The 57,671-nt window shown below is 53.3% G+C and carries 55 protein-coding genes (2 of these 55 running past the window's edge); all 55 read left to right on the top strand.

Features of this window, described 5'->3' with window-relative positions:
• On the top strand, positions 1–723 hold the 3' portion of the coding sequence (locus AC27IT_RS02470) for a MinD/ParA family protein (RefSeq protein ID WP_005834223.1). Its footprint begins 144 nt before the window's first position; the window shows 723 of its 867 coding nt (coding positions 145–867); its start codon lies off the left edge, out of view; its stop codon occupies positions 721–723.
• Positions 724–754: 31 nt separating this feature from the next.
• Entirely contained in the window at positions 755–1,870 is a 1,116-nt protein-coding gene (locus tag AC27IT_RS02465; protein ID WP_005834221.1) for a protein-glutamate methylesterase/protein-glutamine glutaminase, read from the top strand.
• Between the two features lie 20 nt (positions 1,871–1,890).
• Positions 1,891–3,936: a chemotaxis protein CheA gene (locus AC27IT_RS02460; RefSeq protein ID WP_005834218.1), complete on the top strand. Its 2,046-nt coding sequence runs from the start codon at positions 1,891–1,893 to the stop codon at positions 3,934–3,936.
• Between the two features lie 16 nt (positions 3,937–3,952).
• Positions 3,953–4,429, top strand: a complete 477-nt coding sequence (locus AC27IT_RS02455) for a chemotaxis protein CheW (protein ID WP_005834216.1) — start codon at positions 3,953–3,955, stop codon at positions 4,427–4,429.
• A gap of 5 nt (positions 4,430–4,434) precedes the next feature.
• On the top strand, positions 4,435–5,061 hold the full coding sequence (locus tag AC27IT_RS02450; RefSeq protein WP_005834215.1) for a chemotaxis protein CheC: 627 nt from the start codon (positions 4,435–4,437) through the stop codon (positions 5,059–5,061).
• On the top strand, positions 5,048–5,533 hold the full coding sequence (locus AC27IT_RS02445) for a chemotaxis protein CheD (RefSeq protein ID WP_005834213.1): 486 nt from the start codon (positions 5,048–5,050) through the stop codon (positions 5,531–5,533). Before AC27IT_RS02450 ends, AC27IT_RS02445 begins: the two co-directional genes overlap by 14 nt.
• A gap of 2 nt (positions 5,534–5,535) precedes the next feature.
• Positions 5,536–5,925: a hypothetical protein gene (locus AC27IT_RS02440; RefSeq protein ID WP_005834211.1), complete on the top strand. Its 390-nt coding sequence runs from the start codon at positions 5,536–5,538 to the stop codon at positions 5,923–5,925.
• A gap of 16 nt (positions 5,926–5,941) precedes the next feature.
• Positions 5,942–6,730 (top strand): FliA/WhiG family RNA polymerase sigma factor, encoded by a 789-nt coding sequence (locus AC27IT_RS02435; protein ID WP_005834208.1) that lies wholly within the window; start codon positions 5,942–5,944, stop codon positions 6,728–6,730.
• Positions 6,731–6,765: 35 nt separating this feature from the next.
• The gene (locus AC27IT_RS02430) at positions 6,766–8,181 is read left to right on the top strand and encodes a flagellar assembly protein A (RefSeq protein WP_005834206.1); all 1,416 of its coding nucleotides are present in this window, start codon (positions 6,766–6,768) and stop codon (positions 8,179–8,181) included.
• A gap of 43 nt (positions 8,182–8,224) precedes the next feature.
• Complete coding sequence (locus tag AC27IT_RS02425) at positions 8,225–8,566, top strand: hypothetical protein (RefSeq protein ID WP_005834204.1); 342 nt, start codon at positions 8,225–8,227, stop codon at positions 8,564–8,566.
• Between the two features lie 41 nt (positions 8,567–8,607).
• Positions 8,608–9,126 carry a DUF6115 domain-containing protein gene (locus tag AC27IT_RS02420; protein WP_487091565.1) on the top strand — a complete coding sequence of 173 codons (519 nt, stop codon included), beginning with the start codon at positions 8,608–8,610 and terminating at the stop codon, positions 9,124–9,126.
• Entirely contained in the window at positions 9,119–9,775 is a 657-nt protein-coding gene (locus AC27IT_RS02415; RefSeq protein ID WP_487091564.1) for a DNA polymerase III subunit gamma/tau, read from the top strand. The genes AC27IT_RS02420 and AC27IT_RS02415 overlap by 8 nt, the downstream gene beginning before the upstream one ends.
• Before the next feature lie 197 nt (positions 9,776–9,972).
• Complete coding sequence (gene rpsB / locus AC27IT_RS02410; RefSeq protein ID WP_005834198.1) at positions 9,973–10,683, top strand: 30S ribosomal protein S2; 711 nt, start codon at positions 9,973–9,975, stop codon at positions 10,681–10,683.
• Between the two features lie 105 nt (positions 10,684–10,788).
• Positions 10,789–11,676, top strand: coding sequence for a translation elongation factor Ts (gene tsf / locus AC27IT_RS02405; protein ID WP_025846098.1), 888 nt, complete (start codon positions 10,789–10,791; stop codon positions 11,674–11,676).
• Positions 11,677–11,833: 157 nt separating this feature from the next.
• A complete protein-coding gene (gene pyrH / locus AC27IT_RS02400; RefSeq protein WP_005834193.1) occupies positions 11,834–12,556 on the top strand; it encodes a UMP kinase in 723 nt (240 codons plus the stop codon).
• Positions 12,557–12,558: 2 nt separating this feature from the next.
• Complete coding sequence (gene frr, locus AC27IT_RS02395) at positions 12,559–13,116, top strand: ribosome recycling factor (protein WP_005834191.1); 558 nt, start codon at positions 12,559–12,561, stop codon at positions 13,114–13,116.
• A gap of 68 nt (positions 13,117–13,184) precedes the next feature.
• A complete protein-coding gene (uppS, locus tag AC27IT_RS02390; RefSeq protein WP_005834189.1) occupies positions 13,185–13,955 on the top strand; it encodes an undecaprenyl pyrophosphate synthase in 771 nt (256 codons plus the stop codon).
• A gap of 17 nt (positions 13,956–13,972) precedes the next feature.
• Complete coding sequence (locus AC27IT_RS02385; protein WP_007786826.1) at positions 13,973–14,758, top strand: phosphatidate cytidylyltransferase; 786 nt, start codon at positions 13,973–13,975, stop codon at positions 14,756–14,758.
• A gap of 39 nt (positions 14,759–14,797) precedes the next feature.
• Positions 14,798–15,946, top strand: a complete 1,149-nt coding sequence (locus AC27IT_RS02380) for a 1-deoxy-D-xylulose-5-phosphate reductoisomerase (RefSeq protein ID WP_340673359.1) — start codon at positions 14,798–14,800, stop codon at positions 15,944–15,946.
• A 42-nt stretch (positions 15,947–15,988) separates the two neighbouring features.
• Positions 15,989–17,260, top strand: coding sequence for an RIP metalloprotease RseP (gene rseP / locus AC27IT_RS02375; protein WP_025846093.1), 1,272 nt, complete (start codon positions 15,989–15,991; stop codon positions 17,258–17,260).
• A gap of 50 nt (positions 17,261–17,310) precedes the next feature.
• Positions 17,311–18,393, top strand: coding sequence for a flavodoxin-dependent (E)-4-hydroxy-3-methylbut-2-enyl-diphosphate synthase (gene ispG / locus AC27IT_RS02370; RefSeq protein ID WP_005834181.1), 1,083 nt, complete (start codon positions 17,311–17,313; stop codon positions 18,391–18,393).
• 43 nt (positions 18,394–18,436) lie between these two features.
• A complete protein-coding gene (locus AC27IT_RS02365; protein ID WP_141333627.1) occupies positions 18,437–20,185 on the top strand; it encodes a proline--tRNA ligase in 1,749 nt (582 codons plus the stop codon).
• Positions 20,186–20,284: 99 nt separating this feature from the next.
• Positions 20,285–24,589 (top strand): PolC-type DNA polymerase III, encoded by a 4,305-nt coding sequence (locus tag AC27IT_RS02360; RefSeq protein WP_025846090.1) that lies wholly within the window; start codon positions 20,285–20,287, stop codon positions 24,587–24,589.
• A gap of 165 nt (positions 24,590–24,754) precedes the next feature.
• A complete protein-coding gene (rimP, locus tag AC27IT_RS02355; protein WP_122952490.1) occupies positions 24,755–25,213 on the top strand; it encodes a ribosome maturation factor RimP in 459 nt (152 codons plus the stop codon).
• Between the two features lie 45 nt (positions 25,214–25,258).
• The gene (gene nusA, locus AC27IT_RS02350; RefSeq protein ID WP_487091563.1) at positions 25,259–26,350 is read left to right on the top strand and encodes a transcription termination factor NusA; all 1,092 of its coding nucleotides are present in this window, start codon (positions 25,259–25,261) and stop codon (positions 26,348–26,350) included.
• Positions 26,351–26,352: 2 nt separating this feature from the next.
• Positions 26,353–26,643 (top strand): RNase P modulator RnpM, encoded by a 291-nt coding sequence (rnpM, locus tag AC27IT_RS02345; protein ID WP_005834172.1) that lies wholly within the window; start codon positions 26,353–26,355, stop codon positions 26,641–26,643.
• On the top strand, positions 26,640–26,939 hold the full coding sequence (locus AC27IT_RS02340) for a YlxQ family RNA-binding protein (protein WP_005834170.1): 300 nt from the start codon (positions 26,640–26,642) through the stop codon (positions 26,937–26,939). The genes rnpM and AC27IT_RS02340 overlap by 4 nt, the downstream gene beginning before the upstream one ends.
• A gap of 21 nt (positions 26,940–26,960) precedes the next feature.
• Positions 26,961–29,498, top strand: a complete 2,538-nt coding sequence (gene infB, locus AC27IT_RS02335) for a translation initiation factor IF-2 (protein ID WP_487091562.1) — start codon at positions 26,961–26,963, stop codon at positions 29,496–29,498.
• Positions 29,498–29,779 (top strand): DUF503 domain-containing protein, encoded by a 282-nt coding sequence (locus AC27IT_RS02330; protein ID WP_005834164.1) that lies wholly within the window; start codon positions 29,498–29,500, stop codon positions 29,777–29,779. The genes infB and AC27IT_RS02330 overlap by 1 nt, the downstream gene beginning before the upstream one ends.
• Before the next feature lie 24 nt (positions 29,780–29,803).
• Positions 29,804–30,169: a 30S ribosome-binding factor RbfA gene (rbfA, locus tag AC27IT_RS02325; RefSeq protein WP_005834162.1), complete on the top strand. Its 366-nt coding sequence runs from the start codon at positions 29,804–29,806 to the stop codon at positions 30,167–30,169.
• On the top strand, positions 30,159–31,154 hold the full coding sequence (locus tag AC27IT_RS02320) for a DHH family phosphoesterase (RefSeq protein WP_005834160.1): 996 nt from the start codon (positions 30,159–30,161) through the stop codon (positions 31,152–31,154). The genes rbfA and AC27IT_RS02320 overlap by 11 nt, the downstream gene beginning before the upstream one ends.
• Positions 31,147–32,073, top strand: a complete 927-nt coding sequence (gene truB / locus AC27IT_RS02315) for a tRNA pseudouridine(55) synthase TruB (RefSeq protein ID WP_487091561.1) — start codon at positions 31,147–31,149, stop codon at positions 32,071–32,073. Before AC27IT_RS02320 ends, truB begins: the two co-directional genes overlap by 8 nt.
• Positions 32,074–32,076: 3 nt before the next feature.
• Positions 32,077–33,018, top strand: a complete 942-nt coding sequence (locus tag AC27IT_RS02310; protein ID WP_007786843.1) for a bifunctional riboflavin kinase/FAD synthetase — start codon at positions 32,077–32,079, stop codon at positions 33,016–33,018.
• A gap of 133 nt (positions 33,019–33,151) precedes the next feature.
• Complete coding sequence (gene rpsO / locus AC27IT_RS02305; protein WP_025846085.1) at positions 33,152–33,421, top strand: 30S ribosomal protein S15; 270 nt, start codon at positions 33,152–33,154, stop codon at positions 33,419–33,421.
• A 265-nt stretch (positions 33,422–33,686) separates the two neighbouring features.
• Positions 33,687–35,834: a polyribonucleotide nucleotidyltransferase gene (pnp, locus tag AC27IT_RS02300; RefSeq protein ID WP_025846083.1), complete on the top strand. Its 2,148-nt coding sequence runs from the start codon at positions 33,687–33,689 to the stop codon at positions 35,832–35,834.
• Between the two features lie 143 nt (positions 35,835–35,977).
• Complete coding sequence (locus tag AC27IT_RS02295; protein WP_025846080.1) at positions 35,978–36,949, top strand: polysaccharide deacetylase family protein; 972 nt, start codon at positions 35,978–35,980, stop codon at positions 36,947–36,949.
• 117 nt (positions 36,950–37,066) lie between these two features.
• Entirely contained in the window at positions 37,067–38,320 is a 1,254-nt protein-coding gene (locus AC27IT_RS02290; protein WP_007786849.1) for a M16 family metallopeptidase, read from the top strand.
• An 88-nt stretch (positions 38,321–38,408) separates the two neighbouring features.
• The gene (locus AC27IT_RS02285; protein ID WP_005834144.1) at positions 38,409–38,669 is read left to right on the top strand and encodes a YlmC/YmxH family sporulation protein; all 261 of its coding nucleotides are present in this window, start codon (positions 38,409–38,411) and stop codon (positions 38,667–38,669) included.
• A gap of 138 nt (positions 38,670–38,807) precedes the next feature.
• Positions 38,808–39,707: a dipicolinate synthase subunit DpsA gene (dpsA, locus tag AC27IT_RS02280; RefSeq protein ID WP_025846078.1), complete on the top strand. Its 900-nt coding sequence runs from the start codon at positions 38,808–38,810 to the stop codon at positions 39,705–39,707.
• Entirely contained in the window at positions 39,704–40,300 is a 597-nt protein-coding gene (locus tag AC27IT_RS02275; protein ID WP_007786853.1) for a dipicolinate synthase subunit B, read from the top strand. The genes dpsA and AC27IT_RS02275 overlap by 4 nt, the downstream gene beginning before the upstream one ends.
• A gap of 55 nt (positions 40,301–40,355) precedes the next feature.
• Positions 40,356–41,396, top strand: coding sequence for an aspartate-semialdehyde dehydrogenase (locus AC27IT_RS02270; RefSeq protein ID WP_005834140.1), 1,041 nt, complete (start codon positions 40,356–40,358; stop codon positions 41,394–41,396).
• Positions 41,397–41,407: 11 nt separating this feature from the next.
• Entirely contained in the window at positions 41,408–42,634 is a 1,227-nt protein-coding gene (gene dapG / locus AC27IT_RS02265; protein ID WP_487091560.1) for an aspartate kinase, read from the top strand.
• Positions 42,635–42,692: 58 nt separating this feature from the next.
• Positions 42,693–43,559, top strand: a complete 867-nt coding sequence (dapA, locus tag AC27IT_RS02260; RefSeq protein ID WP_005834137.1) for a 4-hydroxy-tetrahydrodipicolinate synthase — start codon at positions 42,693–42,695, stop codon at positions 43,557–43,559.
• A 155-nt stretch (positions 43,560–43,714) separates the two neighbouring features.
• The gene (locus AC27IT_RS02255) at positions 43,715–45,391 is read left to right on the top strand and encodes a ribonuclease J (RefSeq protein ID WP_005834135.1); all 1,677 of its coding nucleotides are present in this window, start codon (positions 43,715–43,717) and stop codon (positions 45,389–45,391) included.
• 123 nt (positions 45,392–45,514) lie between these two features.
• On the top strand, positions 45,515–46,348 hold the full coding sequence (locus AC27IT_RS02250) for a ClpP family protease (protein WP_025846072.1): 834 nt from the start codon (positions 45,515–45,517) through the stop codon (positions 46,346–46,348).
• Positions 46,345–46,575, top strand: coding sequence for a YlzJ-like family protein (locus AC27IT_RS02245; protein ID WP_005834131.1), 231 nt, complete (start codon positions 46,345–46,347; stop codon positions 46,573–46,575). The genes AC27IT_RS02250 and AC27IT_RS02245 overlap by 4 nt, the downstream gene beginning before the upstream one ends.
• Before the next feature lie 121 nt (positions 46,576–46,696).
• Positions 46,697–49,063, top strand: coding sequence for an FtsK/SpoIIIE family DNA translocase (locus AC27IT_RS02240; RefSeq protein ID WP_035422725.1), 2,367 nt, complete (start codon positions 46,697–46,699; stop codon positions 49,061–49,063).
• A gap of 204 nt (positions 49,064–49,267) precedes the next feature.
• Positions 49,268–49,993, top strand: coding sequence for a GntR family transcriptional regulator (locus AC27IT_RS02235; RefSeq protein ID WP_005834128.1), 726 nt, complete (start codon positions 49,268–49,270; stop codon positions 49,991–49,993).
• A gap of 58 nt (positions 49,994–50,051) precedes the next feature.
• Positions 50,052–51,110 carry a BMP family ABC transporter substrate-binding protein gene (locus AC27IT_RS02230; RefSeq protein WP_005834125.1) on the top strand — a complete coding sequence of 353 codons (1,059 nt, stop codon included), beginning with the start codon at positions 50,052–50,054 and terminating at the stop codon, positions 51,108–51,110.
• Between the two features lie 119 nt (positions 51,111–51,229).
• Positions 51,230–52,744, top strand: a complete 1,515-nt coding sequence (locus AC27IT_RS02225) for an ABC transporter ATP-binding protein (protein WP_174435221.1) — start codon at positions 51,230–51,232, stop codon at positions 52,742–52,744.
• The gene (locus AC27IT_RS02220; RefSeq protein ID WP_007786868.1) at positions 52,737–53,810 is read left to right on the top strand and encodes an ABC transporter permease; all 1,074 of its coding nucleotides are present in this window, start codon (positions 52,737–52,739) and stop codon (positions 53,808–53,810) included. The genes AC27IT_RS02225 and AC27IT_RS02220 overlap by 8 nt, the downstream gene beginning before the upstream one ends.
• A complete protein-coding gene (locus AC27IT_RS02215) occupies positions 53,810–54,769 on the top strand; it encodes an ABC transporter permease (RefSeq protein ID WP_005834119.1) in 960 nt (319 codons plus the stop codon). The genes AC27IT_RS02220 and AC27IT_RS02215 overlap by 1 nt, the downstream gene beginning before the upstream one ends.
• 87 nt (positions 54,770–54,856) lie before the next feature.
• Positions 54,857–56,047, top strand: a complete 1,191-nt coding sequence (locus tag AC27IT_RS02210; RefSeq protein ID WP_327944737.1) for a stalk domain-containing protein — start codon at positions 54,857–54,859, stop codon at positions 56,045–56,047.
• 50 nt (positions 56,048–56,097) lie between these two features.
• Positions 56,098–56,253, top strand: coding sequence for a hypothetical protein (locus AC27IT_RS02205; RefSeq protein WP_007786872.1), 156 nt, complete (start codon positions 56,098–56,100; stop codon positions 56,251–56,253).
• Positions 56,254–56,482: 229 nt separating this feature from the next.
• Positions 56,483–57,671, top strand: partial view of an EF-P 5-aminopentanol modification-associated protein YfmF gene (gene yfmF / locus AC27IT_RS02200; RefSeq protein WP_327944738.1) — the 5' portion only. Its footprint extends 107 nt past the window's final position; only the first 1,189 of its 1,296 coding nucleotides appear in the window; it begins with the start codon at positions 56,483–56,485; its stop codon lies off the right edge, out of view.

Here is a 57,671-nt window from a genome sequence, read left to right as displayed (position 1 = left end):
GAACGGGGCCATAAAGCAGTCTTGTTCGACGTCGATCTCGGCCTTGCCAACCTCGATGTGTTGATGGGGATTACGCCGAAGAAGCACCTGTTCCACTTGCTTGAGCCGGACACTGATGTTTGGGAAATCATTGAGCGAGGGCCCGGGGGACTGGAATTTATTGCGGGCGGGTCTGGATTTACCCAGATCATGCAACTGGACGAGCCGAAGCTGGATCGGCTGTTTTCTCGCCTGAATCCGTTGCAGGGCTATGCGGATACGATCATTTTTGATACGGGAGCGGGTTTGTCGAAGGAGTCGTTGCGCTTCATGCTCTCGTCGGATGAAGTCATCCTGGTGACAACGCCGGAGCCGCCCGCGATTACGGACGCTTACGCCGTGATTAAAATGCTCCACGCCCGCAACCCTGCGGTTGTCATCCGCCTGGTCATCAATCGCGTCTCCTCGGAGAGAGAAGGCAAGATGACGGCAGACAAGCTGGCGATGGTCGCCAAGCGGTTTCTGGACATGGACATCCAGTCGCTTGGACATGTTTCTGACGATCCTCACGTATCAAAGGCTGTGAAGCAACAGCGTCCTTTTCTACTTACATATCCGCAATCGCAAGCCGCAAAAAGCATTCGGAATCTTGTAGCCCGGTATTTGGAGACTCCAGCCGATGCAGATGCAATGACGAGCGGGCTGAAAGGTTTTCTTGCGAGGCTGAAACACTTCATACGATAAGGCAAACAGGTAGGAAGGGAGTGACATTCGATTGAGCAAAATTCGAGTTCTGGTCACAGATGATTCTGCATTCATGCGTAAAGTTATTAGCGACATTTTATCAGGCGATCCCGAGATTGAAGTGATTGATCGAGCAAAGAATGGACTCGAATGTATCGAAAAGTGCAAACAACTCAGTCCGGATGTCCTCACACTGGACATCGAGATGCCGATCATGAACGGCCTGGAAGCATTGGAAAAGCTCATGGCAGACTGTCCGGTGCCAGTGGTTATGCTGAGCAGCCTGACACGCGAGGGAGCAGAGGCGACGATTCAGGCTTTGGAACTGGGTGCCTTTGACTTTATTACGAAGCCGTCTGGCCCGATTTCACTCGATATTCACAAAGTCGCGGATCGGCTGATCGAGCGGGTCAAAGCGGCGGCGGTAGCGAAAGGCCACATGCGCCGGACGCTGCGACCGAGCAGACCTGCCGCGCCAGAGCCAATGCGGCCAAGTCCGGCTTCTGCCACCGCTCCGGTGCGAACGGCACAGCCGCCTGTCCTGAACGCTTTGCCGCGACTGCAAAGCAGCGGAAAAGCAAGACTGGTCGTGCTGGGAACGTCGACAGGCGGCCCCAAGGCGCTGCAAAACGTCCTGACCGCAATCCCGGCTGGCTTCCCGGCACCGATCGCGATTGTGCAGCACATGCCGGCTGGTTTTACGAAATCGCTGGCGCAAAGGCTCGACTCCCTATGCCACATACGTGTGACGGAGGTAACGGACGGGGAATGGCTTGAGCCGGGCACAGCCTATATTGCACCAGGCGGGTATCACTTTGAGGTGCACCAGGCGAATGGAAAGCTGCAGGCCCACCTGCACCAGCAAGAGCCGCGGGGAGGTCACAGACCTTCTGTCGACGTCCTTTTTGAATCCGCCAGTCGATTGACAAATGTAGACAAATGGGCAATTATCATGACAGGCATGGGAAATGATGGGACCAAAGGTCTAAAGCAGATGAAGGAGCTTGGACCTGTTACCAGTATTATCGAAGACGAGTCGAGTTGTGTCGTATTCGGGATGCCACGAGCGGCGATCCAGGCAGGACTGGCAGATCATGTGGCCCCATTAGAAAAAATTCCAGAGCTGTTGTGCAAGCTCTTGCACTGATTTTGGGAGGTGGATCACCGATGGATATGAATCAGTATTTGGACATGTTTATTGAGGAGTCAAAAGAACACCTGCAAGCAATCAACGCCAATTTGTTGCTGTTGGAAAGTGATCCGGGAAACATTGCGCACGTCAAGGAAATTTTTCGTTCGGCGCACACCTTGAAAGGGATGTCGGCGACCATGGGCTTCGAAGATATGGCCAGCCTGACGCACGAAGCGGAAAACGTGCTCGATCTGATTCGCAACCAGAAGCTGACGATCACCAGTGACATCATGGATGTCATCTTTCAAAGCGTGGATCTGATCGAAAGCATGGTGATCGATATTACAGAAGGCGGAGACGGCTCGGCCGACGTATCGGGTCCGGTGAAAAAGCTGAGGGCGATTGTCTCCGGCGATTATTCCGCCGAACAGGAAGTGGCGGCGGCTGCGACAGCCGTAGCGGAAGAGGAAGCAGTCGAGGCGGCGCAAGCGGAAGGCACGCCTGCCGAGGACCACGACCTGGACGACTACGCGCTGATGGTGCTGAAGCAGTCCAAGGAGCTCGGCAACAACGTGATGTGGATCAAGGTCACGCTGAATGAGAACTGCCTGCTGAAAGCGGCGCGCGCCTACATGGTGTTCGACCAGTTGGAATCGATGGGGGAAGTCATCAAGACGAAGCCGTCGGTCGAGGATATCGAAAACGAGTGCTTCGAGCAATCTTTCGAGATCGCCTACGTCACCATGCAGTCTGCGGAAAAAGTCCGCAGCACGATTCTCAACATTTCGGAGATACAGGACGTTGCGATTGATCCGATTCAATTGAAAAAAGAAGCGCCACCAACTCCTGTAGTGACGGAAGCAGCCGCACCTGTGGAGAAAAAAGCGCCGGACAATGCCCAGGCAGCCGCTGCCAAGAAAGCGACCGCTGGCGGCAAAACGATCCGCGTCGACATCGACCGCCTGGACATTTTGATGAACCTGTTCAGCGAGCTGGTAATCGACCGCGGACGTCTGGAGCAGTTGGCTCGCGAGATCGGCAAAAGCGAGCTGCAGGAAACGGTGGAGCATATGAGCCGCATCAGCGGAGATTTGCAAAACATCATCCTGACGATGCGCATGGTTCCCGTCGAGCAAGTCTTCAATCGCTTCCCGCGCATGATTCGCGATTTGCAGAAGGAGCTACATAAAAAAGTGAATCTGGAAATCATCGGGGCGGAGACAGAGCTGGATCGCACCGTCATCGACGAGATCGGGGACCCGCTCAACCACTTGTTGCGCAACTCGCTCGACCACGGGATCGAATCGCCGGCAGATCGGAAAATGGCCGGAAAGCCGGAAGAAGGAACGATCGTACTGCGCGCGTTCCACAGCGGCAACCACGTCTTTATCGAAGTGAAAGACGACGGCGCAGGCATCAACAAGGAAAAAGTGCTGAAAAAAGCGATTGAACGGGGCATTGTGAATCCGGCCAACGCAGATAGCATGTCGGATAAGCAAATTCACGAACTGTTGTTCGCAGCGGGTTTTAGTACCGCTGAAGTGGTCTCGGATATTTCCGGCCGCGGCGTAGGGCTGGATGTCGTCAAATCCAAGATCGAATCGCTCGGCGGCAGCGTCGGTGTCGAATCTGTTCGCGGACAAGGAACGACTTTCCTGATCCAGCTCCCGCTGACGCTCTCGATCATTTCTGCGATGCTTGTGCAGGTAAAAGACGAGAAGTACGCGGTGCCGCTTTCCTCGATTATTGAAACGGCTGTGTTCAAGAAAGACCAGATCATGATGGCTCATCGCCAAAAGGTGATCGACTTCAGGGGACGCGTTGTTCCGCTCGTTTCCTTGCAGGACATTTTCCAGGTGCCGGACAACGGGGCGGACAAAGACGATGAAGTAGCGGTTGTCATCGTCCGCAAAGGGGAAAAAATGGCCGGGCTTGTGGTCGATTCCTTTATCGGCCAGCAGGAAATCGTCCTCAAATCACTTGGCAAGTACCTGGTCAACGTCTTTGCCATTTCGGGTGCAACGATCCTGGGAGACGGCCAAGTCGCTCTCATCATTGATTGCAACGCACTGATTAAGTAGAGGGAGGGGCAGCCACATGCTCGATCAAAAAGAAATCGTAAGCGAAGTCAAAGTGATTGTGTTTCGGTTAAAGGACGAAGAGTACGGGGTAGAAGTCAATCAAGTAAAATCGATCGAAAAGCTGGAGCACATCACCCGTGTTCCACGCACGCCCCAGTTCGTCAAAGGAGTTATCAACCTGCGCGGAGTGGTCACCCCGATCATTGACCTTCGCAACCGGTTCGGGCTGGAGGAAAGCCTCTATTCCGAATCGACCCGCATCATCATCGTCGCGGTAGGCGAACTGGAAGTCGGCTTGATTGTGGATGCTGCCAACGATGTCATCGACATCCCGGTCAATGCGATTGAGCCGCCGCCAGAAGTTGTAGGCGGGGTTGAAGCCGCTTATCTGCGCGGAGTAGCGAAGCTGGACAAACGACTGTTGATTTTGTTGAATCTCGATAAAGTATTGAGCACAGAGGAAATCAAACAACTGGACTCAATTGAGGGGTAAGAAAGATGGCCTATTTCACAAAGTTTGGGGATTTCCAATTTGATGTGCTGCGGGAAATCGGGAACATCGGTGCAGGACATGCTGCAACGGCTCTCTCCAAGCTGATGCAAAAAGAGATCGACATGAAAGTGCCTCAGGTCAGCATCATACCGTTTGACGAAGTGGCGGATTGTGTCGGTGGCGCGGAAGCGGTTGTCGTTACCGTCTTTTTACGAGTTGAAGGCGATTGTCCAGGAAACATGTTTTTCATTCTCGACCTGGACTCTGCGAGACATCTGCTGGAACAAATTACGGGGATCAACAAGGATGTTTATGATTGGGAAGAGCTGGAAATTTCGGCTCTTCACGAGATCGGCAATATTTTGACTGGGTCCTATCTCTCCTCACTGGCAGATTTCACACAGCTCAACCTGCAGCCTTCTGTACCTGCGCTCGCTGTGGATATGGCTGGAGCGATTCTCAGCTACGGATTAATAGCGTTGGGTCAAGCGGGTGACTTTGCCCTCACGATTGACACAGCTTTTTTTGAAGGCAATGAAAAAGTCAAAGGGAACTTTTTCCTTATCCCTGATCCTGAATCGCTTCCTATTCTATTTCGTTCATTAGGGGTTCCGTTCGATGGAGATTATTAAGATAGGTATGGCCGACCTCGGTGTGGCAAAGCCACCGAGCAAGCTACGAACCACAGGTCTGGGTTCTTGCGTAGGGGTTGTCCTCTACGATCATATCCATAAAATTGCAGGGATGGCACACGTTATGCTTCCGGAGTCTTCGCTGGCCAAAAGCGGGGAGGTGACGATCGGGAAGTACGCCGATACAGCGATTCCCCATCTGATCGAGTTGATGGAAAAAGCAGGTGCCCAAACCCGGAATATCGTCGCCAAAATCGCGGGTGGAGCACAGATGTTTGCCTTTCTCGGAAGCAGCGACACCATGCGGATTGGGCCTAGAAATGTCGAGGCTTGCAAACAGGCTTTGAAGGAAGCTCACATTAGAATCGTGGCAGAAGATACAGGGGGAAACTGCGGTCGGACAATAGAGATGGATGCCACCAGTGGGGTTCTTCAAATCCGTACGGTAAATCAAGGTGTGAAGGAAGTATAAGAATGTTGGGAACCATTTGGATAAATGCAGGCATGGGGTTGCTCGCTTTTGTCATCACATTTTGCACGGCACTTGCGAGTAATGTCTGGCTTGTCTCTCTGGAGCGGGCCGTCATTGCTCTGGTGATATTCTTCCTTGCCGCTTTTCCGATCCGCTTTGTTCTGGCTCTCGTCACCGAGACACCAGGCCAGTCCGTGACAGCAGAAGGACCAGAGGAGTCAACCGCTCCTCTGGCTGAAGGCGGGACAGAGGCGAAGCCGACAGAACAAACGGGTGAGACGGCGGCAGAGGAAGCATTTTCTCCGCTCTCCTTCACCAAGCTGGAGGCGGTACCTCCTACTGAGGATCCAGCCACCGTTGCAGAGGTCGTTAGGCGCTTAACAGATGAGTAAAGGTTGGTGACTATTCGTGGCACGGCTAACCAGTCAAGAAAAAGCAAAAGAGTTCGATAAATGGGTCATGTGGAAGCAAGAGGGCAGTCGCGAAGCGGAAGTTGATCTCATCACCAAGTTTTTGCCGCTGGTGGACAAGGTGGCAAATCGGCTGGCCATCAATTTGCCGGCTAACGTGGACAAGGATGACTTAATCAGCTACGGACGATTTGGGTTGCTGGACGCTTTGGCCAAATTCGATCATACGCGGGGACTGCAATTCGAGACATATGCCATGTGGCGCATTCGCGGAGCCATGATTGACGGCCTGCGTGAAAATGACTGGATCCCTCGCACCGTTCGGGACAAGGCCAAAAAAATCGAAGAAGCGTACACCACCTTGGAGCAGAAAATGCTGCGAATGCCAACCGATCAGGAAGTTTCCGAATATCTCGGAATAAGCGAAAAAGATCTGCAGCAGGTGTTTCTGGAAACCTCTTTGGCCAGCATGGTTTCCATTGACGAGGCAGTAGGGGAAGAGGACGAGCAGAAGACCGCAAGACATTCCTACATCGTGGACGAGCTGACTCCGCGACCGGAAACGGTAGCAGAAGTCGGCAGCTTGAAAGAAGTGCTAGTAGGTGTAATCGACAAGCTTCCAGAGAAGGAAAGACTCGTCGTCTCCCTGTTTTACTTCGAGGAGATGACGCTGTCCGAAATCGCTGAAATCATGAGCTTGTCACCTTCACGGATCTCCCAGCTTCATTCGAAGGCTCTTTTCCGGCTTCGTTCCGCCTTGTCGAGATGGAAGTCGCAATTGATGTAAACGTAATGTACCCAAGCTTGAGAGGGGTAGAATGTATGGAAGGGATCGGGAATTATAGACTAGAGGTAAAAATCTCAGCAGATAAACTAGAGGCAGAAATCTTTCTGAAAGTCGGGGAAGAAGACCTCGAAAGCATCGTGCTCAAGGAATCGGACGTCTACAACGCGCTGCAAACGAGCAAAGTGAAGGCGGGCATCCTCGAAGAAGTTGTGCAGGAGCTGTGTGCAATCCCTGCGAAGTATGCAAACGCCCGCGTCACGATTGCGCGCGGAGTCGCTCCAGTTGACGGAACCGATGCTTTTATCGAGTATCCGTATTTGGCAACTGTTTCCGATGAGGAAGGGCCAAAAGAACTGGAAGATGGCCGAGTCGATTTTTATAATATAACCAGCATACCGAATGTAGTAAAAGGACAGCTCTTAGCCCGCAAAATTCCAGCTACCCCTGGAACCCCGGGGACAGCAGTTACCGGAGAGCCCATCGCTCCCAAAGCAGGCAAGGAAATCAACATCAAGCCCGGCAAAAATGTCGTGCACAACCAGGAGCGTACGATGCTTTACGCTGCCATTGATGGACAAGTTTCCTTTACCGACCAGGACAAACTGAACGTCTTTCCCGTTTTTGAAGTGAATGGGGATGTCGATTTTGGGGTTGGCAACATTGATTTCGTGGGAACGGTGGTCATTCGCGGGAACGTATTGAACGGATTTCGGGTCAAGGCATCTGGCGATATCCGCGTGTTAGGAAGCGTAGAGGGAGCCGAGCTATACGCGGACGGATCGATTGAGATTAAAAGCGGCATCGTGGCGCAGGACAAAGGCATGATCGTCGCAGGGAAGGACATCCGCACGTCGTTTATCCAAAATGCGAATGTGACGGCCGGCCATCAGGTGATCGTGTCGCAGAGCATCATGTTTTCCACCGTGCGGGCAGGAAAGCAAATCATTTGCAAAGGCCCGAAAGGCATTATTATCGGGGGCGTCCTGCAGGCGGGAGAAAAAATTGCCGCCCGGGTGTTCGGCAACAACAGCGCAACCCCTACCGTTTTGGAGGTAGGCGTGAAGCCGGAGCTGCGCCAGGAACTGGCCAACATTCAAAAAGATTTGCAGAATGTGTATGAAAATTTACGCAAAACGGATCAGGGCCTGGGTGTGCTCAATCAAATTTTGCACTCAGGCAAGGAGCTTACAACCGAAAAGCGGATCATGCAAATCAAGCTGACCAATACGCGACTGGTTTTGGAAAAGGAATGCAAGGAGCTTGAAGCCCGGAAAAAGGAGCTGGAAATCGAGCTAAAAGGCGAAGGCCCCGCCGCCGTAGAGGTGTACCAAGTTATGTATCCGGGGATCAAGCTGACATTCGGCAAGCTCGTGCATTTTATCAAGCATGAGTACGCCCGGACGCGCTTTATCGTCCTCGATGGGGAAATCAGTACCGCAACCCTCATCTAAAAGCCGAGTTTGATTCCGCAGGCGAGGAAGGGAGTTGAGCTGTATGAGTTTGAAAGCGGTTGAATTGCAAGTGGCGCTGCCACGCACGTTAGAGGTCAGCCGGATTCAGGAGCACCAGCTACAACGGTCCATGCATGAAACACAGTCGATGATCGATCAGCGCAAAGATTTGGACGCGCACATGCGCCAGCGTCCGGCGAACGTCGATGAAACGCAAAAAAATCAGATTCGCGAGAGGGAGCAGGGACAGCAGCAGAAGCAGGAGGACCCAGCGCACAGCGCATCTGCCGAAGCAAAGAATGCCGCAGCAAAAGAGCACAGCTCCCCTTCCTCTGTCTCCATGCGAGATCCCATGCGCGGGCGCTTTATTGATATTTCCTTATAAAAGGAACAAAGTAAGACAAGCCAGAAGCAAAGGTGGCCAACATGGACCAAGTGTATCTCATCTTGATTGGAGCGGGAATCATCATCATGCTGCTTGCTTTTTTCCTGCAAAGAAAGACGCCGGATGATGCTGCCGCCATACCGACACAGCGACTGACAGACAAGGCAGAAACTGAAAAAAGCCTGCAACGGTTAAGCAAGCAGTTCAAGCAGGAAACCGCCCTTCTTTCTGCCGAATGGCAAGAAACAAGGGCTGATTTGCTTCACGAAATCGATCTGTTGAAAAAGCGGGTCGAGCAACTGGAGCAGCAATGGAACGAAAGAGCTGCCCATGCGCAAGTGGCCGCCTCCGCCGAGCAGGGGCAAACGAATGGCGCGCAACCTGCGGCAGAGGATGTCGATATGCTGGCTTTGCGCGAGCGCTATCGGCGCGTGTTCGAACTGAGCCGGGAAGGGCTCTCTCCTGACGAGATCGCCAAGCGGCTGGGCGCAGGCCGCGGGGAAATCGACCTCATTTTCGCGCTGGCGCAAAGGAACGAGCGAGGTTTTGCCGATGCGTAAACGCGAGCTGTTATTCGGATTTGGCGCAGGCTTGCTCGTGGCTGCTTCGATCATCGGTCTGGTCGCACCGAAAAGCGAAGCGCCAGCGGCAGCACTTACCGAGGAAGAAATCAAGCAGGCGGCGACCGAATTGCAAATGGTCGTACTCACGCCAGAGGAATACAAGCAATGGCAGGAAGAAAAAAAGGTCAACGTCCAGCCTGCACCGAGCGCCCCGAAGGCGCCGGCAGCGCCTGAAGTGCAGCAGACGAAGCCCCCGGCGACAGTCCAGCCGAAAGCGCCAGTGACGAGCGAAGCGACACCGCCAAGCGTGGAGAGTGCCGCACAGCCTGCTCCTGCCGCTGAGACGGCGAGCCAGAGCACCACGCCGGCGACAGCACCAGCCGCAACTGCCGCTCCACAGCCGCCTGCTGTCGCGTCTCCCGCAGCGAAGAAAACCGTCTCCTTTACAGTGCCGTACAAAGCGACGGCGGAGGGAGTTGCCGCGACGCTCGTCAAGGAAGGGATATTGCCTAAAAACAACAAGTTTGTGGAAGAGTTGCGCTCCATGGACAAGCTGAACCGCATCCGGGTAGGGACGTATCAGGTTTCGGTGCCTGTCTCGGAGGCGGAGATTGCCAAGCTCATCACCACGCCGCCGAAAAAATAAGGCGGTATTTTTTTGCAAAAATAATGGAATTCGTTTGTTGCAATTGAAACACCCATATGATATATTCATTTACGGTGTTGAAATCGCACGTCCACCAATTCCGGCAATGGTGCTGCCACTTTGGCAGAATTGCTTGGAACATGCGGTGAGGCGGAGGTAGGCATCAAAAAAACCACTTTTTGAAGGAGGTGTGAAATATGGCAGTAATTTCGATGAAACAACTGCTCGAGGCTGGTGTACACTTCGGTCACCAAACTCGTCGTTGGAACCCGAAAATGGCTCGCTATATCTTCACCGAACGTAACGGAATCTACATTATCGACCTGCAAAAAACCGTGAAAAAAGTTGAGGAAGCGTACAACTTCGTACGTGAACTCGCTCAAGACGGCGGAAAAGTGCTCTTCGTTGGTACGAAGAAACAAGCACAAGAATCCGTAAAAGAAGAAGCTGAACGTACAGGTCACTACTACATCAACCAACGCTGGTTGGGTGGTACCCTGACAAACTTCACAACCATCAAAAAACGTACAGCTCGCCTCGCTGAGCTGAAACGCATGGAAAACGATGGTACTTTCGAAGTATTGCCTAAGAAAGAAGTTATCGTTCTGCGCAAAGAAATGGATCGCCTGGAAAAATTCCTCGGCGGTATCGCTCACATGGATAAATTGCCAGACGCTCTGTTTGTCATCGATCCTCGTAAAGAGCGCATCGCTGTAGCAGAAGCTCGCAAATTGGGTATCCCAATCGTTGCAATCGTAGATACTAACTGCGATCCAGATGAGATCGACTACGTGATCCCAGGTAACGATGACGCAATTCGCGCTGTGAAACTGCTCACTGCAAAAATGGCAGACGCTCTCTTGGAAGGCAACCAAGGAACAGAGCAACAAGCCACAACAACTGCGTAAGCAAGTGTGTAAAAGGGTGGACTGAGGGTGTCAGAGCCCCCGTCCATCCTTTTTTTTCTTCAAAAGGCATTTGTAGATTGTAACTTTCCAAGGAGGTTTCACTCAATGGCAATTAGTGCACAAGCGGTTAAAGAACTGCGCGAGCGTACAGGCGCAGGTATGATGGATTGCAAACGCGCGCTGGAAGAAACAGCGGGCGACATGGAAAAAGCGATTGACCTGCTCCGCGAGCGCGGTATCGCAAAAGCGGCGAAAAAATCCGGCCGTATCGCAGCAGAAGGTTTGACAGCTACAGCGGTTGCTGGTAACGTAGCAGCAGTTGTGGAAGTAAACTGCGAAACAGACTTCGTTGCGAAAAACCCTGAGTTCCAAACACTCGTGAAAGACATCGCTGAGCACGTTGTATCCCAACGCCCTGCAACTGTAGAGGAAGCGCTGGAGCAACCGTTCAAAGGTGCTGGCGACACTCTGGCACAAGTTATCAACGAAAAAATCGCGACTATCGGAGAAAACATCTCCTTCCGTCGTTTCGCTGTATCCGAGAAATCCGACAACGGCGTATTCGGTACTTACCTGCACATGGGTGGTAAAATCGGCGTGCTGGTAACACTCGAAGGCACGCAAAACGAAACATTGGCGAGAGACCTGGGTATGCACGCTGCTGCTTCCAACCCTCGTTTCGCTAACCGTGAAGAGGTTTCCCAAGACGAAATCGATCGCGAGCGCGAAGTTCTGAAAAACCAAGCACTGGCTGAAGGCAAGCCTGCTAACATCGTAGAGAAAATGGTGGAAGGCCGCCTCTCCAAATTCTTCGAAGAATACGTACTGGTTGAGCAACCATTCGTAAAAGACCCAGACAAGAAAGTATCTGCTCTGTTGAAAGAAGCAGGCGCTTCCTTGAAAGAATTCGCTCGCTTCCAAGTAGGCGAAGGGATCGAGAAGAAGCAAGAAGACTTCGCAGCCGAAGTAATGGCTCAAGTGAATAAGCAGTAATAAAGGTATAGGGAACACCTTCGTGTTCCCTATTTTCAAAGCGAGAGTTTCACGACATGTGAAACTCTCCTGCACGTAAAAAGCAATGTGTCCGAAGCTTTTCAGAAGGAATGCAGACGAGGCACAGAGAATGATTCATGAATGGAGGCCGTTTCACATGCCACTTCCTGCCTATAAACGGGTTGTGTTAAAGTTGAGTGGGGAAGCACTGGCGGGGGACCTCGGGTACGGAATCGACCCGAAGGTGATCTTCTCCGTAGCGAACCAGATCAAAGAAATCGTAGAATTGGGAGTACAAGTCGCCGTAGTCGTCGGTGGAGGTAACATCTGGCGCGGACTTTCCGGAAGCTCCAAAGGAATGGATCGGGCTACTGCTGACTACATGGGGATGTTGGCCACGATTATGAACTCACTCGCCTTGCAGGATGGGTTGGAAAAAGTGAACGTCCCGACTCGTGTCCAAACCTCGATTGAGATGCGACAAGTGGCGGAGCCATACATACGCCGACGCGCCATTCGCCACCTGGAGAAAATGCGCGTGGTCATTTTCGCTGCCGGAACGGGTAACCCTTATTTTTCTACAGATACGACGGCTGCCCTGCGTGCTGCTGAAATCGAAGCAGAGGTCATTTTGATGGCGAAAAACAAGGTCGATGGGGTCTATTCCGCTGACCCGAGCCTGGATCCGAATGCGCAAAAGTACGACAAGCTGACGTTCCTGGAAGTCCTCAACAAAGGGCTGGGTGTTATGGATTCGACCGCATCGAGCTTGTGCATGGATAACAGCATCCCACTCATCGTGTTTAACATTTCCGAAGAAGGCAATATTCGCCGGGCAGTAATGGGCGATAAAATCGGTACTCTAGTGAAGGGGGAATAATCATGCCACAAACAGTGCTAAAAGACATGGAAGATCGTATGAATAAAGCGATCCTCGCTTTGAAAAAAGACTTGTCCAGCCTCCGTGCAGGCCGTGCCAACCCTGCGATGCTGGACCGCGTGATGGTGGACTACTACGGTACGCCAACACCGATCAGCCAGCTCGCGAACATCAGCGTTCCTGAGCCGCGCATGCTGACGATCCAGCCGTGGGACAAAACTGCGCTGAAAGAAATTGACCGTGCGCTGCAACAGTCTGACCTGGGCATTTCTCCATCCAATGATGGGGTTATCATCCGCCTGGTCATCCCGCCGCTTACCGAAGAGCGCCGCAAAGAGCTCGTGAAGCTGGCGTCAAAAGGCGGAGAGGAAGCGAAAGTCGCCATCCGCAATATTCGCCGCGATGCGAATGACGAGATCAAAAAGCTGGAAAAGGCTGCGACCATTTCCGAGGATGAATCCCGTCGCCATCAGGAAACGATCCAAAAAACGACCGACAAGTTCATCGCAGAAGTCGACAAGATCGTGAAGGACAAAGAAAAAGACATCTTGGAAGTATAATTTTTAGGGCGATCCCCCTCATTTGAGGGGGATGTACGTCTATATCTCTCATTACGGGGGAACACTTTATGTTAGAACATCTGGCGCGCAAATGGAGCCGCAAGGAAAAACAATCGGTACCAGCCGAGTTGGATCGTTCCGGAAAAATCCCGCAGCATGTCGCGGTGATTATGGACGGCAACGGTCGTTGGGCCAATATGCGCAATTTACCCCGGGTCGCCGGGCATCGAGCAGGCATGAAAACGGTAAAGGAAGTCGTAAAGGCTGCTGACGAGATCGGCGTGCGTTACATGACCATGTACGCTTTTTCTACAGAAAACTGGAAGCGACCACGCGACGAAGTCGATTTTCTAATGAAGCTTCCGCAGGAATTTTTGTCGACAGAATTGGATGAATTGATCGAACGCGACGTGCGCATCCGCATGCTCGGCAGCAAGGAAGAGCTGCCGTCGCATACGTTGAAGGCTCTGCATGAAGCAGAGGAGCGCACCCAAGGAAATCAAGGTCTTCAATTGTGTTTTGCCTTGAATTACGGAGGTCGCGACGAAATCGTCAAAGCGTTTTCCGTGTTGGCACAGAAAGTAAAAGCGGGGGAGCTCGATCCGGGAGAACTGGATGAAGAAGCGATTTCCCGTTATCTTTATACAAGCGACATTCCGGACCCTGACCTCTTGATTCGCACCAGTGGAGAAATTCGCTTGAGTAACTTTATGCTTTGGCAGTTGGCTTACACAGAATTGTGGTTTACGGATGTGCTCTGGCCTGATTTTACCCGTGAACACTTTTTTCAAGCGATTGTGGAATACCAAGGCCGAGCTCGTCGCTACGGGGCGGTATAGCCGAGAGGTGGAATCAGTTGAAGCAACGAATCATAACAGGCCTGATTGGTGGAGCGGCTTTTCTCTTTTTTATCTACCTAGGTGGAGCCTGGTACTCACTATTGGTGTTTTTGCTGGCCGTCATAGGCCATTTTGAATTTATGCGGATGGCTGGCATTCAGCCATTCCATGTGGCAGGAATACTCGGCTACGCGCTCGTGGTCAGCTTGCTCTGGCCGTCGCTCGCGTTTTCGGAATGGCTTCGCATCAGTATGCCGGATCTGTTGCTGCCTGTCATCCTGCTTTTGTTGATTTACTCCGTTTTGCGGAAAAATCAGTTTCACATTGAACACGTCGCCCTTACGCTGGTGGGGGCGTTATACATAGGCTTCGGTTTTACATACATGGCCGCAGCCCGCAACCTCCCCGACGGACTGATGCTCACCGCGCTGGTGATCGCAGCGATCTGGTCGACGGATTCGGGGGCCTATTTTGTCGGGAAAGCGATCGGCAAGCGCAAGCTGTGGCCGGAAATCAGTCCCAACAAAACGGTCGAGGGTGCGCTTGGCGGCTTGGCAGCGGCTATTTTGGTCGTCATCGTCATCAATGCAAGCTTCGGCAGCTTGCCATTTGACAAGGCGCTCGTCATCGCGCTGGTCGCCGGTGTCGTCGGGCAGTTGGGCGACCTGGTAGAGTCGGCGTTCAAACGACATTTTCACGTAAAAGATTCAGGACAGCTCATTCCCGGACACGGCGGCGTGCTGGATCGTTTCGACAGTTTTTTGCTTGTCTTTCCGGTTTTGCATCTGCTAGGTATCGTCTGAAACCTGGTGCATATAGAAGAGATATAGAGGGTGAAATCAGTGAAAAAAATAGCGCTCTTGGGTTCAACCGGCTCGATTGGAACAAGCACGCTGGAAGTCGTGGAACAGCATCCCGAAGAGTTTTCTGTCGTCGCCATGGCAGCAGGGACGAATGTGGAGCTGCTCGCCCAGCAGGTCGAAACGTTTCGGCCTGAGCTTGTTTCGGTGGGGAACGAGCAGGCGGCTGCCCGGCTTCGCGAACGACTGGGGAGCGGATACAAGCCCGAGATTGTGTGCGGTTCAGAAGGGCTTAAGTTGGTTGCCCGCCATGAAGCCGCCAGCATGGTCATGACCGCTGTCGTTGGCAGTGTAGGGGTCGCTCCTACACTCGCGGCGATCGAGGCAGGAAAAACGATCGGGCTTGCGAACAAGGAAACGCTGGTGAGCGCAGGACCCGTCGTGATGAAGCGGGCGAAGGAAAAGGGCGTGGCGATCATCCCGGTTGACAGCGAGCATTCCGCTGTTTTTCAATGTCTGCAGGGAGAGCGGGCAGAAGATGTGGCGCGGGTCATTTTGACGGCATCAGGCGGTTCTTTTCGCCATTTGAGCCGCCAAGAGCTGCAGAAGGTGACAATAGAGCAGGCATTGGCGCACCCGAACTGGAGCATGGGCGCAAAAATCACCATTGACTCGGCTACGATGATGAACAAAGGCTTCGAGGTGATCGAGGCCCACTGGTTGTTTGATTTGCCGTACGAACAAATCGACTGCGTGCTGCATTATGAAAGTATCATTCACTCTATGGTAGAATACAAAGACCGGGCCGTGATGGCGCAACTGGGCACGCCGGATATGAAAGTGCCGATCCAGTACGCCATGAGCTATCCCGGCAGAAAAAATCTGACTACGGAACCTCTTGATCTGGTCAAAATCGGCTCGCTTCATTTTGCTGCCATGGATTTTGAACGCTATCCTCTGCTACAATTGGCATATGAGTGCGGGAAAGCGGGAGGCACGTACACCGCTGTCCTGAATGCAGCCAATGAAGTGGCTGTCGATCTTTTCCTCAAGGGGGCGATTGCCTTCCTCGACATCGAAAAGGTCGTCAGACAGACGTGCGAGGCTCATAAGGGCGTGCATAATCCTGAACTGGAAGAGATTTTTGAAGCTGATCGGTGGGCGCGCACGCATGCGCTTGCGTCCGTATAACAAAACTGGATCTAGACACTCCAACGAAAGGTGGCTGTTCACTTGCCTTTTCCCAACATGGATTCCGTTGAATCAATTCTCGCGATCGTCGTCGTTTTTGGTGCGCTCGTTTTCGTGCACGAGCTCGGACACTTTCTTTTGGCAAAAAAAGCAGGGATTCTGTGCCGCGAATTTGCGCTGGGAATGGGGCCAAAAATTTTTCGCGTGAAGCGGGGAGAAACGGAATACACTCTTCGCCTCTTACCTATTGGAGGTATGGTCCGCATGGCGGGCGAAGACCCCGAGATGGATATGTTGAAGCCGCACATGGAAGTAAGCCTGGAGCGGGATGCGTTAGGAAAGGTAACCCATTTTTTGCTGGATGGACCGGGGAGCGCTTCCCCTCGGGCGATTACAGGTACGGTTGTTCGCTTTGACTTGGAAAAAGATTTGCATATCGTGCTGGATGTGGGCGGGGAAGAGCGCCAGTTTTCCGTTCATCCCCAGGCGCAACTGGTTAAAGATGGACAAGAGGTGCAAATCGCGCCTTTGAACAGGCAGTTTAAAGGCAAGACGATCTCGCAGCGCTTCTGGGCCATTTTTGCCGGGCCTTTTGCCAACTTCCTGCTGGCGTTTGTCCTGTTCATCGCGATCGGGCTTTTGTATGGGGTGCCAAAAGACATCCCGTATTTGGGCGAGGTCAGAGCAAACGGCCCGGCGGCCGAGGCGGGCTTGATGCAAGGGGACAAAATTATTTCCATTCAGGGACAGCCTGTGGCTTCCTGGAAAGAAATCGTCCAGATTATCAGTACGTCGCCGGGTAAAGAAATGAAGTTTGAGTACGAGCGCAATGGACAGCGCAACTCGGTTTTGGTCAAGGTCGCAAAAGACGAAAATAACGTGGGCAAAATCATGGTGACGAACCCATTGACGTATGCCCCGGGAGAAGTGTTGAAGTACGGCGCTTCCTCGACTTATGAGTTCACGGCGATGATTTTGAAAAGCTTAGGGATGCTCTTTACCGGCTCTGTAGGGCTTAACGACCTGAGCGGTCCGGTGGGCATCTTCAAAATGACCGGAGAGTTCGCCCAGCAAGGCATGGCGATTTTGATGAAGTGGGCAGCCGTCCTCTCGATCAACCTGGGGCTGTTCAATTTGCTGCCGCTTCCGGCCCTGGACGGCGGTCGACTGGCATTTCTCGCGGTAGAAGCGCTGCGCGGGCGTCCGGTTGATCCGCACAAAGAAGGCATGGTGCATTTTCTCGGCTTCGCCTTTTTGATGCTGTTAATTTTGGTTGTAACCTGGAACGATCTGCAACGGTTGTTCTTTCAATAACGTACTATCATGATGAGTAGAAAACAGACAAAATTAAAGGATGGTGCAAAATGTACAAGCGCGAGGAGACGAAACCGGTTTTTGTGGGAGGCGTGCAAATCGGTGGCCAAAAAAGCGTAGTAATTCAATCGATGACGACAGCAGACACGCGTGATGTAGAGAAGACACTGGCCGAGATTCAAAGACTTCATGATGCCGGTTGCCAAATTGTCCGCCTGGCCGTCATCAATGAAGACGCAGCCCGCGCCATCAAAAAAATCAAGGAGCGTTCCCCGCTGCCGCTCGTTGCGGACATCCATTTCGACCACAGGCTGGCACTGATCGCTCTTGAGAGCGGCATCGACAAAATCCGGATCAACCCCGGAAACATCGGTTCCAAGGAAAAAACAAAACGCGTGGTCGAAGCTTGCCGCGAGCGCAATGTACCGATCCGTATCGGGGTAAACTCCGGCTCCGTGGAAAGAAGGCTGCTGGAGAAGTACGGCTATCCTTCGCCGGAAGCGATTGTCGAGAGCGCAGTAGACCACGTGGAAATTTTGGAAGACTTGAATTACGATAATATCGTCATCTCCCTGAAATCTTCCGACGTGCCGACGATGATCCAAACGTATTCGCTGATGGCGCAAAAGCGCAACTACCCGCTGCACGTAGGGGTGACGGAGGCAGGTACGCAGTTTTCCGGCGCGATCAAGTCTTCCGTCGGGATCGGGACCGTGCTGTCGATGGGTATCGGCGACACGATCCGCGTATCGCTGACGGCCGACCCGGTGGAGGAAATCAAGGTGGCGAAGCAAATTTTGCGCAGCCTCGATATCGTCAACAACGATCCGGTCGTCATCGCGTGCCCGTCCTGCGGCCGTTGTGCGATCGACTTGATCGGACTGGCGACAAAGGTTGAGGACGCGATCTCCACTTTGAAAGTTCCGCTGAAAGTAGCTGTCATGGGCTGCGCCGTAAACGGGCCGGGCGAAGCGCGCGAAGCGGATGTCGGCGTTGCGGGCGGCAACGGCGAAGGGCTGATTTTCCGCAATGGTGTCATTGTTCGGAAAGTGAAAGAAAACGAACTGTTTGAAGAGCTGATGAAAGAAATTAACGAAATGGTCAACGAGAAAAAACCTACCGAGGTAGGCTGATCGTCGTTGATTGCTGACGAGGCATAAGGAGGACACGCACGTGTTGAAGCAAAGTCAAATGTTGATTCCTACCTTGCGGGAAGTGCCTGCGGATGCGGAGATTGCCAGCCATAAGCTGCTTCTCCGCGCCGGTATGGCCCGCCAACTGGCTTCCGGGATTTATACGTACCTGCCATTGGCGCTTCGTACCCTGCATAAAATCCAGGCCATTGTGCGTGAAGAGATGAACAAGGCAGGGGCCCAGGAGCTGTTGATGCCTGCCATGCAGCCTGCTGAGCTGTGGCATCAGACAGGCCGCTGGGATGTGTACGGCCCAGAGCTTGTGCGTTTGCGCGACCGTCACGACCGCTCCTTTGCGCTCGGACCGACTCACGAAGAAGTCATCACCAGCCTGGTTCGCGACGAGATCAACTCGTACAAAAAGCTCCCGATCAACCTGTACCAAATCCAGACGAAGTTTCGCGATGAAGTGCGTCCGCGCTTCGGCTTGATCCGTTGCCGCGAGTTTATCATGAAGGACGCGTATTCGTTTGATACGACCCAGGAAGGACTGGATCGCAACTTCCAGGCGATGTACGACGCCTACACGAACATTTTCACCCGTGTCGGCCTGAATTTCCGCGCAGTAGAAGCGGACGCAGGCGCGATTGGCGGAAAAGGCACGTACGAGTTTATGGCCTTGTGTGACATCGGCGAAGACACGATTGCCTACTCCGAAGAAGGCGATTTTGCAGCCAACCTGGAAAAAGCGGAAGTCGTGTACAAGCCATCCGCGAAACCGACGGAAGAAGCGCCAGCCCGCGAAAAAGTACATACGCCGGGGATCAAGACCATCGACCAGCTCGTCCAGTTCCTGAACATCGAAGCGAAGCAAATCATCAAGAGCCTCCTCTACCGCGTCGATGACAAGCTGGTAATGGTGCTTGTGCGCGGTGACCACGAGCTGAATGAAGTGAAGCTGAAAAACTTGTACGATGCGACAATCGTCGGTTTGGCATCCGAAGCGGATATCGTTTCCGTGACAGGGGCGCCTGCCGGATTCGTTGGCCCTGTCGGCTTGGATGGCGAAAAAGTGGAAATCATCGCGGACAACTACGTCCAGGATGTGTATGACGGCATCGTTGGCGCAAACGAAACCGACTACCATCTGACTCATGTTGTGCCAGGCCGTGATTTTGCCGTTTCCCGTTTTGCTGATTTGCGCAACATCACAGAAGGCGATGAGTGCCCGCGTACAGGCGGCGCGATCAAGTTTGCGCGCGGGGTGGAAGTCGGCCATGTGTTCAAGCTCGGAACGAAGTACTCAACAGCGATGGGAGCAACGTACCTGGATGAGAACGGCCGCAGCCAGCCGATGATTATGGGCTGCTACGGGATCGGCGTATCGCGGACGATCGCTGCTGTCATTGAACAAAACAACGATGAGAATGGCATCATTTGGCCTGTAGCTGTCGCTCCTTTCCATGTACATGTGATCCCGGTCAATGTTAAAGTAGAGGAGCAACGCCAAATCAGCGAACAAATTACCGAAGCTTTGCAAAAAGCGGGCGTGGAAGTTTTGTTCGACGACCGCCCGGAGCGTGCTGGCGTGAAGTTCAAGGATGCTGATTTGATCGGCCTGCCGCTGCGCATTACCGTATCGGACAAAGCGGCGCAAGAGGGCACCGTCGAAGTTCGCGTCCGCAAAAACGGGGAAACCGTGAACGTGAAGCTGGAGGACCTCGTATCTGAAGTGAAAACGATGCTTGCTCGTGTAGACCATACCGGGGCAGCCCTGTTCGGCAACGAGTAACTAGCAGGATTGAAGGAAGATTTTGTCGAATTTTACGGGGTACTCCCCTGGACACAATGGGAGTACCTCTTTTTCTTGTTTTTGGGAGGGTGGAATACCGTGGACCGTACACAAGAGCAAAAACAGCGCTTCTCTCTGCTGCTCAAGCAAATGGAAGTGCCTGACGAATGGGTCAACCGCTATTTTCTTGACGGACAGATTGACAAGCTTGAGCTTTACAAGCAAAACAAGGAATGGGTCTTTCATTTTACCTTGCCCAAGCTGCTGCCCGTAGAAGCCTATGCAGCGTTCACGAAGCGCCTGACGCAAACCTTTTCCCACCTGGCAAAAGTCGATGCCAGATTCCGCTACAAGCAAAAACCAGAGCTAGGCTTCGTGGTAGAGGAGTATTGGGATGCGCTGGTCGCAAGCTTAGAGCCGACGCTCAATTCGCTGGCCGTCACGCTACGCTCTGCCAGAAAGCAGGTCGAGCAGCAGGAAGTGAAGGTGTACTTACCGACAGAGATGACCGTCGAAGTCGCGAAGCGCAAACGGGCGGACAACGAGCTCTTAGCCGCTTTTCAAAAGGCGACGGATTGCTCCATGCGCTTTTCCTTCCACGGCGAAGAAAGCGATGAGGCTTATCAGGCGTTTGTCGAGCAGCGCAACGAGGAAGAGCGCGCGCTGGTCGAAGTCGTCATGACAGCCGCTGCCCAGGAAAGCAAAGGCTCGGAAAAGACAGAAGCCATCACGACCTTGATGATGGGCTACGAAATCAAGGACGCGCCGATTCCGATCTGCGAGATTCAGGAAGAAGAGCGCCGCGTCGTGATTCAAGGTACGGTTTTCAACGTCGAGGTCAAAGAGCTGCGTAGCGGACGTCATCTGTTGACCTTCAACGTGTCCGACTACACAGACTCCCTGACCGTGAAGATGTTCTCCCGCGACAAGGAGGACGTCAAGATGCTGGAGGCGCTCAAGGACGGCATGTGGGTCAAGGTGCGCGGCAGCGTGCAGCATGACACCTTTATCCGCGAGCTGGTGATGAACGCCAACGACCTGAACCAGATCGAACAGGTCATTCGCCGGGATCAGGCCGAGGAAAAGCGCGTCGAGCTGCATTGCCATACTCCGATGAGCGCGCTGGATGCGGTAGCTTCCGTCAAGTCGCTGATCTCGACCGCGTCGAAATGGGGGCACAAGGCAATTGCCATCACCGACCATGGAGTGGTGCAGGCGTTCCCAGAGGCGTACTCGATTGCCAAGAAGCACAACATGAAGTGCATCCTCGGCATGGAGGCGTATGTCGTGGAGGACGGCATCGACATCGTTTACAACCTGAACGCCGACAACAACTTGCCGATCGACGAGACGACCGAATACGTTGTCTTCGATACGGAGACGACAGGTCTGAATGCCGCCGAGCATACGATTATCGAAATTGCTGCCGTGAAGATGAAAGGGGCAGAGATCGTCGACCAGTGGACCGAGCTGATTGACCCGCAGTTGGAGATCGGCCCGAAGACGACAGAAATTACCGGGATTACGAACGACATGCTCCGCGGCAAAGACACGCTCGATGTTGTGCTGCGCAAGTTCAAGGAGTTTACCGGAGATGCCGTGCTCGTCGCGCACAACGCGGAGTTCGACAAGGCGTTCATCAATGCTTGCGCGAAGCGGATCGGCATGGAGCCGTGGAACAACCCGTTTCTGGACACGCTGCCTCTGGCGCGGATGATGTACAAAGGAATGCGCAACTACCGCTTGGGCTCGCTCGCCAAAAAGTTCAATGTCGAGCTGATTAATGCCCACCGGGCGTTGGACGATACAGTTGCGCTCGCCCACGTGTTCCAGCAAATGCTCAAAGACATCAAGGAAGCGCAAATCAAGACGCTGGCCGAGTTGAACGAGAAGAGCAACGAAGAAGCCGACTACAAGAGCGGCCGTCCTTTCCATGCGACGATTCTCGTGAAAAACAAGGCGGGGCTGAAAAATTTGTACAAGCTCGTCAGCCGTTCGCATGTGGAGACGTTTTTCCGTTGGCCGCGCATTCAGCGCAGTCAGTTGACCAAATTCCGCGAAGGCTTGCTGATTGGAACCGCATGCAAGGAAGGCGAGCTGATGCAGTCGATCCTGCGCGGGAAATCGTCTGAAGAGTTGAAGGAAGTCGCTGCTTTTTACGATTTTCTGGAAATTCAGCCGCTTGACCATTACTCGCCACTGCTTCGCAATGAAGAAATTCCGTCGCTAGAGACGATGAAGGGCTACCATAAGATGATCGTGGAGATGGGCAAGGAAATGGGCAAGCTCGTCGTCGCGACAGGAGATGTTCATTTTCTGAACCCGCAGGATGAGATTTTCCGCGATGTGTTCCTGTTGTCAAAAGGCGACCCGACTGCCGGGAATCAGCCGCCGCTGTATTTGCGCACGACAGATGAAATGCTGGAGTCGTTTTCCTACCTCGGCGAAGAGCTGGCCAAAGAAATCGTCGTGACAAATACGAATGCGATTGCGGACATGATCGAAGACGTCAGCCCGATTCCGGACAAGCTGTACACCCCGGTCATCCCGGGCGCAGACGACGAGTTGCGCGAAATGTGCTACAACAAGGCAAAGCTGCTGTACGGCGATCCGTTGCCGGAGCTGGTGGAAAAGCGGCTGGAAAAAGAACTGAACAGTATTATCACGCACGGCTTCGGCGTCATTTACTTGATCTCGCAGCGGCTGGTAACGAAGTCGCTGCAGGATGGATACCTGGTCGGCTCGCGTGGATCGGTCGGTTCTTCCTTCGTCGCGACGATGGCGGAGATTACCGAGGTCAATCCGTTGCCGCCGCACTATCGCTGCCCGAATTGCAAGCACAGCGAATTTATTACGGACGGCTCGATTGCCTCCGGCTTCGACTTGCCCGACAAGGAATGCCCGCAGTGCGGCACCAACTACGCCAAGGACGGGCAGGACATTCCGTTCGAGACGTTCCTCGGCTTCAAAGGGGACAAGGTTCCCGATATTGACTTGAACTTCTCCGGTGACTACCAGCCGCGGGCGCACAAGTACACGCAGGAGCTTTTCGGCGAGGACTACGTGTACCGTGCGGGGACGATCGGCACCGTCGCGGAAAAGACAGCGTACGGCTACGTCAGAAAGTACGCCGACGAGCGCGGACTGACGCTGCGCAATGCGGAAATTTCGCGGATCGTCAACGGCTGCACAGGGGTAAAACGAACGACGGGACAGCACCCGGGCGGGATTATTGTTGTTCCGGACTACATGGAAATTGAAGACTTTTGTCCGATCCAGTTCCCGGCAGACGACAGCGAGTCCGAGTGGCGCACGACGCATTTCGACTTCCACTCGATTCACGACAACTTGCTGAAACTCGATATTCTCGGACACGACGACCCGACCGTCATTCGTATGCTGCAGGACTTGACCGGCATGGACCCGAAATCGATTCCGCTCGACGACAAAAAGACGATGTCTATCTTCAGCTCGACGGAAGCGTTGGGCGTGACACCGGAGCAAATCGGGACGAATATGGGCACGCTCGGCATTCCCGAATTCGGAACGAAGTTCGTTCGGCAGATGCTCGAGGATACGAAGCCGACGACGTTTGCCGAGCTTGTGCAGATTTCCGGTCTGTCCCACGGTACGGATGTATGGTTGAACAACGCGCAGGACTTGATTCGCAACGGCATTTGTAAACTGCCTGAAGTAATCGGTTGTCGCGACGACATCATGGTTTATTTGATCTACAAAGGTTTGGAGCCGTCGCGCGCCTTCAAAATCATGGAGTCGGTGCGGAAAGGGAAAGGCGTGCCGGAAGAGGATCAGGAAGAAATGCGCAAAAACAACGTGCCGGAATGGTACATCCAGTCTTGCCAGCGCATCAAATACATGTTCCCGAAAGCGCACGCCACCGCGTACGTCATGATGGCCGTGCGGATCGCCTACTTCAAGGTGCATCGCCCGCTCGAATTTTACGCGACGTACTTTACCGTGCGCGCCGACGACTTCGACATCCCGCTGATGGTCAAAGGCTCGGCAGCGATCCGGCAAAAAATCGAAGAAATCGAGGGCAAGGGTCACGATGCGCAGCCGAAGGAAAAAGCGCTGCTCACCGTGCTGGAGATGGCTTTGGAGATGGTGGAGCGCGGCTTCCGTTTTGCCAACGTCGACCTGTATGAATCCGACGCTACCCGCTTCCTGATTAAAGGCGACTCGTTGATTGCGCCGTTCAATGCCTTGCCAGGTCTCGGGACGAACGCCGCGATCAGCATCGTGCAGGCGCGGGAGGAAGGCGAGTTTTTGTCCAAGGAAGACCTGTTGTCCCGCTCGCGTATCTCCAAGACGATTCTGGAGTATTTGGAGGAGCAGGGCGCGCTGAAAGGTCTGCCGGAATCGAACCAGTTGTCGCTGTTCTAGGGCAGCGAAGCGATGCAGCCGCATCCAAAGGTTGTCAGCGGAGGGCTGTTATGCTATAATTTTTTTGGAAATACTGGTTTTATACGCACGACAGATCGAGAGTGGGGAAACCCACTCTTTCTTTCTGGCTGCACCTCATGGTTCAAACGTAAAGGAGGTACTTGCTTGAGCAAGGTAACGGGCATCGTCACCGAACTGGTCACGCCCATTGTTGACGAATTGGGTTTGGAACTGGTTGACATCGAGTACAAAAAGGAAGGCAGCAACTGGTTTCTGCGCGTGTTTATCGACAATGAAACTGGCAACATCGACATCGATGACTGCAGCCTTGTCAGCGAGAAGCTGAGTCAAAAACTTGACGAAGTAGATCCGATTCCGACTGCATACTTTTTGGAAGTATCTTCGCCGGGTGCTGAGCGTCCGTTGCGCAAGGATAAGGATTTTACCAAAGCTGTCGGCAGGCACGTGCACATTACAACCAAAGAGCCGATAGAAGGAGCAAGCCTGTTCGAAGGCGAACTGGTATCGTACGAGGACGGCAAGCTGACTGTTAAGGAAGCGAAAAAAACGTACGTGATTTCCCAGGAGCAAATTGACACGGCACGCATGGCCATCGTCTTTTAGATGCCAGCGGCCGGTGGGTAAGTAAAGGAGGAGGCAACGAAAGTCATGAACGGCGATTTTATCGAGGCTTTAGAAGCCATTGAGAGAGAGAAAGGCATCACCAAAGACGTGCTGATCGAGGCCATCGAAGCGGCTCTTATCTCTGGATACAAACGTAACTTCAACTCGGCCCAAAATGTGCGGGTGGATGTAAATCGTCATTCAGGTATGGTTCGCGTGTATGCACGCAAAAACGTGGTGGAAGACGTCTTGGACCCGCGTCTGGAGATTTCTCAGGAAGCTGCCCAAGAAATCGATCCGAACTTCCGACTGGACGATATCGTGGAAATCGAGGTGACGCCTCGCGACTTCGGCCGCATTGCCGCGCAAACGGCAAAGCAAGTGGTGACCCAGCGCATTCGCGAAGCGGAGCGCGGTCTCATTTACAGCGAGTTCATCGAGCGCGAGGATGATATCGTCACAGGGGTTGTTCAACGTATGGACGCCCGCAATTACTACATTGATCTGGGCAAAGCGGAAGCGGTTATGCCGATCACCGAGAAAATGCCTTCCGAGGAGTTCAAGTCACAAGATCGGGTGAAGGCATACATCATTAAAGTAGAAAAAACCACCAAGGGACCGCAAATCGTCGTTTCCCGTACCCATCCGGGTCTTTTGAAGCGCCTCTTTGAACTGGAAGTGCCAGAGATTTACGATGGTGTGGTTGAAATCAAATCCGTTGCTCGTGAAGCAGGCGATCGCTCCAAAATCGCTGTCCATTCGATCAATCCGGACGTAGATCCTGTAGGAGCATGTGTAGGGCCAAAAGGCATGCGTGTACAGACAATCGTGACGGAGCTGAAAGGTGAAAAAATTGACATTGTTCGTTGGTCCGAAGATCCTGCCGAGTACGTGGCAAACGCGCTCAGCCCGGCGAAGGTGCTGCATGTAGAAGTCAACCTCGCCGAAAAGGTAACCCGCGTCATCGTGCCGGATTACCAGTTGTCGCTTGCGATTGGCAAACGCGGACAAAACGCTCGTCTCGCTGCCAAGCTGACCGGCTGGAAGATCGACATCAAGAGCGAGTCTCAGGCAGAGCAGGAAGGCATCGACTACCCGAAAGAAGTAGAGGGCGATGAAGGAGTCGACAACGAATAGTCATGAAGCAAAAAAAGATCCCTTTGCGTAAATGCATTGTTTGCCAAGGAATGTTTCCGAAAAAGGAATTGATCCGCGTAGTCCGGACGCCCGCTGAGGAGATTGTCATCGACCTGACGGGAAAGGCGGCGGGACGCGGTACCTATGTGTGTCGGCAGGAAAGCTGTCTGAAGCCGGATGCGTTCGCATCGGGAAAATGGAAAAAAGTGCTGGAACGTGCCCTGAACATGTCCATCTCCGAAGAGAAGTACGATGCTTTTCGTGAGAAATGGCTGGAGATGATGGGACGATGATCCCTAAAGCAGCTCAGTTGCTCGGCATTGCGATGCGCGCGCGCAAAATCGTGACCGGGGAGGAATTGGTCATCACGGCTGTTCGCAACGGCCAGGCCCGTCTCGTTTTGCTCGCATCGGACGCATCTGACAATACGGCCAAAAAAGTCAAGGATAAATGTTCCTATTACGGGGTCTCATGTGTAACCACAGGCGACCGATATTCATTGGGACACGCAATCGGAAAAGATGGGCGCGTTACCGTGGCGGTGACCGATGGGAAGTTGGCTGAAAGCATTCAGCGTCTGCTCACCTAACTTAGAAAGGGTGAAGTTTATTTGAAGACACGTGTGTATGAATATGCCAAACAGCACAACATGAGCAGTAAGGAAATCCTCAATTTGCTAAAACGATTGAACATAGAAGTAGCAAATCATATGAGTATCATGGAAGAAGGGACGATCAAGCGGATCGAGGATCACATGGCCAAACTGCGTGCCGGCTCCAAGCCGGAAGCGCGCAATACGCCTGGCGATGCAAGATCAAAACAAATGGACGATCAACGACGCCCCAACGAATCCAGAGGACAACAAACCCAGTCCCACGCAGGGCAGGGGCAGCCGTCACAAGCTGCAAAAAACGACAGACAAAACGAACGCGATCGCGGCGATTTTTCCGGCAACAATCGTCCAGGCAGCACCAGCGGAAATCAGCCCGATCAGCATAGTCCTCAACACGGAAAAAATCAGGGGAAGAATCAGGAGAGAAGACCAAACCATATGAGAAGTCAACCAGCAAAACCGACTGACCGTAAGCCGCAAAACCAACAACGTCCACAGAGCCAACAAAGACCGCAAAACCAGCAGCGTCCTCCGCAACAGGCAACTGCCAGCCAAACGGAAGGCCGCACCGGGGATGAGTTTGAAGACAAAGTAAAACTTCCATCCAATGTCGGTTTGGAAAAACGCGAGAAAATCAAAAAAGCTCCACAAACGCAAAAGACGTTTGAAGACAACAAAAAGAACACGCCGTTCCGCGGCGGAAATAACCGCAACCAAAACAACCGTCGTGGCGGCAACAACCACCAGCGCGGCGGACAAAAGCCACAGCGTCCAGTGCTTGAGACGCCTAGCAAAATCACCTTTACCGAGTCGTTGACGGTGAACGAGCTGGCTGTGAAACTGCGCAAGGAACCGGCGGAAATCATCAAAAAGTTGTTTAATTTGGGGATCATGGCAACGATCAACCAATACCTGGAACGCGAAGCGATCGAGCTGATCTGCGCTGATTACAACGTAGAAGTCGAAGAAAAAATCGTCATCGACGAAACCAACTTCGAAACGCTCGAAGAAGTAGATCCGCCTGAGTCGCTCGTAGAGCGTCCGCCAGTCGTCACCATCATGGGTCACGTTGACCACGGGAAAACAACGTTGCTCGACGCCATCCGCTCCACGAACGTAGTAGCGGGGGAAGCAGGCGGGATTACCCAGCATATCGGTGCTTATCAGGTCGAGATCAAAGGCAAGAAGATCACGTTCCTCGATACACCTGGTCACGCGGCGTTCACGACCATGCGTGCCCGCGGTGCGCAAATTACCGACATTACGATCCTCGTCGTTGCTGCCGATGACGGCGTGATGCCACAAACCGTAGAGGCGATCAGCCACGCGAAAGCGGCAAACGTGCCGATCATCGTCGCTGTCAACAAGGTGGATAAACCGGAAGCCAACATCGACCGCATCAAGCAAGAGCTTACCGAGTATGAGCTCGTTGCGGAAGAGTGGGGCGGGGACACCATTTTCTCTCCACTGTCTGCGAAGCAGCGCACTGGGATCGAAGAGCTGCTTGAGTACATCTTGCTCGTCGCAGAGGTTCAGGAGCTGAAAGCAAACCCTGACAAGCGTGCGCGCGGTACGGTAGTCGAAGCTGAGCTCGACAAAGGCCGCGGTCCTGTAGCGACCATTCTGGTACAGCAAGGAACGCTGCGCGTCGGCGATCCGATCGTAGTCGGCTCTACCTACGGCCGTGTACGTGCGATGGTCAACGACAAAGGCCGCCGTCTGAAAGAAGCAGGTCCTTCTACCCCTGTGGAAATTACAGGTCTGAACGATGTACCGCAAGCGGGCGACCAGTTCCGCGTGTTTGAAGACGAGAAAAAAGCCCGTGCAATCGGGGAAGCGCGCGCAGCCAAGCAGCGTGAATCCGAGCGCCGTGCAAGCTCTCGCGTATCGCTGGACGATCTGTTCCAGCACATTCAGGAAGGCGATATCAAAGAGCTGAACCTGATCGTAAAAGGCGACGTGCAAGGTTCTGTAGAAGCGCTGCGCGGCTCCCTGGAAAAAATCGACGTCAACGGTACCCGCGTGAAAATCATTCACACTGGCGTCGGCGCGATCACCGAGTCCGACGTTACGCTGGCAAACGCATCGAATGCGATCATCATCGGTTTCAACGTGCGTCCTGAGCCAAACGCTCGCAGCATGGCTGAACAGGAGAAAATCGACATTCGTCTGCACCGCGTGATCTACACCGTGATCGAAGAGATCGAGCAAGCTCTGAAAGGCATGCTGGACCCTGTGTACAAAGAAAACATCATCGGTCAGGCAGAAATCCGCGAAGTCTTCAAAGTATCCAAAGTCGGCAACATCGCCGGTTGCTATGTAACCGAAGGAAAACTGAGCCGCGATGCAGGTGCTCGTCTGATCCGCGAAGGCATCGTCATCTACGAAGGCAAGCTGGACACCTTGAAACGCTTCAAGGACGACGCCAAAGAGGTAAACGCAGGCTACGAGTGCGGTCTGACCTTGGAACGCTTCCAGGACCTCAAAGTCGGCGACGTAGTCGAAGCCTTCGTCATGGTTGAAGTGAAGCAATAATGGTAGCAGGGGTGCAGATTGAACTGTTTCTGCCCGCTTGCCAAAACTTGAAAGAAAAACGGGCCATCGTCAAAAGTCTCATTGGCAAGCTGCGAAGCCGCTTCAACGTCTCCGCAGCGGAGATGGCTTATCCCGAGCAGTGGCAGCGTACCGTGTTGGGTATCGCTGCCGTTGCTAATGAAATGTCATTTTTGCAACAAGAAATGCAGGCTGTCGTGCGGTTCGTGGAAAACCATCCCGATGTGGAGTTGATTCGGGTCGATACGGAATACTACGAATAGGGCAGCCAGCGGAGGTGAGAATAGATGAACAAAACACGAATGAGCCGCGTCGGCGAAGAAATCAAAAAAGAACTGAGCCTCATCTTGCAACGTGGACTGAAAGATCCTCGCGTCGGCTTTGTTACGGTAACGGATGTAGAAGTGAGCAGCGATCTCCAGCTTGCGAAAGTATTCGTCAGCATTTTCGGCAGCGAGGAGCAGCGCAAAGACTCTCTGGCAGGACTGACGAAAGCCAAAGGCTACCTGCGTACCGAAATTGGCAAACGCGTCAAGTTACGCCATATTCCCGACTTCGTCTTCAAGTTGGATGAGTCGATTGACTACGGTTCCAAAATTGAGTCGATCCTGCGGGAAATCTCCACAGAAGGAGAGAAACAGGATGAATCCTAATCGAGCAGCAGTAGAGGAAGCGGCCCGCTTTTTCCGGGAGCATGACCGCTTCCTGGTTCTTTCCCATGTCAATCCAGATGGCGATGCTACCGGCTCTGCGCTTGGAGTCGTGCTCATGCTTGAACAGTTGGGAAAAGAGTACGTAGTGGTGAACGAAGGGGAAACGCCGCTCAAGTTTGACTTTTTGCCGCGTTTTGACCGCTTGCGCAACCTGCGCAAACAACCGCTGACCGAAATGTTCGAGGCCGTAATCGCCGTAGACTGTGCCGATGAGTCACGGATGGGCGATGTGCGGCCTTTATTTGCATCTGGCGCCGCTGTCCTCAATATCGACCACCACCCGACCAACGACATGTTCGGAACGGTCAACCTGGTGCGGCCGGAAGCGGCGGCGACAGCGGAAATTTTGTTTGAAGTGGCGGAAGAGGCGGGAATCGCGTTCAACGAAGAACTCGCCTTGTGCATCTATACCGGCCTTTTGACAGACACAGGCGGCTTTCGCTACTCCAATACGACGCCACGGGTAATGGAAATCGCGGCCCGCTTGCTGACCTACGGGGTGAAGCCGGGCGAAGTGGCGGAGCGATGCCTGGAGGAAATCACGTTTGCGCATGTCAAAGTATTGCGCCGCGCCCTGCAGACGTTGCAGTTGTCCCACCAAAACCTCGTCGCCTCCATTTGCGTGTCGGTCGATGATTTTGCCGAGGCAGAGGCGAAGCGCGAGGATGCAGGCGGACTGGTGAACTACTGCCGCAACATCGAAGGCGTCGAGGTCGGCGTTTCCTTTGTGGAGTCGGAGCCGGGAATCGTCAAGGTCAGCATGCGCGCGAGAGATCGCGTGGACGTGTCGGCTGTTGCCAAGCAACTCGGCGGCGGAGGGCATGCCAAAGCTTCCGGCTGCACGGTCAAAGGGACGATCGCGGAAGCGAAGCAAAAAGTATGGGACGTACTGGAGCCAGCATTAGGAGTGAAACACGATGAGTAACGCGCACGGCGTGCTGGTAATCGACAAGCCGGCGGGCATGACTTCCCACGATTGCGTGGCGCGCATCCGCCGGCTGTATGGAACGAAAAAGGTAGGACACACGGGAACGCTCGACCCCGATGTGACAGGCGTGCTGCCGATCTGCGTGGGCAACGCGACTCGCCTGGTAGAGTATTTGCAGGATTTGCCCAAGCGCTACAACGTCGTCTTGCGGCTCGGCTCCGCGACGACGACGGAGGATGCCTCCGGTGAAGTGCTGGAGCAAGCTCCGGTAGACGCAGCCGCGATTACGGTAGAGCGCATCGAGCAATTGCTGCAATCGTTTTTGGGAGAGATCGAGCAGGTCCCGCCGATGTTTTCCGCGGTAAAAGTAAACGGGAAGCGCCTCTACGACCTGGCCCGCGAAGGCACGGTCATCGAGCGCCAGCCGCGCAAAGTGACGCTGTACGAGCTGACGCTCCACGAGATCAAGGCAGACGGGGACAGCGTCGATATCTCGTTCAGGTGCACATGCTCGAAAGGGACGTACATGCGCACCTTATGTGTTGACCTCGGTCGCGCTCTGGGTTATCCTGCCCATATGAAACTGCTTCGGCGAATCAAGAGCGGTCCGTTCGTAGAGGAGGAGGCGATTCCTCTTCAGGAACTGGAGGAGCGGGCTGCGAGTGGGGAGGACCTCTCCCGTTATCTTGTCTCCATCCCACAGGCGATTTCATTTTTGCCGTCTTATCAGGTCAAACCGGAGCGAACCCGTGCGGTGCGCAATGGACTGGCGACTGCGCTGCCAGGAGTCGATGCCGAGGTAGGCAGCCTGATCTGCCTGTTTGCAGGCGAAGAGCTGCTGGGGATTCATCGCGTGTGCCGTGGGGACAAAGGTCTTTTCGCCAAAGCAGAAAAAGTCTTTCCAGCCGAGGTGTAAACCGTGAAAACGATCTCCCTGACCTATCCACTACCAAATGAGTTGCAGGCGACGCCATGCGCGATTGCGCTTGGCTATTTCGATGGCGTACATATTGGACATCGCCGGGTGATTCAAAAGGCGATTGACACCGCAAAAGCGAACGGATGGGAGAGTACGGTGCTGACGTTCGACCCCCATCCGCGCGAGGTTCTTGGGCAAAGCGGCTATACGAGCTACCTCACCCCGCTTTCCGACAAGCTGGAACAATTCGAAAAGATGGGGGTAGACAGGACGTATGTCATGAAGTTCGATATCGGGTTTGCCGCGGTTTACCCGGAGGACTTCATTACCGAGTGCATGCTTCCCCTCGCGTGCCGGCATGTCGTGGTCGGCTTCGACTACACGTTTGGCTACAGGGGAATGGGAACCGCCCAAACGCTGCAGGAGATGAGCAAAGGCCGCTACGGGCTCGACATCATCAGCCCGGTCAACCGGCTGGGGGAAAAAGTGAGCAGCACGATCATCCGCGAGTATCTCCACCACGGAAATGTCGAGCAGGTGCGCCATCTGCTGGGCCGCCCGTACAAGGTGCGCGGCAAGGTCGTTCACGGCGACAAGCGCGGGCGCACGATCGGCTTCCCGACGGCGAACGTCCGGGTCGGACAGCCTTATCTCATCGGCAAAAACGGCGTGTACGGCGTGCGCTTCACGGTCGATTCCAAGAGCTACTTCGGCGTGATGAATGTCGGGATCAAGCCTACGTTTGAGCTGGAGAAGAAAGAAAAATCACTAGAAGTGCACATTTTCGAGTTCTCTGGTGACATTTACGACAAGGAAGTCGAAGTAGAATTTCTGTTCTACATCAGGGAAGAGCAAAAGTTCGGCGGTGTGGATGCGCTGATCGCGCAAATCGGCCGCGACGTAGACATGGCCAAGCGCAAATTTGCCGAGGGAATCTCGTAACGGAATCTCTTTGCTTTTCCTGAAATGATATGCTATAATTCAAAACGTTGTACAGATAACCGTAGCTTGGCTGTCCGATGCTCACCGACGGCAGACTCGGCTAACGGGATATAAAATAAGGAGGTGAGTCATGATGGCATTGTCTCAAGAACGTAAAACTCAACTGATCCAAGAGTTCCGTACTCACGAGAACGACACCGGTTCGCCGGAAGTTCAAATCGCTATCTTGACCGAAAACATTAACAACCTGAACGGACACTTGCGTACGCACAAAAAAGATCACCACAGCCGTCGTGGTCTGTTGAAAATGGTAGGTCAACGCCGCAACCTGTTGACATACCTGCGTGAAGCAGATGTTCAACGCTATCGCTCGGTAGTAGACCGCCTGGGTCTGCGCCGCTAGTCAGCGTTTTGTAAAAAGCGGGTTCTTCCCGCTTTTTCTATCGTGTAGGAGAGCTTGGCGCTTCTTGCTGTCAGGCTCTCTGAAGCGATAACACAAAGCATGCGATACAGGCGCAATGGAATTGGCTTCAACAGAAGCTTTTTTTATTATCCAAAACGACTGCCAAAGCTCACCATTTAATTTTCACGGTGGCAGGAAATAATACATACAGGTAGAAAACAAAGTGTAGATATGCACATTGTCGCAAAGGAGGACTGCTAGCATCATGGAGCAACAATACCGTACATATGATTTTGAACTGGCAGGCCGCAAGCTGACGCTGGAATTTGGCAAAATGGCCAAACAGGCGAACGGCTCGGTTCTGGTTCGGTACGGCGATACGGCAATCCTGTCTGCAGTTACAGTCTCGAAGGAGCCGAAAGCGCTCGACTTCTTCCCGTTGACTGTCAACTATGAGGAACGTCTCTATGCGGTCGGTAAAATTCCCGGCGGCTTTATTAAAAGAGAAGGTCGCCCAAGCGAAAAAGCCATTTTGGCAAGCCGTTTGATTGACCGCCCGATCCGTCCCCTTTTTGCAGAAGGATTCCGCAACGACGTACAAATTGTCAATACTGTTCTGTCGGTTGACCAGGACTGCTCTCCGGAAATCGCCGCTATGATCGGGACGTCTGCCGCTCTATGCGTTTCCGAGATTCCGTTTGAAGGACCGATTGCCGGTGTCATCGTTGGGCGCATTGACGGCGAGTTCATCATCAACCCGACTGTGGAGCAGGCAGAAAAAAGCGATATTCACCTCGTAGTCGCAGGTACACACAAAGCGATCAACATGGTGGAAGCAGCCGCTAACCAAGTGCCAGAGTCCGTTATGCTGGAAGCGATCATGGCCGGCCATGAGGTTATCAAGCAACTGGTGGAGTTCCAAAACCAGATCGTTGCCGAAATCGGCAAAGAAAAAATGGAAGTCATCCTGCATGAAGTCGATCCGGAAATCGATCAGGCTGTGCGCGAATTTGCAGAAGCACGTCTGAAAGAAGCCGTTCGGATTGAAGAGAAGCAGGCGCGTTACGACGCGATTGACAACATCAAGGAAGAGACGAAGGAACATTTCGCTGCCAAAGATCCGGAAGCTTATCCAGAGCAGGAGAAAATGATTAGCGAAGTGCTGGGCAACATCGTCAAGGACGAAGTTCGCCGTCTCATTACAGAAGAAAAAGTTCGCCCGGATGGACGAGCTTTGAACGAAATTCGCCCGCTTTCCAGCGAGACTGGCATTTTGTCCCGCACGCACGGTTCCGCGATGTTTACCCGCGGTCAAACACAGGCGTTGAGCGTCTGCACACTGGGCGCGCTGGGCGATGTGCAAATTCTCGATGGTCTTGGACTGGAAGAATCGAAACGATTCATGCACCATTACAACTTCCCGCCTTACAGCGTAGGGGAAGCTCGTCCGCTGCGTCCTCCAGGCCGTCGCGAAATCGGGCACGGAGCGTTGGGTGAGCGTGCAATCGAGCCGATCATTCCTTCCGAGCACGAGTTCCCGTACACGATCCGCCTAGTTTCCGAAGTCATTGAGTCCAACGGCTCGACATCGCAAGCTTCCATTTGCGCGAGCGTGCTGGCTCTGATGGATGCCGGGGTACCGATCAAGGCTCCTGTAGCCGGTATCGCCATGGGCTTGATTATGAGCAAGGATGAACAGTCTTTCTCCATTTTGACAGACATCCAGGGCATGGAAGACCATTTAGGCGATATGGACTTCAAGGTAGCAGGTACCGAGGCTGGCGTAACGGCGATTCAGATGGACATCAAAATTTCCGGGATCAATCGGGAAATTTTGCAGCAAGCGCTGGAGCAAGCGCGCGAAGGTCGCCTGCACATCCTCAAGCACATGATGAGCACGATTTCCGAACCGCGCAAAGAGCTGTCTCCTTACGCGCCGAAGATTTTGACCATGACCATCAACCCGGACAAAATCCGCGATGTAATCGGCCCACAAGGTCGCGTCATCAACAAAATCATCGAAGAAACCGGCGTCAAAATCGACATCGAGCAAGATGGACGTGTGTTCATCGCTTCGATCAACCACGAAGCGAACATGCGCGCGAAGCAAATCATCGAGGACCTGGTTCGCGAGGTTGCGGTCGGCCAGATTTATCTGGGAACCGTCAAGCGCGTAGAGAAGTACGGGGCGTTCATCGAGCTGTTTGCTGGCAAGGAAGGTTTGTGTCACATCTCCCAACTGGCTGAGGAACGCGTAGCCAAGACGGAAGATGTCGTAGCAATTGGCGACAAGGTACAAGTAAAAGTAACCGAGATCGACGATCAAGGTCGCATCAACTTGTCCCGCAAAGCCGTGCTCAAGGAACAAGCGGCCGCAGCTCAGGCCGACAAGGCACCGACCCAAGTAGAATAAACGACAAACAAAAGGCTTCGTCACTCGAAGAAATTCGTGTACGGAAGCTTTTTTCTTTTGGCCAAAATGTCTAAGTCACTCGCCTCGTTCATACATTGGACAAAGAGAGACTTGTACGTACAAAGAGGAGGGCTGGCTCCACGATGGCTGAAAGAAAGAGGAGGCTGTGGGTTACGGTCTTTGTCGCAGGAGCGATGGCGCTGCTGCTGCAATACCAGCCGATCCACCACTACATCAGCTTTGTCAAAAACGATCAGGTCGTGACGGCGGAAAAAATTTTGGATGAAAAAGAGCGGTTGCGGGCCCAGATTGAGCAGTGGAAGGAAGGACGGGAGGAAGCGCCTGTCGATGCCGTCGTGGATCAGACGTGGAAAGCGATCCCTGGCTACAACGGACGCGTCGTGGACGTGGAAGCGTCCGTGGAAAAGATGCTCGCTGCCGGAGTGACCGGGCCGGAAATGCTGGTCTACAAGGAAGTTCCGCCAGCCGTCTCGCTCGATCAGCTTGGGGCGCAGCCCATCTACCGGGGAAATCCGAAGAAGCCGACCATTTCCTTCATGATTAACGTAGCCTGGGGCAATGAATACTTGGATTCGATGCTGGATACATTGGATAAGCACAAAGTGAAGACGACGTTTTTTCTGGATGGCTCGTGGGTCAAGCGCTATCCGGAAGAGGCGAAAAAAATTGCCGCGCGCGGCCATGAGATCGGCAATCACGCCTACTCGCATCCGGACATGAGCACGCTGGGGACGCAGCGCATCCACCAGGAGATCAGCCGCACACAGGACGTCATTTCCAAAACGCTGGGGATCAAGCCCGCCTTGTTTGCTCCCCCTTCCGGATCGTTCAACAAGCAGGTCGTGCAAATCGCGCACGACTCCTACCAGATGAAGACGATCATGTGGACGGCCGATACCGTGGACTGGAAAAAGCCTTCCCCAAGTTTTGTCATCAAAAAAATCAGCGGCTTGATGGGCAACGGCGTCCTTGTGCTGATGCACCCGACAGCAGCCTCAGAGGCCAGTCTGGACCAGTTGCTCACGATTGCCAAGCAAAAGGGCTTGCACCCGGTCACCGTATCCGAGGTGCTCTCCAGCCGCCGCCTGCCGTGATGCGAAAACGTGTTCATTTTATTGTGGAGATAAAAGAAGTTTGCTATAGTTAGACGTGTTTACATTCACTTCCCGAAAGTTTGCGGATAGAGAGATGATTAACCGAGGAGGATTTGTGTGATACAACGTCATACGTGTGATAACGGTCTTAGAATTGTGACGGAACGTATTCCGTCTGTTCGCTCTGTTGCGCTAGGCATCTGGGTGGGGACCGGTTCGAAATATGAGAACGAGAAAAACAACGGGATTTCCCATTTTCTTGAACATATGTTTTTTAAAGGAACGAGTACGCGCTCTGCGAAAGAAATCGCGGAGACTTTTGACGAGATCGGCGGAAACGTAAACGCCTTTACTTCCAAAGAATATACTTGCTACTATGCGCGGGTGCTCGACCAGCACGCTCCGATTGCGCTGGACGTGCTGGCCGACATGTATTTCGACTCCGTATTCGATCCGGAAGAGCTGGAAAAGGAAAAAAACGTGGTCATCGAAGAGATCAGCATGTACGAAGACACGCCTGACGATCTCGTCCACGATTTGATCGCAAAAGCGACTTACAGCACGCATCCGCTCGGCTATTCGATTTTGGGAACGGAAGACGTGCTGCGCAGCCTGAAGCGTGATGACCTGCTCAGCTACATCAACGCCCACTACCTCCCGACGAACACGGTCGTAACGGTTGCCGGCAATTTTGACGACAGCCTCATTGAAGAGATCAAAAAGCGTTTCAGCGGCTTCGAGCGACCAGGCAAGCTCGCGCCTTTAGCGGAGCCTGCGTTCGCGGCAAACGCGATCGCCCACAACAAAGCTACAGAGCAAGCGCATCTGTGCCTGTCGCTGCCGGGCTTCAAGGTGGGGCATCCGGACGTTTACTCGCTCATTTTGCTGAACAACGTCCTGGGAGGCAGCATGAGCTCGCGGCTGTTCCAGGAAATTCGCGAGGAGCGGGGGCTTGCCTACTCGGTCTACTCGTACCATTCCTCCTACAAGGAAGCGGGCACGTTTACCGTCTACACGGGCACGGCGCCTGAGCACGTGGGGCAGGTGTTCGATATCGTGACGAACGTCTTGCGCGATGTGGCCGATCACGGCATCACCGACAAGGAGCTGAACAAAGGGAAGGAACAGTTGAAAGGTAGCCTCATGCTCAGTCTGGAGAGCACCAACAGCCGGATGAGCCGCCTCGGTAAAAATGAGCTGCTGCTGGAGCGCCATCTCAGCCTCGATGAAATTATCGCCAAAATCGACCGTGTCTCGCACGAATCGGTCCTGGCTGTAGCGCAAGAGCTGTTCCGCTCGAAGCTGGCGATGGCGATGGTAAGCCCGCTGGATGGATACCCGTCCAATGTGAAAAACGATCTGTTGCTCTAATAGCTTCCTCTGTGAAAAATCCGGCATAGCCCGGATTTTTTTGCGTATATCAACAGTAACGTACACAAGGACAAAGGGGGGCTTCTCCATGCGGCTTAGCGAACTGGGCGGGAAGGAAATCATCGGTTTGGACAACGGGGAAAAAATGGGGGTCATCAGCGACTCCGACCTCGTCATCCACCCGGAAAACGGCGTCATTCAGTCGATCATTTTGCCCGGCGGCAGCTTCTTTGGCTTCGGAAAAAAACGGGAGGACCTGGTTATCCCGTGGAGCTCGATCGTGAAAATCGGTCCGGACATGGTCATCATCTCGCTTGCGCAGGTAGAGACACAAGCTACGCAAAAGTAGGCGGGGGTGTCACCGAAGTAGCGGGAGTCGAATAGGATGGGGGTAGACCGCATGGATTTCCCGTCAACTTTTTCAAGAGGAAAACCTTTGCGTTCCGATCATTTAATGCAGTAAAATGTGTGGAAAGGGGAACGCAGCATGCTAACGGGCATACATGTTGCCTTCATTGGCGGAGACGCTCGCCAGTTGGAAGTCATCAAGCGATGCATTCAACTGGACGCCAGTGTCACGTTAGTTGGCTTCGACAACCTGGAAAGCAATTTTACAGGGGCAACGAAGAGACCATTAACATGCGATGTGTTGAAAGACGTGGACGCCCTCATCCTGCCCATCGTAGGAACCGATGACCAAGGCTTTGTGGAAAGCATCTTTTGCTCGAAACAATTGCAGCTTCTGGATCAACACGTGGAAAGCTTGCCGAAGCATTGCGTGGTATATACGGGAATGGCAAAACCTTACCTGAAAAAACTGTTGGCATCCAAGCAGATTCCCCTCGTGGAGCTGCTGGATCGCGATGACGTAGCCATCTATAACTCCATCCCGACGGTGGAGGGAGCACTCATGATGGCGATTCAAAATACGGATATCACGATTCATGGATCTCAGTCAATCGTTTTGGGATTAGGTCGAACAGGTTTGTCTATGGCCCGGGCCCTGCATGCACTGGGAGCGCGTGTTAGAGTGGGGGCTAGGCGTCAGGAACACTTGGCACGCATCTATGAGATGGGATTGACTCCCTTCCCGATCAGTGAGCTAAAGCAACAAGTCACGAATGCTGATTTCATTTTTAATACCGTCCCGCAGCTACTCCTCACGGCAGAGATCATTGCGCAAATGCCGCAATCGGCGTTTATTCTCGATCTTGCCTCCAAGCCGGGAGGGACAGATTTTCGATACGCCGAAAGACGAGGCATCAAAGCGCTTCTCGCTCCCGGATTACCTGGAATCGTTGCACCGAAAACCGCAGGGCAGATTTTGGCCCAGATTTTGTCGCGTCTCATTGCGGAGCAGAGGAGAACCAGGGGGGAGTCAACATGAGCATGCTGCAGGGAAAGACCATTGGCTTTGGATTGTCAGGATCGCATTGCACGTTTGAAGAAACCATGCCGCAAATCAAGCGGTTTGTGGACGCCGGAGCGAGAGTGATTCCGATCGTTTCGAATACGATCATGACGACGGACACGCGCTTTGGAACCTCGCAGAGCTGGCAACAGCAGCTCAAGGATTTGACAGGGGAGGAACTGATTTCGACGATTCCCCAGGCAGAACCTTTGGGACCTTCAAAATTGTTGGACGTGATGGTGATTGCTCCCTGCACGGGCAGCTCGACCAGCCGTCTGGCAAATGCCATCACCGACAGCGCGGTACTCATGGCTGCCAAGGCGACCATGCGCAATTTGCGACCGCTTGTCATCGCAATCTCCACCAATGATGGTCTGGGATTAAACGCTGCCAATATTGCCAAGCTGTTGGCGGCGAAGAATATCTATTTCGTGCCGTTCGGGCAGGATGCTCCGGACAAAAAGCCAAACTCGCTCGTTGCCCGCATGGACCTGTTACTGGAAACATGCGAGGCGGCATTGGAAGGTAGGCAATTACAACCCTTGCTCATCGAAAGATTCAACTACTAAACCAAACACAAAAAAACAATTCACCTGCTTTTCGCGATTAGGAGGAGAGTAAGAGATGGCTAACCAACTGACTTACAATGTAGCAGTAGTCGGTGCGACTGGCGCAGTCGGACAACAAATGATTCGCTTACTGGAAGAGCGCAACTTCCCGATTAAACAGCTCAAGCTGCTTGCTTCCGGACGTTCTGCCGGCAAGACAGTCACGTTCAAGGGACAAGAAGTTGTCCTGGAAGAAGCTACTCCTGAGAGCTTTGCGGGAATCGATTTTGCCCTGTTCAGCGCGGGAGGAGGCGTGAGCAAGGAACTGGCTCCTCACGCTGTGCGTCACGGCGCCGTCGTAATCGACAACACCAGCGCATTCCGGATGGACCCGGATGTGCCGCTCGTTGTGCCAGAGGTGAACATGGACGCCGCTCTCGCTCATAAAGGAATCATTGCGAATCCGAACTGCTCTACCATTCAGATGGTAGCCGCTCTGAAACCCTTGTATGATCGTTTTGGAATAGACCGCATTATCGTTTCTACTTACCAGGCAGTGTCTGGTGCCGGCCAGTCCGCAATCAACGAGTTGCGCGACCAGAGCCGCGACGTTCTGGACGGAAAAGAAGCAGAATGTCATGTCCTGCCTGTAGGAAAACTGCCTGTTCACCATCAAATTGCCTTCAACGCGATTCCGCAAATTGATGTGTTTACTGACAACGGCTTTACTTACGAAGAGATGAAAATGGTCAATGAAACCAAAAAAATCTTCGGTGATGACACTGTGCAGGTTTCTGCCACATGCGTACGCATTCCGGTCGTTTACGGACACAGTGAGTCAGTTTACGTGGAGCTGAAACAGGATTACGACCTGAACGAGGTAAGAGCTCTCCTGGAGAACGCCCCAGGCGTTGTGGTGGTAGATGCGCCGCAAGAACAGCAATATCCTCTGGCTACGGATGCTACCGGCAAGCTAGATGTGTTTGTCGGCCGCTTGCGTCGTGATCTCCATCATCCTCGAGGACTGCATATGTGGATCGTTTCTGACAACCTTCTCAAAGGTGCAGCATGGAATACAGTACAAATCGCTGAAGAACTCATCAAAGCAAGAGCATAGGGGAGAGGTTTGTGAAGATTCTCGTCCAGAAGTTCGGTGGTTCTTCCTTGACGACGGAAGATTGCCGGATGAGGGCAATCTACCATATAGAAAAAGCGATCGACGAAGGCTATGCCCTCGTCGTTGTCGTATCGGCCATGGGGCGCAAAGGCGACCCGTACGCAACCGATACACTTTTGCAGTTGGTTCGCAGCAATGGGAACCAACTGCCTCGCCGCGAGATGGATATGCTGATGCATACAGGGGAGATCATCTCCGCGACTGTCATATGCAGCATGCTCAATTCCCGCGGCATCAAGGCTACTATCTTGACTGGCGGCCAGGCCAACATCGTGACGAGCGACGATTTTACGAATGCGCAAATTATGTCGATTGACCCGAGCCGCATTTTGCAAGACCTGCATGCAGGCCAAGTCGTGATCGTGCCCGGCTTCCAGGGGCGGACAGAGAATTGGGAAATTACGACGCTGGGACGCGGTGGCAGCGACACGACAGCTACAGCTCTCGGCGTTGCCCTGCAAGCGGAGATGGTAGACATTTTTACGGATGTAGAGGGCATCATGACAGCGGACCCGCGCATCGTCGAAGAAGCGCAGCCGCTCGAAATGGTGACGTACACCGAGATTTGCAACATGGCTCACCTGGGAGCAAAAGTGATTCATCCGCGGGCGGTAGAAATCGCGATGCAGGCCAACGTGCCGATTCGCGTTCGCTCTACGTTTTCGGACGACCCTGGCACACTTGTGACGACCATGCTGGAGATCGGCAAGAAGGGGTATTCGGTTCAGGACAGGGTCGTCATGGGGATTGCCCACTTGCCGAACATTACCCAGATCAAGGTGGCCAACAAGGAAGGCTACTACGATACACAACTGCAAGTATTCAAAACGATGGCAACGAATAACATCAGTGTCGATTTCATCAACGTGAATCCGCTGGGGGTTGCCTACACCGTTCACGACGAGATGGGACCGAAAGCAGCGCGGCTCTTGACAGATATGGGCTACGAACCGCAACTGCTGCCGCATTGCGCAAAGGTTTCCGTCATCGGGGCAGGAATGACAGGAGTGCCGGGCGTCATGGCACGAATCGTTGAGGCTCTGACGCAAGAAGACATTCAGATTTTGCAATCGGCCGACTCCCATACGACCATTTGGGTACTGGTGCATGAGGCGGATATGGTGCGGGCCGTACGTGCCTTGCATCAACAGTTCAATCTGCATGCCCACCATATGTGAGCACTCTTATTTTCATTTTTGATGCCTACTGATTACAACAAGAGGAGTTGGAAAGCTAGTGGCACGTTTTGGTCGGCTGGTTACCGCCATGGTAACGCCTTTTAATGAACAATTACAGATTGATTTCGATAAAACGGAGCGCCTGATCGATCACCTGATTGCCAACGGGACGACAGGCATCGTACTGAGCGGAACGACAGGCGAGTCGCCGACGCTCTCCCGCGCGGAGAAGCTGGAACTGTTTCGCCACGCCGTTGCGTATGCAAAAGGCAAGTGCCACATTATCGCCGGAACGGGCAGCAACGACACCGCGTCCAGCATCGAGTTCACCCAGGAGGTTCAGTCCATCGGCGTAGACGCTGTCATGGTTGTGGCTCCTTACTACAGCAAGCCGTCCCAGGAAGGTCTGTACGCTCATTTCAAAGCATTGGCAGAGTCGACGGACCTCCCTGTCATGCTGTACAACGTACCTGGACGCTCGGTTGTGAACATGACGGCAGAGACGACCTTGCGCCTGGCAAAGCTGCCCAACGTCGTTTGCATCAAGGAAGCTTCCGGCAACCTGGGGCAGATGGCGCAAATTATCGAGCATGCTCCGGAAGGCTTCGAGCTGTACAGCGGTGACGACGGCTTGACGTTGCCCATCCTGTCGATTGGCGGGGTAGGCATTGTCAGTGTGGCGAGCCACGTTGTCGGCCCGCAAATGACCGAGATGATGGACGCCTTCTTCCAAGGAAAACACGCGGAAGCGGCGAGCATTCACCGCAAGCTGATGCCTGTGTTTGAAGGGCTGTTCGCGTATCCGAGCCCGGGGCCGACCAAAGTCGCGCTGGAAAAGCTCGGCGTTTCCGTGGGGGGAGTACGTCTGCCATTGGTGGAGCTGAACGAACAGGAAAAAGCATTTGTTCACTCGTTGTTTGCCTAACTGAAAAAAGCACGAGATGCGTAAAAGAGCCATTCCACAATTGGGATGGCTCTTTTTCCTTGTGTTCGGGTTTTCACTTCGGGTATAATGAAAATAAGTGATTTGGGGCGGTTTTTTTGAGTGGACATTACAACTAAATATAGGAGGTTACACGTTTGGCAAAGTCGAATCACTCTGTTCTCATTTTCGCCCTGGGCGGAGTCGGCGAAATTGGGAAGAATATGTATGTGGTACAAAGCGGGGACGACATCGTAGTGATTGATGCCGGATTGAAATTCCCGGAAGAGGAAATGCTGGGAATTGACATGGTGATTCCGGACATCACCTACTTGGAAGAGAACCGCGACAAAGTTCGGGGTATCATTATTACGCATGGACACGAAGATCATATCGGCGGCCTCAGCTATGTGCTGAAGCATTTGAAAGTCCCGGTTTATGCGACAAAACTTACCCTCGGCCTGATTGATGCAAAATTGAAAGAAGCGGGTATTCTAAACGAAACGAAGCGAGTATTGATTAACAGCGATTCAGAGGTCGTCCTCGGAAAAATGAAAGCGACTTTTTTCCGGGTGAATCACAGTATTCCGGATTGTGTGGGAGTATGCCTGGAAACGCCTGAAGGCTACGTCGTCCACACAGGAGACTTCAAGTTCGACCAAACACCGATCAACAACCAGGCTGCCGATCTGGCAAAAATGGCCATGATTGGCGATCGTGGTGTATTGTGCTTGCTGTCTGACAGTACGAATGCGGAACGGCCTGGATTTACCGGATCGGAACGCTCTGTCGGCATCGCGATCAAAGACGTCTTCAGCAAGGCGACGGGACGAATCGTCGTCTCTACCTTCGCGTCGAACGTGCACCGCATCCAGCAAGTCGTGGATGCAGCCGTGCAGTTCAATCGCAAGCTGACAGTTGTCGGCCGGAGCATGCAAAACGTCATCAATATCAGCAGAGAGCTGGGCTATTTGTTCGTTCCGGAAGGCTTGATTGTCGAGAGCGACGAAATCAACAAGCTGCCTGCTGAGCAAGTCGTTATTTTATCTACTGGAAGCCAAGGAGAGCCAATGTCTGCGCTCACACGCATGGCCCGATCCGCCCATCGGAAAATTGACATCCTTCCAGGAGATACGGTCATTATTGCAGCGACCCCGATTCCGGGAAATGAAAAGTATGTAGCGCGCACGATTGACCAGCTTTCGAGAATTGGCGCTGATGTGATTTATGGCGGCCATGGACCTAACGGAACCGTCCACGTCTCCGGTCATGGCAGTCAGGAAGAACTGCGACTGATGCTGAATTTAATGAAGCCTAAGTACTTTATTCCCGTTCACGGCGAATACCGGATGCTGAAAATGCATTCCTTGCTGGCTGAACAGGTGGGCATTCCAGAGGAGAACATCTTTTTGCTGGATAACGGCGACACGGTGGAAATCTCCGGGGGCCGGGCGCGTTATGGCCCGAAAGTCCACGCAGGCAATGTCCTGATTGACGGCCTGGGTGTCGGCGATGTTGGAAACATCGTACTTAGAGATCGCAAATTACTGTCCCAAGACGGCATACTGGTAGTTGTCGTTACACTCAGCAAACAAAATGGCACGATTTTGTCTGGTCCAGACATCATCTCTCGCGGTTTCGTCTACGTGCGTGAATCCGAGGAGCTGCTGGATGAAGCGAATCGCATAGTGACCCAAACACTTGTCAAGTGCATGGAAGAAAATGTAAACGAATGGTCATCCCTCAAAAACAACGTAAAAGAATCATTGGGACGTTATTTGTACGAGCAAACTCGTCGCCGTCCGATGATCTTGCCGATTATCATGGAAGTGTAAGGCTAGGAAAAGAGTCAGGAATCCCCCAAAACAACGGGGTTCCTGGCTTTTTTTGGTCTTTCGCGGCGCATGATTTTCCCATCTGCTATCCATACTACAGAGGAAAGTGAGGGAGGATCATCCATGTCGAAGCAACCATACAACCAATTTTTAAATAGGCCGCCTTTTACAAGCTCACTGGCGAACAACCACAAAGGCGCAGCCCCGGAAAGCACGCCTCCGGACGGACAGGAGCCTGCTGCTACGCCGCCTGCGGAAGCGCCAGCCCAGGAAGATCCGAAGAAAAAGCTTCTGGACTCGATCAGCCAATTGGGGCAAACGAACGTACCGCAGTTGGAAAGCAATATTTATTGTATGACCATTATCGGACAAGTAGAAGGGCATATTCAGTTACCGCCGCAAAACAAGACGACCAAGTACGAACACCTCATCCCGCAACTGGTTGCAGCCGAGCAAAACAGCAAGATCGAAGGAGTTCTCGTCATTTTGAACACCGTGGGCGGAGACGTGGAAGCAGGACTAGCGATTGCCGAGATGGTAGCCTCGATGTCCAAACCTGTCGTGACCCTTGTTCTCGGCGGCGGTCACAGCATTGGCGTTCCGATTGCGGTTGCCGGCACGTATTCGTTTATTGCGGAAACGGCGACGATGACGATTCACCCGATTCGGCTGACCGGACTCGTGATCGGCGTTCCGCAAACCTTTGAATACTTGGACAAGATGCAGGATCGCGTCGTCAGCTTTATCGCCCGTCATTCGAATATTTCCGAAGAGAAGTTTCGCGAGCTGATGACGCGCACAGGCGAGCTGACGCGTGACATCGGAACGAATGTCATCGGCGTCGATGCCGTCAAGTACGGCTTGATCGACGAGGTCGGCGGTCTGGGCAAGGCGCTGAAAAAACTGAATGAGCTGATTGAAAAAGCAAGAAACGGGGAGGGGCGGGTTCTTCAATGATTTTATACTCGATTATCCCGACGGAGACGGTTTTTGCCAACATGGACCAGGTGGAAAAGCAGGAACTGGAAGAGATTACGAACGGCCATGCGACTATGCTGGTGGAGCGGACCGGACCGTATGAGGGAAGAATCGTCAGGCTGATTAGCCCGGACCCGCAAGACTATTTGAAAGCCCATTACGCTCCCGGACAAAAAGTTCAGTTTCACCCCGAATGGCTCGTCTAAGAAGTCCTGTATTTCTATGAATTTCCTGTGTTATACTAATGATGTACGAACAGCAGCCGAACAAAATACGGCTGCCTTTTTACCATTTTTGTACATAGCGTTAGTGAGCACAGAAGGAGGCGTGCCATTGAGTAGGAGAAAAAGAGAGCGGTCACAAGCGGCATTGGCCTCGGTTGTCAAAATAGAGCTGCTCGGATTGCTCATTATTGTGCTGTCCTTGATCGGACTTCTGGAAAGCGGATGGCTGGGCAAAAATATTCTGGCGTTTATGTTCCGGTTCGTTGCCGGCTCCTGGGATTTTCTCATCCCTGTGCTGATGATCGGAATGGCTGTCCACATGATGTTTACGAGACAGGCGCCGCGGCTCACCTATCGCGTGCTTGGGATTGCGCTGATCGGTGTAGCGATCCTGACGTGGGACCATATGATTTTGTACAAGCAAATCACGGCTGACGGCAAATTCGCCGAGCAGAGCATCATTCGGGTCACATGGGACAGAATTTGGCTCGATCACAGCCAAAAAGTGTCCACGACCGGAGTGGGCGGGGGCATGGTGGGGGCGCTTTTCTTCGCTGTCACAAACGGCCTCGTCGGAACGATCGGGACTGGCTTAATTATCGTCTTTTTGTTTCTCGTCGGTCTTATGTTTCTGTTCAATCTTTCTTATGTGAACATTTTGATGTTTGTCCGGGACAAAATCGCACTTTTCTACGGCAAGGCGAAGGAGACGGTCAAAGACTCCGTGCAGCTTTTGCAGGAAGAGGGCGAGCGCCGGAAAAAAGAGGCGAAGGAAGCGGACGCGCAGCGCAAGCAGAAGCTGGCAGAAGCTGGCGAGCCTGACCCGGATGCGATTTCTGTGCGAGAGCTGAAGGCGAACTTCGACGAGCAGGCAGCGGAGCAGCCTGTCATTCCTGTCATTCACGATTTTGCCGACCGGATCGCGATGGAAGACGATGGGGGGCCGGCAGAGCCTGCGCAAACGCCCAAGCCTGTTGCCGCACAACCGAAACAGGAAATTACGTTTGCCCTGGAAGGCGACGAAGAGATTTTCGGGACGCTGGAGACGGCAGAAGAACAGCCAGCGGTGCCATATGAGCTGCCGAGCTTGCAGATGCTGTCCAGACCGCGTTCAACGGGAACGGCCAAAGATGTGGACCACACCTCGAATGCGCTCAAGCTGGTGCAAACGTTGAAAAGCTTTGGCGTAAGCGCGACGGTTTCCGAAGTGCATCGCGGCCCGGCCGTCACCCGCTACGAGGTGCAGCCAGCCACGGGGGTAAAAGTGAGCCGGATTGTCAGTTTGACAGACGACCTGGCGCTGGCGCTTGCAGCCAAAGACATTCGCATCGAGGCGCCGATTCCAGGCAAATCGGCGATCGGTATCGAGGTTCCCAACTCCGAGGTAGCCGTCGTGTCGCTTCGCGAAGTGCTGGAATCGCCGCAATATCAGGATGCGCCAGGCAAATTGACCGTTGCTTTGGGCCGCGATATTTCGGGCCAGCCGATCGTGGCCGATCTGACGAAAATGCCGCACTTGCTGGTGGCCGGAGCTACGGGCAGCGGGAAGTCAGTCTGCATCAACGGCTTGATTATGAGCATCTTGTTCAAGGCGAAACCGGACGAAGTCAAGCTGATGATGGTTGACCCGAAAATGGTCGAGCTGAACGTTTACAACGGAATCCCGCATTTGCTGGCCCCGGTCGTGACAGATCCGAAGCGGGCTTCGGTCGCGCTGAAAAAAGTCGTGGCCGAAATGGAGCGGCGCTACAACCTGTTTGCGAAAACGGGCAGCCGCAACATCGAGATGTACAATGCGCAAGTGCAGGGCCCGCCTTTACCGTACATCGTCGTCATCGTCGACGAGCTGGCTGACCTGATGATGGTCGCCCCAGGCGAGGTCGAGGACGCGATTTGCCGCCTCGCGCAAATGGCGCGCGCTTCCGGCATTCATTTGATTATTGCGACACAGCGTCCTTCTGTTGACGTCATCACAGGGGTCATCAAGGCGAACATCCCTTCCCGGATCGCCTTTGGCGTCTCCTCCATGGCGGACTCCCGCACGATTCTCGACATGGGCGGAGCGGAGAAGTTGCTGGGCAGAGGCGACATGCTCTCCTTGCCGATGGGAGCCTCCAAGCCGATTCGCGTGCAAGGCGCCTTCGTCTCTGACAAGGAAGTCGAGGAAGTTGTCCGCTTTGTCAAAGAGCAGCAGGAAGTGCGCTACAACGAAGAAATGATTCCGGGAGAAGTGCAGGAGGAGCAGCAGGCTGTCGTGGATGACGAGCTATACGATCAGGCTGTCCAGATCGTGTCAGAAGCGCAAACGGCCTCGGCCTCGCTTTTGCAGCGGCGTTTGCGGGTAGGCTATACGCGCGCGGCCCGGTTGATCGACATGATGGAAGCGCAAGGAGTCGTCGGCCCGTACGAAGGGTCGAAGCCGCGAGAGGTCCGTGTGCCTCGTCCTTCCATTGAATCCAATATTTCCTAAATCCCTTGACTTTGCTGGTGTCGTGCAACTGGCAAAGTCATTTTTTCTGGCCGCAGTTAAAAATATTTGACTTGCATGATGGACAACCCTCATGTAAAATTTTTAACAGATTGAGGGGAATTGTTGTTATCACGTCTCATGAGAATCAGAGGTCTGACGTCCTACCTGTTGGGATGGCTAGCGGACAACAGGAGTGAATTGACGATGAGCATCAAAGGGAATGTTCGATCACTTTTCCTCTTGGTTATGGACAAAATCAAGAGTGATATCGAAACCGGACAACTGCGTCCCGGTGAACGCCTCCCATCCGAAGCCGAACTATCCAAGCAGTTAGGCGTAAGCAGGGCAACCCTTCGCGAGGCGCTCCGTCTTCTGGAAGAAGAGAAAATTGTCATTCGCAGACACGGTGTAGGGACATTTATCAATTCCAAACCTGTTTTTTCAGGCGGAATTGGGGAACTCTTTAGTGTGACGGATGCAATTGAACGCCAAGGATACACGGCAGGAACGATGATCCTGAAGACGTACTTTGGCGAGGCAGGAGACGAGGAGCGGAAAAGCTTGGCCTTGAATCCGGGCGAAGGCGTGCTGACGGTAGAGCGCATTCGGACGGCCGACGGCGAACCAGTGGTCTACTGTATCGACCGTATTCCTGCGCGCTTGGTGCCAGAAGGCTACACGGCTGGCGGGGAGTCCATTTTCAAATGGCTGGAGAGCGCTACAGGGGTGCGAATTTCGTATGCAGTGGCTCACATTGAACCCATGGGCTACAATGAAAAGGTTTCCAATCTGCTGCACTGCGACAAATCTACACCATTGCTCTTGCTCAAGCAGATTCATTACGACGAAAGTGAAAAGCCGGTTTTATACTCCCATAACTACTTCAGAGCTGACAAAATTCACTTTCACGTCGTGCGGAGACGGTTGTAATCGTGGGGGAAACCTCACTCAACAATTTTCATCAACCAAAAACAGGGGGTAATCTCAGATGAAGAAAGTTCTATCCGTGCTTTCTGTGGCAACACTCAGCCTGTCGCTTGTTCTTGCTGGCTGCGGAAGCAAACCAGAAGCACAACCTCAAGGTCAGACTGGCGCAAGCAATGGCGGCGCTGAAGGCGGTGCCAAAACAGCGATCCGAGTTGGTATGGTTACGGACGTTGGCGGCGTAAACGACAACTCCTTCAACCAAAGTGCCTGGGAAGGTCTGCAACGTTTCCAAACCGAGCTGAACCTGCCAAAAGACAGCGTAAACTATCTGCAATCCACCAGCGATGCTGAGTATGTACCTAACCTGACTCAATTTGTAAAAGACAAATGGGATCTGACTTGGGGTATCGGTTTCCTGATGGGCGATCACCTGAAAAAAGTAGCTGACGAAAACAAAGATGCGAAACTGGCGATCATTGACGCGGAAGTAGATGCGCCTAACGTGGAATCCGTTCTCTTCAAAGAGCACGAAGGTTCCTTCCTCGCTGGGGTAGTAGCAGCGAAAATGACCAAAACGAAAACAGTCGGTTTCGTTGGTGGCGTTGAAATCCCGGTTATCAAACGTTTCGAAGTTGGTTTCGAAGCAGGGGTAAAAGCGGCTGATCCTAGCGTTAAAGTAATCAAAGTGTACACAGGTGCATTTGACAAGCCTGACCTTGGCAAATCCACTGCTTCCCAAATGTACGGTCAAGGCGCTGACATCATCTTCCACGCTTCCGGCGGTACAGGTGATGGCGTATTTAACGAAGCAAAAGACCGCAAAGCTAAAGGCGAAAACGTTTGGGTAATCGGTGTAGACAAAGACCAATCCCTGACATTCGGTGACGAGATTACTCTCACTTCCATGGTAAAACGCGTTGACGAAGCTGTATTCCGTGTATCCAAAGACCTGTCCGAAGGTAAATTCGAGGGCGGTAAAATCAAATGGCTCGGTCTTGCTGAAGACGGTGTAGGCTTGGCTTCCACTTCCAATAAGAACGTTCCAGAAGACGTACTGAAGCTGGTTGAAGAATACAAGCAAAAAATCGTTAAAGGCGAAATCTCGGTGCCAGACAAGTAAAACGATGAAGCGGCAAATGGACAAGGCTGGTTCTAGGAACTGGCCTTGTTCTTTACCTTCACACTAAACCCAAAAAAATGGGGTGAGCATGGTTGAGTTCGGTAAAAAAAGTAGTTGAGATGCGAGGGATTACCAAGCGGTTCCCGGGGATTGTGGCAAACGACAACATCACGCTTTCTGTCAAGCAAGGCGAAATTCATGCGCTTCTCGGCGAGAATGGCGCAGGCAAGTCGACGTTAATGAACATTTTGTTTGGCCTGTATCAACCAGATGAAGGCGAAATCCTTATCAACGAAAAAGTAGTGAAGATTACAAGCCCTAACGTTGCCAACGAGCTTGGCATCGGGATGGTGCACCAGCATTTTATGCTTGTGGAGACGTTTACGGTAACAGAAAACATTGTATTAGGAAACGAACCGAAAAACGGGTTGCAAATAGATATCCAAAGCGCTGAAAAAGCGGTGGAAAAGCTGTCAAATCAATACGGGCTAAAGGTTGATCCTAGAGCAAAGATTCAGGATATCTCCGTAGGGATGCAACAACGCGTAGAGATCTTGAAAACGCTTTACCGCGGGGCCGACATCTTGATTTTTGACGAGCCGACTGCTGTTCTTACCCCTCAGGAAATTCATGAACTCATTGAAATCATGCATAACTTGGTCAAAGAGGGCAAGACCATCATCCTGATTACCCACAAGCTCAAGGAAATCATGGCCGTCTGCGACGCCTGCACGATTATCCGTCGCGGGAAAGTGATTGACTCCGTGCTGGTTAAAGACACGAACCCGGACGAACTGGCAGCCAAAATGGTGGGGCGCGAAGTCAACTTCCGCGTGGATAAAACCGCGGCGAAGCCGAAGGAAACCATCCTCGCTGTCGAAAACCTCACCGCCATGGGCAACCGCGGCGTCAATGCGCTGAACAATCTCAGCCTGGAAGTGCGGGCGGGCGAGATTTTGGGGATTGCAGGCGTAGACGGCAACGGGCAGAGTGAACTGATTGAAGTTTTGACCGGGTTGCGGAAAGCAACCAGTGGCCGTGTTCTTCTCAATGGCAAAGACATTACGAACCAGTCGCCGCGGGATATTTCCGAATCGGGCTTGTCGCACATTCCGGAAGACCGTCATAAGCGCGGATTGGTTCTCGATTTTACCATGAGCGAGAATATGGTGTTGGAAACGTATTTCCACCCGACGTTTAACAAAAACGGCTTTCTCGACTATGGCGCGATTGACAAGCATGCGGCCAAGCTGATTGAGGAGTTTGACGTGCGCACGCCGTCGATCTACACGCCAGCGCGAGCATTGTCCGGAGGGAACCAGCAAAAGGCGATTATCGCCCGGGAAGTGGACAAGAACCCGGATTTGCTGATCGCGGCGCAGCCTACACGCGGTCTGGACGTAGGGGCGATCGAATTTATTCATCGCCGTCTGATCGAGCAACGCGACAAAGGCAAAGCGGTTCTGCTGCTTTCCTTGGAGCTGGATGAGGTCATCAACGTCTCTGACCGGATTGCCGTGATTTATGAAGGTAGCATTGTAGGAATTGTCGATGCGAAATCGACGAGCGAGCAAGAGCTGGGCTTGATGATGTCCGGCGGAAAACGAATGCCTGGAGGAGGAAACGATGAATAAAGTGATTGCCGTCTTTACAAAAGAATCGTTCCTCGTTCCTGTCGTCGCGATCATTCTCGGCCTGCTGACCGGGGCGATCGCCATGCTGGCAGGCGGCTTCAACCCGATTCAGGCTTACATGGCCCTGATTGAAAAGGTATTCGGAAGCGCGTATAACTTCGGGGAAACGATCCGGCAGATTACACCGCTGATCTTTACGGGTCTTGCAGTGGCGTTTGCCTTTCGGACAGGACTGTTCAACATTGGGGCAGAGGGGCAGTTTATTGTAGGGATGATCGCTGCGACGACAGTAGGGGTTTCTTTTGATCTTCCTGCTTACATCCACGCTCCTCTCGCTGTGATTGCAGGTGCGGTAGCAGGCGGCCTGTGGGGCTCGATTGCCGGTTACTTGAAAGCCGCTCGCGGCGTGAACGAGGTTATCACCAGCATCATGCTGAACTGGGTCGCGCTGTACTTGGCAAACTGGGTCATGAATGCGTTTTTCATCCCGGCCGGACAACAGCGTTCGGAAATGATTAAGGAATCATCCATGATTACGATTAGCTGGCTCTCGCAAATGTTTGACAGTGCCCGCTTGCACTGGGGAACCTTGCTTGCTGTGCTTGCCGCTATCTTTTTCTACGTCATTCTTTGGAAAACGAAGTCCGGCTACGAATTGCGTGCCGTAGGTCTGAATCCGCACGCTTCCGAATATGCGGGGATGAACGTAAACCGCAACGTCGTCAAAGCGATGTTCATCGGCGGCATGTTCGCGGGGATTGGCGGCGCTTGCGAGATTTTGGGCGTGTTCCATTACCAGGCGATCATGACTGCGCAGCCAGGCTATGGCTTCGACGGTATCGCTGTCGCGTTGATCGGCGGAAATACGCCGCTTGGCGTCGTGCTTGCCGCCATCTTGTTCGGGATTCTCACTTTCGGGGCAGCCGGCATGAAGTTCGGCGCTGGCGTGCCTGTTGAGCTGATCCGTGTCGTAATCGCTTCGGTCATCTTCTTTGTGGCGGCGCACGGCATCGTGAAAATTTTTGTCAAACCAATCTTGAAGAAGAAAAAGGAAGGTGGAAACTGATGGATTGGGGAGTCATTCTTAGCAACCTCGTTCATGATACCATCGTGTTTTCCACTGCCCTGATTTTTGCCTCTCTGGGCGGGCTCTATTCCGAGCGCTCTGGTGTCGTGAATATTGCGCTGGAAGGCATGATGATTATCGGTGCCTTTACAGGTGCCGTCATTACGTACGCGTTCCAAGATTCGCTGGGAGCATTCGCTCCGTGGATCGGCTTTATTTTGGCCGGGATCGCCGGTTCGATTTTTGCCCTTCCGCACGCTGTCGCTTCCGTTACCTTCAAAGCGGACCAGACAGTCAGCGGCGTGGCCTTGAACTTTTTGGCGGCAGGTCTGTCCGTGTACTTGACCAAAATCATCTTTAACGGCGCGGGCCAGACAACGACCTTGTCCAGCGTCTTTGCTAAGTGGGAAATTCCGCTTTTGCACGACATCCCGTATTTGGGACATGCTATCTTTGAAGCGTATCCGACGAGCTATTTGGCGTTTATCGCGGTCTTTTTGACCTGGTACCTGATCTTCAAAACTCCGTTCGGCTTGCGTCTACGCGCGGTCGGTGAGCATCCGCGCGCTGCTGACACGGTAGGGATCAACGTGAAAAGAATGCGTTATACCGCTGTCATGATTAGCGGTGCGCTGGCTGCTTTGGGCGGGGCGACAATCTCGCTGACGACGACGAGCAACTTTTCCCATAACACCGTATCCGGCCAAGGGTTTATCGCGATTGCCGCGTTGATTTTCGGAAAATGGCATCCGGCCGGAGCGATGGGCGCTGCCTTGTTCTTCGGGGTTGCCCAAGCGATCAAGTCTTTGGTGCAGATTTTCGGACTGACCAAGTTCATTCCGACCGAGTTTATTTTCATGCTGCCGTACGTACTGACTATTTTGGTCATGGCTGGTCTGGTTGGACGCTCCAACGCTCCTGCCGCACTGGGCAAACCGTACGATACCGGCTCTCGTTAAGGATCGGTTGACATAATTTGCGTCTGGAACCCGTTCCTTTCCGTATGCGATAATTTTTCTTGTGAGATTGCGCGGGGAGGGAAAGAAATGAACTGCTGGCTACATAAGCGCAGCCGTTTACGTTCTGCCGGGATTCTGGGCGCTTTTTTTGCCTGTCTTGGTCTGTGGCTGTCTGGCGGACTAGCCAGTACGGCAGCGGCAAAAGAGCCAGGTCCGGTCATATCGCTGGTAGTGGATGGCAAAGGGGTGGAGTCTGACGTTTTGCCGCTGCGCCAAAACGGACGGATGCTCGTGCCGATCCGGGTGATTGCCGAAGCGACAGGGTCGCAGGTCGAGTATGATGCCGAGCAACAGCGCGTGTCTTTTGGCCAAAAAGGCAAGCATGTCTCGCTCGATGTCAACAGTCGGCTGGCGTATGTGAACGGGGAGCGGGTTACGCTGGAGGCGCCGCCGATTATCGTCAATCAACGTACGCTCGTGCCGCTGCGCTTCGTCAGCGAGGCGCTCGGCTACCAGGTGGAGTGGGACGCGACGTCGTCCGTGGCGCACGTGCAGACAAAGCCTGTGGAGGATCGTGCCGTCACGGTAGAGGAAGCCGCCAATCCGTACGTGGTGCAGCCAAATGACACGCTCGGGGCCATTGCGCTTCGCCACGGGACGACGATGAGTGCGATCAAGAAAAACAACTACTTGTCCAGCGATCAACTGACGATTGGGCAAATTCTGTTTTTGCCGCACGCGGCGAAAAAAGCGGAGCATCCTCTGGCAGACAAGGTCGGAGATAAACGCTTGCTCCGTCAGGAATACTTGTTTCCGTTCAACGATGCGAGCTGGTACGAGCCGTATGGCGACAGCTTCGGTTCCGATCGCGAATGGACGGAGAGCCACAACGGCAGTGTCCGCAGGCATGAAGGCATCGACATCATGGCGCCAAAAGGGACGCCGATCTATTCGGTTTCGGACGGGACGATCAATCGCGTAGGCTGGAATACGTACGGCGGCTGGCGGATCAACATTACCGATAAAAACGGGCAGTTTCGCATGTATTACGCCCACCTCAGCGCCTACGCTCCCGGCCTTCGCGTCGGGGGGACGGTCAAGGCAGGACAGTTGATCGGATTTGTCGGAGATACAGGCTATGGCGGTCCAGGTACGGTGGGGATGTTTGCGCCTCATCTGCATTTCGGGCTGTATCGGAATGACAACGGACGAGCTGTCGATCCGTACGACTACCTTCGTTACTGGGAGCAAAACAAAGTGGTAAGCTTGTTTGGGTAATGGGACAGACTATACGGTAAGGAATCCTGACGAATAGGAGGGCTTTTCGTATGTGGATCTGTCCATACTGTGGAGGAAATCACGGCTTGCCTTTTCACGACGAGCAGTTGGATGGCGTGCTTTGCCTGTCTTCTGATTGCGGCCGGTTCGTGGAAGAAGGCGTCACTTCGGAAGACACCAGAGATTGGGATTATATGGATATGTAGCATCGAGAGCGAGCACGCGCCCGAGAAGGCCGGCTTGCTTTTTTTCTTTTTCGCGAAAAAAACGCAGGAACAGCCGGACGCCAAAGGACGAAAGCGAGGAGTCTTACGGCGGGCCGCAGGCGCATACGATGGAAAACAGGGCAGTTATAATGGAAGATTCTGATGAAAGATGGCCTGCCAATTGGTTACAATAGAGAAGTATACGCAGATGGAGAAGGGAGAAGTTGCCATGAAAGCACAGACGTCTGATATCGCGTTTCAAAGCTCCCAAATGAACGGGATGAACGTACATATTCTTCCGACCGCCAAATTCAAGACTACGACGATCGTGACGATGATTGAACAGGCTCTGTCGGAGGAACACGTGACCAAGACCGCGCTGCTGGCGAACGTCATGAAGCGGGCGAGCGCCCGTTTTCCAGAGACCAAGCTGTTGCGTGCGCACCTCGACTTTTTGTACGGCGCCATTTTTGATGTAGATGTCATGAAAAAAGGCGAACGGCAAATCCTGCAAATTTATATGGAGGTGCCGAACGAGAAGTACTTGTCTAAAGAGGACGCGCTATTGGAGCAGGCGATTCAGTTCGTAGGCGACATGCTGGTGCGGCCGTATGTGCAAAACAATGCGTTTGCCGAGAAGTATGTGACGCAGGAAAAAGAAGCGCTGCGAAAGCGGATCGAGAGCCTGATTGACGACAAGATGAAGTACGCCAATCAGCGCGTCACAGAAGAGATGTGCAAAGGAGAGCCGTTCTCCCTGCTGGTCCAGGGGCGAGTGCAAGACTTGCCGGCGATCACGGGCCAGGAGCTGTACCGCTATTTTCAGGAAATCACCACAACCAATCCGATCAACATGTTTGTCGTCGGGGATGTCGAGCCGCAAACAGTGGCCGATGCGATCCGCACGCACATCCCGCTTACGCGCAAGGCAGCGGGCGAGTTGCAGCTCGGTGGCGCGACCAAGCAAGTTGCGGAAGAAAAGGAAGTCGTCGATCGCCTCGATGTGAACCAGGCCAAGCTGAATATCGGCTGCCGCACGCAGGTGACGTACAAGGATGACGACTATCCGGCCTTGCTGTTGTACAACGGCATTTTGGGCGGATTCCCGCATTCCAAGCTGTTTGTCAATGTCCGGGAAAAAGAAAGCCTCGCTTACTACGCTGTATCGCGCCTGGAGAGCCATAAAGGAATCATGATGATTATGTCCGGCATCGACGTCGGCAAATACAAGCGCGCAGTCGAGATCATCAAGGAACAGTTGGAGCAGATGCGGGCAGGCAATATTTCCGAGGAAGAGCTGACGCAGACGCGAGCTACCTTGTCCAACCAGTTTCGCGAGCTTTTGGACAGCGCCCGCGGCATGATTGATTTCACTTACAACGGCGTGATTAGCGGCCGCAAGCGCAAGCTGGATGAAC

This window comes from Brevibacillus sp. YAE8 (assembly GCF_057543335.1).
The sequence above is the reverse complement of the archived record's forward strand: the minus strand, read 5'-3'. Positions and strand labels throughout refer to the sequence as shown.

What these genes read in the sequence shown, in the direction of transcription:
- AC27IT_RS02235 (WP_005834128.1), top strand. Translation starts at nt 49,268, where the DNA reads ATGAGCATCAAAGGGAATGTTCGATCACTTTTCCTCTTGGTTATGGAC.
- AC27IT_RS02295 (WP_025846080.1), top strand. Translation starts at nt 35,978, where the DNA reads ATGGCTGAAAGAAAGAGGAGGCTGTGGGTTACGGTCTTTGTCGCAGGA.
- tsf (WP_025846098.1), top strand. Translation starts at nt 10,789, where the DNA reads ATGGCAATTAGTGCACAAGCGGTTAAAGAACTGCGCGAGCGTACAGGC.
- AC27IT_RS02430 (WP_005834206.1), top strand. Translation starts at nt 6,766, where the DNA reads ATGGAAGGGATCGGGAATTATAGACTAGAGGTAAAAATCTCAGCAGAT.
- AC27IT_RS02220 (WP_007786868.1), top strand. Translation starts at nt 52,737, where the DNA reads ATGAATAAAGTGATTGCCGTCTTTACAAAAGAATCGTTCCTCGTTCCT.
- AC27IT_RS02230 (WP_005834125.1), top strand. Translation starts at nt 50,052, where the DNA reads ATGAAGAAAGTTCTATCCGTGCTTTCTGTGGCAACACTCAGCCTGTCG.
- AC27IT_RS02210 (WP_327944737.1), top strand. Translation starts at nt 54,857, where the DNA reads ATGAACTGCTGGCTACATAAGCGCAGCCGTTTACGTTCTGCCGGGATT.
- AC27IT_RS02205 (WP_007786872.1), top strand. Translation starts at nt 56,098, where the DNA reads ATGTGGATCTGTCCATACTGTGGAGGAAATCACGGCTTGCCTTTTCAC.
- pnp (WP_025846083.1), top strand. Translation starts at nt 33,687, where the DNA reads ATGGAGCAACAATACCGTACATATGATTTTGAACTGGCAGGCCGCAAG.
- AC27IT_RS02425 (WP_005834204.1), top strand. Translation starts at nt 8,225, where the DNA reads ATGAGTTTGAAAGCGGTTGAATTGCAAGTGGCGCTGCCACGCACGTTA.
- rpsB (WP_005834198.1), top strand. Translation starts at nt 9,973, where the DNA reads ATGGCAGTAATTTCGATGAAACAACTGCTCGAGGCTGGTGTACACTTC.
- AC27IT_RS02460 (WP_005834218.1), top strand. Translation starts at nt 1,891, where the DNA reads ATGGATATGAATCAGTATTTGGACATGTTTATTGAGGAGTCAAAAGAA.
- rpsO (WP_025846085.1), top strand. Translation starts at nt 33,152, where the DNA reads ATGGCATTGTCTCAAGAACGTAAAACTCAACTGATCCAAGAGTTCCGT.
- AC27IT_RS02340 (WP_005834170.1), top strand. Translation starts at nt 26,640, where the DNA reads ATGATCCCTAAAGCAGCTCAGTTGCTCGGCATTGCGATGCGCGCGCGC.
- dpsA (WP_025846078.1), top strand. Translation starts at nt 38,808, where the DNA reads ATGCTAACGGGCATACATGTTGCCTTCATTGGCGGAGACGCTCGCCAG.
- AC27IT_RS02420 (WP_487091565.1), top strand. Translation starts at nt 8,608, where the DNA reads ATGGACCAAGTGTATCTCATCTTGATTGGAGCGGGAATCATCATCATG.
- rbfA (WP_005834162.1), top strand. Translation starts at nt 29,804, where the DNA reads ATGAACAAAACACGAATGAGCCGCGTCGGCGAAGAAATCAAAAAAGAA.
- AC27IT_RS02445 (WP_005834213.1), top strand. Translation starts at nt 5,048, where the DNA reads ATGGAGATTATTAAGATAGGTATGGCCGACCTCGGTGTGGCAAAGCCA.
- truB (WP_487091561.1), top strand. Translation starts at nt 31,147, where the DNA reads ATGAGTAACGCGCACGGCGTGCTGGTAATCGACAAGCCGGCGGGCATG.
- pyrH (WP_005834193.1), top strand. Translation starts at nt 11,834, where the DNA reads ATGCCACTTCCTGCCTATAAACGGGTTGTGTTAAAGTTGAGTGGGGAA.
- AC27IT_RS02275 (WP_007786853.1), top strand. Translation starts at nt 39,704, where the DNA reads ATGAGCATGCTGCAGGGAAAGACCATTGGCTTTGGATTGTCAGGATCG.
- uppS (WP_005834189.1), top strand. Translation starts at nt 13,185, where the DNA reads ATGTTAGAACATCTGGCGCGCAAATGGAGCCGCAAGGAAAAACAATCG.
- AC27IT_RS02330 (WP_005834164.1), top strand. Translation starts at nt 29,498, where the DNA reads ATGGTAGCAGGGGTGCAGATTGAACTGTTTCTGCCCGCTTGCCAAAAC.
- AC27IT_RS02320 (WP_005834160.1), top strand. Translation starts at nt 30,159, where the DNA reads ATGAATCCTAATCGAGCAGCAGTAGAGGAAGCGGCCCGCTTTTTCCGG.
- AC27IT_RS02415 (WP_487091564.1), top strand. Translation starts at nt 9,119, where the DNA reads ATGCGTAAACGCGAGCTGTTATTCGGATTTGGCGCAGGCTTGCTCGTG.
- rnpM (WP_005834172.1), top strand. Translation starts at nt 26,353, where the DNA reads ATGAAGCAAAAAAAGATCCCTTTGCGTAAATGCATTGTTTGCCAAGGA.
- frr (WP_005834191.1), top strand. Translation starts at nt 12,559, where the DNA reads ATGCCACAAACAGTGCTAAAAGACATGGAAGATCGTATGAATAAAGCG.
- AC27IT_RS02440 (WP_005834211.1), top strand. Translation starts at nt 5,536, where the DNA reads ATGTTGGGAACCATTTGGATAAATGCAGGCATGGGGTTGCTCGCTTTT.
- AC27IT_RS02245 (WP_005834131.1), top strand. Translation starts at nt 46,345, where the DNA reads ATGATTTTATACTCGATTATCCCGACGGAGACGGTTTTTGCCAACATG.
- AC27IT_RS02215 (WP_005834119.1), top strand. Translation starts at nt 53,810, where the DNA reads ATGGATTGGGGAGTCATTCTTAGCAACCTCGTTCATGATACCATCGTG.
- AC27IT_RS02455 (WP_005834216.1), top strand. Translation starts at nt 3,953, where the DNA reads ATGCTCGATCAAAAAGAAATCGTAAGCGAAGTCAAAGTGATTGTGTTT.
- nusA (WP_487091563.1), top strand. Translation starts at nt 25,259, where the DNA reads ATGAACGGCGATTTTATCGAGGCTTTAGAAGCCATTGAGAGAGAGAAA.
- ispG (WP_005834181.1), top strand. Translation starts at nt 17,311, where the DNA reads ATGTACAAGCGCGAGGAGACGAAACCGGTTTTTGTGGGAGGCGTGCAA.
- AC27IT_RS02225 (WP_174435221.1), top strand. Translation starts at nt 51,230, where the DNA reads ATGCGAGGGATTACCAAGCGGTTCCCGGGGATTGTGGCAAACGACAAC.
- AC27IT_RS02250 (WP_025846072.1), top strand. Translation starts at nt 45,515, where the DNA reads ATGTCGAAGCAACCATACAACCAATTTTTAAATAGGCCGCCTTTTACA.
- AC27IT_RS02270 (WP_005834140.1), top strand. Translation starts at nt 40,356, where the DNA reads ATGGCTAACCAACTGACTTACAATGTAGCAGTAGTCGGTGCGACTGGC.
- AC27IT_RS02450 (WP_005834215.1), top strand. Translation starts at nt 4,435, where the DNA reads ATGGCCTATTTCACAAAGTTTGGGGATTTCCAATTTGATGTGCTGCGG.
- AC27IT_RS02285 (WP_005834144.1), top strand. Translation starts at nt 38,409, where the DNA reads ATGCGGCTTAGCGAACTGGGCGGGAAGGAAATCATCGGTTTGGACAAC.